Annotated in this window: 57 protein-coding genes and 2 tRNA genes (2 of these 59 cut by a window edge); 45 read left to right on the top strand and 14 right to left on the bottom strand. The window is 33.8% G+C overall.

What is annotated here, in order from left to right; genetic code table 11:
* Window positions 1-641, bottom strand: partial view of a DUF5916 domain-containing protein gene (locus tag H601_RS0113495; protein WP_035656064.1) — the start only. It extends 1,762 nt beyond the left edge of the window; 641 of the gene's 2,403 nt are visible here — the first part of the coding sequence; it begins with the start codon at window positions 639-641; its stop codon lies beyond the left edge, outside the window.
* A gap of 240 nt (window positions 642-881) precedes the next feature.
* Here H601_RS0113495 and H601_RS0113490 point away from each other — a divergent pair, with 240 nt between their 5' ends.
* Window positions 882-1,589 (top strand): murein L,D-transpeptidase catalytic domain family protein, encoded by a 708-nt coding sequence (locus tag H601_RS0113490; RefSeq protein WP_026711981.1) that lies wholly within the window; start codon window positions 882-884, stop codon window positions 1,587-1,589.
* On the opposite strand, the gene H601_RS0113485 is transcribed toward H601_RS0113490, so the two are convergent.
* On the bottom strand, window positions 1,578-3,155 hold the full coding sequence (locus H601_RS0113485) for a L,D-transpeptidase family protein (RefSeq protein ID WP_026711980.1): 1,578 nt from the start codon (window positions 3,153-3,155) through the stop codon (window positions 1,578-1,580). The genes H601_RS0113490 and H601_RS0113485 overlap by 12 nt on opposite strands.
* 184 nt (window positions 3,156-3,339) lie before the next feature.
* Here H601_RS0113485 and H601_RS0113480 point away from each other — a divergent pair.
* Window positions 3,340-3,412 (top strand) — tRNA-Gly (locus H601_RS0113480).
* A 273-nt stretch (window positions 3,413-3,685) separates the two neighbouring features.
* On the opposite strand, the gene pepE is transcribed toward H601_RS0113480, so the two are convergent.
* A complete protein-coding gene (pepE, locus tag H601_RS0113475) occupies window positions 3,686-4,396 on the bottom strand; it encodes a dipeptidase PepE (RefSeq protein WP_051220765.1) in 711 nt (236 codons plus the stop codon).
* 125 nt (window positions 4,397-4,521) lie between these two features.
* Here pepE and H601_RS0113470 point away from each other — a divergent pair, with 125 nt between their 5' ends.
* The 8 genes from H601_RS0113470 to H601_RS0113435 all read left to right on the top strand — a co-directional run bounded on the left by H601_RS0113470 (window position 4,522) and on the right by H601_RS0113435 (window position 11,414).
* Entirely contained in the window at window positions 4,522-5,262 is a 741-nt protein-coding gene (locus H601_RS0113470) for a carboxypeptidase-like regulatory domain-containing protein (protein ID WP_026711978.1), read from the top strand.
* Window positions 5,255-6,001, top strand: a complete 747-nt coding sequence (locus H601_RS0113465; RefSeq protein ID WP_026711977.1) for a hypothetical protein — start codon at window positions 5,255-5,257, stop codon at window positions 5,999-6,001. The genes H601_RS0113470 and H601_RS0113465 overlap by 8 nt, the downstream gene beginning before the upstream one ends.
* A complete protein-coding gene (locus tag H601_RS0113460; protein WP_035656059.1) occupies window positions 5,994-6,719 on the top strand; it encodes a carboxypeptidase-like regulatory domain-containing protein in 726 nt (241 codons plus the stop codon). The genes H601_RS0113465 and H601_RS0113460 overlap by 8 nt, the downstream gene beginning before the upstream one ends.
* On the top strand, window positions 6,709-7,503 hold the full coding sequence (gene bamP, locus H601_RS0113455; protein WP_026711975.1) for a BamP family beta-barrel-assembly machinery protein: 795 nt from the start codon (window positions 6,709-6,711) through the stop codon (window positions 7,501-7,503). Before H601_RS0113460 ends, bamP begins: the two co-directional genes overlap by 11 nt.
* 4 nt (window positions 7,504-7,507) lie before the next feature.
* Window positions 7,508-8,002 carry a DUF6702 family protein gene (locus H601_RS0113450; protein WP_026711974.1) on the top strand — a complete coding sequence of 165 codons (495 nt, stop codon included), beginning with the start codon at window positions 7,508-7,510 and terminating at the stop codon, window positions 8,000-8,002.
* A 56-nt stretch (window positions 8,003-8,058) separates the two neighbouring features.
* Window positions 8,059-10,314: a M1 family metallopeptidase gene (locus H601_RS0113445; RefSeq protein WP_026711973.1), complete on the top strand. Its 2,256-nt coding sequence runs from the start codon at window positions 8,059-8,061 to the stop codon at window positions 10,312-10,314.
* Window positions 10,315-10,497: 183 nt separating this feature from the next.
* The gene (locus tag H601_RS0113440; protein ID WP_026711972.1) at window positions 10,498-10,848 is read left to right on the top strand and encodes a Sec-independent protein translocase subunit TatA/TatB; all 351 of its coding nucleotides are present in this window, start codon (window positions 10,498-10,500) and stop codon (window positions 10,846-10,848) included.
* A 2-nt stretch (window positions 10,849-10,850) separates the two neighbouring features.
* A complete protein-coding gene (locus tag H601_RS0113435) occupies window positions 10,851-11,414 on the top strand; it encodes a phosphatase PAP2 family protein (RefSeq protein WP_026711971.1) in 564 nt (187 codons plus the stop codon).
* Here H601_RS0113435 and H601_RS0113430 read toward each other — a convergent pair.
* Window positions 11,411-12,052, bottom strand: coding sequence for an O-methyltransferase (locus H601_RS0113430; protein ID WP_026711970.1), 642 nt, complete (start codon window positions 12,050-12,052; stop codon window positions 11,411-11,413). The genes H601_RS0113435 and H601_RS0113430 overlap by 4 nt on opposite strands.
* A 71-nt stretch (window positions 12,053-12,123) precedes the next feature.
* On the opposite strand from H601_RS0113430, the gene rlmN reads away from it, so the two are divergent.
* The 6 genes from rlmN to dnaG all read left to right on the top strand — a co-directional run bounded on the left by rlmN (window position 12,124) and on the right by dnaG (window position 19,032).
* Entirely contained in the window at window positions 12,124-13,179 is a 1,056-nt protein-coding gene (gene rlmN, locus H601_RS0113425) for a dual-specificity RNA methyltransferase RlmN (RefSeq protein WP_026711969.1), read from the top strand.
* A gap of 44 nt (window positions 13,180-13,223) precedes the next feature.
* On the top strand, window positions 13,224-14,204 hold the full coding sequence (locus tag H601_RS0113420; protein WP_026711968.1) for a polyprenyl synthetase family protein: 981 nt from the start codon (window positions 13,224-13,226) through the stop codon (window positions 14,202-14,204).
* A gap of 376 nt (window positions 14,205-14,580) precedes the next feature.
* Window positions 14,581-15,141, top strand: coding sequence for an RNA polymerase sigma factor (locus H601_RS0113415; RefSeq protein ID WP_026711967.1), 561 nt, complete (start codon window positions 14,581-14,583; stop codon window positions 15,139-15,141).
* Window positions 15,122-15,805, top strand: a complete 684-nt coding sequence (locus H601_RS0113410) for a hypothetical protein (protein WP_051220764.1) — start codon at window positions 15,122-15,124, stop codon at window positions 15,803-15,805. The genes H601_RS0113415 and H601_RS0113410 overlap by 20 nt, the downstream gene beginning before the upstream one ends.
* A 35-nt stretch (window positions 15,806-15,840) precedes the next feature.
* Window positions 15,841-16,923, top strand: coding sequence for an ATP synthase subunit B family protein (locus H601_RS0113405; RefSeq protein ID WP_026711965.1), 1,083 nt, complete (start codon window positions 15,841-15,843; stop codon window positions 16,921-16,923).
* A gap of 120 nt (window positions 16,924-17,043) precedes the next feature.
* Window positions 17,044-19,032, top strand: a complete 1,989-nt coding sequence (gene dnaG, locus H601_RS0113400; RefSeq protein ID WP_026711964.1) for a DNA primase — start codon at window positions 17,044-17,046, stop codon at window positions 19,030-19,032.
* A gap of 36 nt (window positions 19,033-19,068) precedes the next feature.
* Here the strand turns inward: dnaG and H601_RS0113395 are convergent, their stop codons facing one another.
* Entirely contained in the window at window positions 19,069-19,698 is a 630-nt protein-coding gene (locus H601_RS0113395; protein WP_026711963.1) for a response regulator transcription factor, read from the bottom strand.
* A gap of 109 nt (window positions 19,699-19,807) precedes the next feature.
* Window positions 19,808-20,623, bottom strand: a complete 816-nt coding sequence (gene nadE, locus H601_RS0113390; protein WP_035656057.1) for an NAD(+) synthase — start codon at window positions 20,621-20,623, stop codon at window positions 19,808-19,810.
* Window positions 20,624-20,725: 102 nt separating this feature from the next.
* On the opposite strand from nadE, the gene gldB reads away from it, so the two are divergent.
* From gldB to H601_RS0113375, 3 genes are read left to right on the top strand one after another with little or no spacing between them, the layout of a single operon-like run.
* Window positions 20,726-21,682: a gliding motility lipoprotein GldB gene (gldB, locus tag H601_RS0113385; RefSeq protein WP_026711961.1), complete on the top strand. Its 957-nt coding sequence runs from the start codon at window positions 20,726-20,728 to the stop codon at window positions 21,680-21,682.
* Complete coding sequence (gene gldC, locus H601_RS0113380) at window positions 21,682-22,011, top strand: gliding motility protein GldC (protein ID WP_026711960.1); 330 nt, start codon at window positions 21,682-21,684, stop codon at window positions 22,009-22,011. The genes gldB and gldC overlap by 1 nt, the downstream gene beginning before the upstream one ends.
* 40 nt (window positions 22,012-22,051) lie before the next feature.
* Window positions 22,052-22,636, top strand: coding sequence for a hypothetical protein (locus tag H601_RS0113375; protein WP_026711959.1), 585 nt, complete (start codon window positions 22,052-22,054; stop codon window positions 22,634-22,636).
* Between the two features lie 47 nt (window positions 22,637-22,683).
* Here the strand turns inward: H601_RS0113375 and yihA are convergent, their stop codons facing one another.
* Entirely contained in the window at window positions 22,684-23,295 is a 612-nt protein-coding gene (gene yihA / locus H601_RS0113370; RefSeq protein WP_026711958.1) for a ribosome biogenesis GTP-binding protein YihA/YsxC, read from the bottom strand.
* Between the two features lie 28 nt (window positions 23,296-23,323).
* Entirely contained in the window at window positions 23,324-24,088 is a 765-nt protein-coding gene (locus H601_RS0113365) for an alpha/beta fold hydrolase (RefSeq protein ID WP_026711957.1), read from the bottom strand.
* Between the two features lie 391 nt (window positions 24,089-24,479).
* Between H601_RS0113365 and mraZ the strand changes: the two genes are divergently transcribed.
* The 17 genes from mraZ to H601_RS0113275 all read left to right on the top strand — a co-directional run bounded on the left by mraZ (window position 24,480) and on the right by H601_RS0113275 (window position 42,395).
* Complete coding sequence (mraZ, locus tag H601_RS0113360; RefSeq protein WP_026711956.1) at window positions 24,480-24,953, top strand: division/cell wall cluster transcriptional repressor MraZ; 474 nt, start codon at window positions 24,480-24,482, stop codon at window positions 24,951-24,953.
* A complete protein-coding gene (gene rsmH, locus H601_RS0113355) occupies window positions 24,928-25,836 on the top strand; it encodes a 16S rRNA (cytosine(1402)-N(4))-methyltransferase RsmH (RefSeq protein ID WP_211223562.1) in 909 nt (302 codons plus the stop codon). The genes mraZ and rsmH overlap by 26 nt, the downstream gene beginning before the upstream one ends.
* Window positions 25,836-26,183: an FtsL-like putative cell division protein gene (locus H601_RS0113350; protein WP_026711954.1), complete on the top strand. Its 348-nt coding sequence runs from the start codon at window positions 25,836-25,838 to the stop codon at window positions 26,181-26,183. Before rsmH ends, H601_RS0113350 begins: the two co-directional genes overlap by 1 nt.
* Window positions 26,174-28,168: a penicillin-binding protein gene (locus H601_RS0113345; RefSeq protein WP_026711953.1), complete on the top strand. Its 1,995-nt coding sequence runs from the start codon at window positions 26,174-26,176 to the stop codon at window positions 28,166-28,168. Before H601_RS0113350 ends, H601_RS0113345 begins: the two co-directional genes overlap by 10 nt.
* On the top strand, window positions 28,165-29,628 hold the full coding sequence (locus H601_RS0113340; protein WP_026711952.1) for a UDP-N-acetylmuramoyl-L-alanyl-D-glutamate--2,6-diaminopimelate ligase: 1,464 nt from the start codon (window positions 28,165-28,167) through the stop codon (window positions 29,626-29,628). Before H601_RS0113345 ends, H601_RS0113340 begins: the two co-directional genes overlap by 4 nt.
* A 3-nt stretch (window positions 29,629-29,631) precedes the next feature.
* Window positions 29,632-30,861, top strand: coding sequence for a phospho-N-acetylmuramoyl-pentapeptide-transferase (gene mraY / locus H601_RS0113335; RefSeq protein ID WP_026711951.1), 1,230 nt, complete (start codon window positions 29,632-29,634; stop codon window positions 30,859-30,861).
* Between the two features lies 1 nt (window position 30,862).
* The gene (gene murD / locus H601_RS0113330; RefSeq protein WP_026711950.1) at window positions 30,863-32,194 is read left to right on the top strand and encodes a UDP-N-acetylmuramoyl-L-alanine--D-glutamate ligase; all 1,332 of its coding nucleotides are present in this window, start codon (window positions 30,863-30,865) and stop codon (window positions 32,192-32,194) included.
* 97 nt (window positions 32,195-32,291) lie between these two features.
* A complete protein-coding gene (locus H601_RS0113325) occupies window positions 32,292-33,605 on the top strand; it encodes an FtsW/RodA/SpoVE family cell cycle protein (protein ID WP_026711949.1) in 1,314 nt (437 codons plus the stop codon).
* On the top strand, window positions 33,602-34,693 hold the full coding sequence (gene murG / locus H601_RS0113320) for an undecaprenyldiphospho-muramoylpentapeptide beta-N-acetylglucosaminyltransferase (protein ID WP_026711948.1): 1,092 nt from the start codon (window positions 33,602-33,604) through the stop codon (window positions 34,691-34,693). Before H601_RS0113325 ends, murG begins: the two co-directional genes overlap by 4 nt.
* 36 nt (window positions 34,694-34,729) lie before the next feature.
* Window positions 34,730-36,082, top strand: a complete 1,353-nt coding sequence (gene murC, locus H601_RS0113315; protein ID WP_026711947.1) for a UDP-N-acetylmuramate--L-alanine ligase — start codon at window positions 34,730-34,732, stop codon at window positions 36,080-36,082.
* Window positions 36,066-36,791, top strand: a complete 726-nt coding sequence (locus tag H601_RS0113310; RefSeq protein WP_026711946.1) for a cell division protein FtsQ/DivIB — start codon at window positions 36,066-36,068, stop codon at window positions 36,789-36,791. The genes murC and H601_RS0113310 overlap by 17 nt, the downstream gene beginning before the upstream one ends.
* A 6-nt stretch (window positions 36,792-36,797) precedes the next feature.
* A complete protein-coding gene (gene ftsA / locus H601_RS0113305; protein ID WP_026711945.1) occupies window positions 36,798-38,153 on the top strand; it encodes a cell division protein FtsA in 1,356 nt (451 codons plus the stop codon).
* Window positions 38,154-38,191: 38 nt separating this feature from the next.
* Complete coding sequence (gene ftsZ, locus H601_RS0113300) at window positions 38,192-40,120, top strand: cell division protein FtsZ (RefSeq protein WP_026711944.1); 1,929 nt, start codon at window positions 38,192-38,194, stop codon at window positions 40,118-40,120.
* 99 nt (window positions 40,121-40,219) lie between these two features.
* On the top strand, window positions 40,220-40,669 hold the full coding sequence (locus H601_RS0113295; protein WP_026711943.1) for a GatB/YqeY domain-containing protein: 450 nt from the start codon (window positions 40,220-40,222) through the stop codon (window positions 40,667-40,669).
* 40 nt (window positions 40,670-40,709) lie between these two features.
* Window positions 40,710-40,783: transfer RNA gene (locus H601_RS0113290), tRNA-Arg, on the top strand.
* A 282-nt stretch (window positions 40,784-41,065) separates the two neighbouring features.
* Window positions 41,066-41,881, top strand: a complete 816-nt coding sequence (locus H601_RS0113280; protein WP_035656052.1) for a zinc-dependent peptidase — start codon at window positions 41,066-41,068, stop codon at window positions 41,879-41,881.
* A gap of 88 nt (window positions 41,882-41,969) precedes the next feature.
* Complete coding sequence (locus tag H601_RS0113275; protein WP_026711941.1) at window positions 41,970-42,395, top strand: CBS domain-containing protein; 426 nt, start codon at window positions 41,970-41,972, stop codon at window positions 42,393-42,395.
* Here H601_RS0113275 and rpe read toward each other — a convergent pair.
* The 6 genes from rpe to H601_RS0113245 all read right to left on the bottom strand — a co-directional run bounded on the left by rpe (window position 42,392) and on the right by H601_RS0113245 (window position 49,897).
* Window positions 42,392-43,051: a ribulose-phosphate 3-epimerase gene (gene rpe, locus H601_RS0113270; RefSeq protein WP_026711940.1), complete on the bottom strand. Its 660-nt coding sequence runs from the start codon at window positions 43,049-43,051 to the stop codon at window positions 42,392-42,394. The two genes, H601_RS0113275 and rpe, sit on opposite strands and share 4 nt — an antisense overlap.
* A 234-nt stretch (window positions 43,052-43,285) precedes the next feature.
* Window positions 43,286-44,149 carry a sigma-70 family RNA polymerase sigma factor gene (locus H601_RS0113265; protein WP_026711939.1) on the bottom strand — a complete coding sequence of 288 codons (864 nt, stop codon included), beginning with the start codon at window positions 44,147-44,149 and terminating at the stop codon, window positions 43,286-43,288.
* Window positions 44,150-44,226: 77 nt separating this feature from the next.
* Window positions 44,227-46,647 carry an outer membrane beta-barrel family protein gene (locus H601_RS0113260; RefSeq protein ID WP_169628273.1) on the bottom strand — a complete coding sequence of 807 codons (2,421 nt, stop codon included), beginning with the start codon at window positions 46,645-46,647 and terminating at the stop codon, window positions 44,227-44,229.
* A gap of 128 nt (window positions 46,648-46,775) precedes the next feature.
* The gene (locus H601_RS0113255; protein ID WP_026711937.1) at window positions 46,776-48,935 is read right to left on the bottom strand and encodes a polyribonucleotide nucleotidyltransferase; all 2,160 of its coding nucleotides are present in this window, start codon (window positions 48,933-48,935) and stop codon (window positions 46,776-46,778) included.
* A gap of 145 nt (window positions 48,936-49,080) precedes the next feature.
* Entirely contained in the window at window positions 49,081-49,350 is a 270-nt protein-coding gene (rpsO, locus tag H601_RS0113250; protein WP_026711936.1) for a 30S ribosomal protein S15, read from the bottom strand.
* 91 nt (window positions 49,351-49,441) lie between these two features.
* The gene (locus tag H601_RS0113245) at window positions 49,442-49,897 is read right to left on the bottom strand and encodes a GAF domain-containing protein (RefSeq protein WP_026711935.1); all 456 of its coding nucleotides are present in this window, start codon (window positions 49,895-49,897) and stop codon (window positions 49,442-49,444) included.
* Between the two features lie 71 nt (window positions 49,898-49,968).
* Between H601_RS0113245 and xrtF the strand changes: the two genes are divergently transcribed.
* From xrtF to H601_RS0113200, 9 genes are all read left to right on the top strand, one after another.
* A complete protein-coding gene (gene xrtF / locus H601_RS0113240) occupies window positions 49,969-50,517 on the top strand; it encodes an exosortase family protein XrtF (RefSeq protein WP_026711934.1) in 549 nt (182 codons plus the stop codon).
* A complete protein-coding gene (locus H601_RS0113235; RefSeq protein WP_035656050.1) occupies window positions 50,501-50,947 on the top strand; it encodes an exosortase F system-associated membrane protein in 447 nt (148 codons plus the stop codon). Before xrtF ends, H601_RS0113235 begins: the two co-directional genes overlap by 17 nt.
* 35 nt (window positions 50,948-50,982) lie before the next feature.
* Entirely contained in the window at window positions 50,983-51,816 is an 834-nt protein-coding gene (locus H601_RS16745) for a restriction endonuclease (RefSeq protein ID WP_026711932.1), read from the top strand.
* Window positions 51,817-51,819: 3 nt separating this feature from the next.
* Window positions 51,820-53,175 (top strand): MBL fold metallo-hydrolase RNA specificity domain-containing protein, encoded by a 1,356-nt coding sequence (locus H601_RS16740; RefSeq protein ID WP_026711931.1) that lies wholly within the window; start codon window positions 51,820-51,822, stop codon window positions 53,173-53,175.
* Window positions 53,176-53,229: 54 nt separating this feature from the next.
* Window positions 53,230-53,646, top strand: a complete 417-nt coding sequence (locus tag H601_RS0113220; protein ID WP_026711930.1) for an HYC_CC_PP family protein — start codon at window positions 53,230-53,232, stop codon at window positions 53,644-53,646.
* A 62-nt stretch (window positions 53,647-53,708) separates the two neighbouring features.
* Window positions 53,709-55,943: a TonB-dependent receptor gene (locus H601_RS0113215; RefSeq protein WP_026711929.1), complete on the top strand. Its 2,235-nt coding sequence runs from the start codon at window positions 53,709-53,711 to the stop codon at window positions 55,941-55,943.
* A gap of 48 nt (window positions 55,944-55,991) precedes the next feature.
* Window positions 55,992-56,339: a heavy-metal-associated domain-containing protein gene (locus tag H601_RS0113210; RefSeq protein WP_333696153.1), complete on the top strand. Its 348-nt coding sequence runs from the start codon at window positions 55,992-55,994 to the stop codon at window positions 56,337-56,339.
* 93 nt (window positions 56,340-56,432) lie between these two features.
* Window positions 56,433-56,819, top strand: coding sequence for a hypothetical protein (locus H601_RS0113205; RefSeq protein ID WP_156900414.1), 387 nt, complete (start codon window positions 56,433-56,435; stop codon window positions 56,817-56,819).
* Window positions 56,820-56,889: 70 nt separating this feature from the next.
* Window positions 56,890-57,671: the 5' portion of a YbcC family protein gene (locus tag H601_RS0113200; RefSeq protein WP_026711926.1), read on the top strand. The gene runs 1,723 nt beyond the window's last position; only the first 782 of its 2,505 coding nucleotides appear in the window; its start codon is at window positions 56,890-56,892; the stop codon falls past the right edge of the window.

Here is a 57,671-nt window from a genome sequence, read left to right as displayed (position 1 = left end):
AATGATCCTATTGCTCTATCAATTGGGTTCCAAGTGAATTTTTGACGTAATCGTCGCAATTCTCTAAAAAAATTAATTCCCCATGTTTGATTTGCCTCTGATGAAAAACGCAAAGCTGCGTAAGGAATTTCCATTTCAACTTGCCAACCTTCTTCGGTAATTTGCACAGCACTGTTCCAAATGGCATCCCAAGAATAATCTTCGCCATTTTCGGTGGCTAAACAATCCATTTGAACTCCAGATGCCGAGACAAAAAAGCGAAAATCTTGTTGACCATCATTGAAACCATTCACAAAAATGCCAAATAAGTCAGCCGTTCCAAAGTTATCACGTTGTGTGATTTCTTTGTTGATCAAATGCACCTCGGAGTCGAAAAGAGTTGCCGCAATATAAAGAGCATTATTGTCATAAATCACTCTAACTTCAGAACGAAATTCTTTTTTTTCAGGTGTTCCATTGTCCGGTTCAAACATAAAAAAATCTTTCGCAATTGGCGTTTTCATCCAAATACTTTCATTGAATTTTCCATCAATGGTTATGGATTCTTCTGAGCGAATGGCTTCTGTTTCTTTTTTCTGTCCAAAGGAAAGACTAGAACAACAAATTAAGGTACAAAAAGTGAGTTGATGGATGATTTTCATGTTGATTGATGATGATTCATTTGCTTGAAAAAAACCTTTTTTAAAGCAAACATTTCTAAATAGACGTAGTTTTTGTTTTGTTGTTACAGTTGAATACTAATTTTCTTTTTTCTTCGTTAATCCTACATCATAACTTAATTTATAGTGAAATATTTGATTTTTAGTGAAATAAATTTGCTTTTAAAATTTTAATTTATATTTTTGGCGTCCCAAGTCTAATTTTTAACCTATAGAATACCAATGAATTACAAGCTTTTACCGGTGCTGTTATTTGGAATGTTTTCTTTTACCACACCGACCAAAAATACCACAGACCCAAAATACATTGCTGCTTCAACTAAAACTGCTTTCGAATCGAAGGTGTTTTCATTGTACAATAATTTGAACAGCAATAACTTTAAACTTCCTCAATTAGAAAGTTTTTCTAAAGCGTTAGAAGGGTTTTATCAATTAAAACAAAAAGGAATCATTCAAAACGATATTTTAACGTTAGTTGATTTCAGTTTATCTGCCAATTCAAAACGATTGTGGGTAATTGATATGACCACTAACACCATTTTATACCATACTTTAGTGGCTCATGGTAGAAATTCCGGTGAGGAATTTGCCGCTACTTTTTCAAACAAATCAGAATCTTTTCAAAGTAGTTTAGGGTTTTATCTTACAGGTGAAACGTACATTGGGAAACACGGATTATCAATGCGTTTAGATGGTTTAGAAAAAGGAATTAATGACAATGCTCGCGACAGAGCGGTGGTAATTCACGGAGCTGATTATGTTTCTGAACAATTTATCAAACAAAACAAACGATTAGGTAGAAGTCAAGGTTGTCCTGCTTTACCGGTTGAATTAAATCAAGAAATTATTCAATTGATTAAAGAAAAATCATGTTTGTTTATTTATCATCCTTCCAGAAGTTATAAAATTGCCTCGAAATTAATTTCGTAGCTTTTTATACAATTCTTGATCTAATCCGTAAACATCATCTCTAAAAATCAACTTGTTGCTTTCGCTCCAAGCCGTCCAATATAAAAGATGAACATAAATTGGTTTGGTAATGTTTACATTTTTGGTTTTGGCTTCTGCAATTGTGGCATCTATTTTTTCTTTGTTCCAATTGATTGAATCGGCAATTAAATATTCTGTTAACTCAAAAGGATCTTGCACTCTCACACAACCTGAACTTAAAGAACGATTTTCTCGTTCAAAATAACCTCTTGTATTTGTATCATGCAAGTAAACTGAAAACCGATTTGGAAACATGATTTTTACCAATCCTAACGAATTAGATTTCCCCGGAGTTTGCACATACCGATATGATTTCCCTTTTGAAGGCACCCATTCGGATGGACTTACGACTGAATTTCCTTCGTAAATTGTAATATTTTTTGTGGCAAAATAACCTCTGTTTTTGGTTGCAGCCGGAATTACATCTTCTTTTAATATGGTTGGAGGAACGGTCCACGTGGGGTTAAAAACGATATAACTCAATTTTGAAGAGAGTATTGGCGTGCTTCTACTGGCTTTACCAACAATGGTTCGGTGCGTTCTAACGGTATCTTTATCATTAATTACCCGTAAGGTATAATCAGGAATATTTACGATTACGTATTCTTTTTCAAATGTTCTGGGATACCATCTCCAACGTTCCATGTTGGCAATAATTTGTTCTTTTCTTTTTTGTTTGGTAAAATTAAAGGATGCAATCGTTCCTTTTCCAATCACACCATCGGGAGCTAAACCATGCCGACTTTGGAAATTTTTTACGGCATTAAAAGTAGCTTCGTCATATATATTGGTTAATGAATCAGGAGTTTTCATTTCTTTCCAATAGGATAGTCTTTTTTTGATTTCTATGATTATTTCATTGGTGTCGTTTAATACTATTTTGTCCTTGATTTCGAGTTTTTTGAAATTTTCATCAGGAAATTGTTGAAGTAATTTTAAACTTTTTTTCAACCGTTTATAAACCAAATGTGGGGGTGCAATTTCATTCAGAGCAAAATCAAAAGAGTCTTTTCGTTGAAAATGTAAAAGAAGCTTTTGTTCATCAATTTTATTTTCTTTCAAGTCCCAATCCTTGTATAATTCTTTGGGGTTTAAAGAGCCTTTAGCTGTTTTGGAGATAAACTTTTTAAGGTTTTTTGTGAGTAAAATATCGTAGTCAATCAATTCTTTATCAGAAAGTTTAGCAATTGATTTTTCATTTTTATTGATTTTTTTTAAATCAAAATCTTTCGGATTTAAACCTTCGTCCTCAACATTGTTTAGTAAGTTTAAAAGTGATTCTCTACAATTAAAGGCCATCCAATAGGTTCTGTTTTGATTGGCTTGATAAAAAGCAATAACAATAGAATCTTTGATGGATAGAATTTGGGTGGAATCAATCGCTAAGACCTTACCTTCATCGGTAATTTCGATTGGGGGATGTGGTTTTGAGGTTTTGTCTGTTTTTTTTTGTTCGGTACAAGAAAGAACAAAAACAACCAAAAGTAAAAGATAAAATTGTTTCATCATAGAACTGTAATATACCGAATTAGTGCAAATGTAATGCCACAAAAAAGAGAACCATATACAAAAACGAAGGTATAACTTTTTAAGAATAAATTCATTACAAAAGCAGTGTAGTTTTTTGCTATTTTTTTCAAAAAAAATTTGCAACAAAGAAAAATATTTGTCTATATTTGCACTCACATTTGCGGAAGTAGCTCAGTTGGTAGAGCTCCAGCCTTCCAAGCTGGTTGTCGCGAGTTCGAGCCTCGTCTTCCGCTCTTAATTTAAAGTCTGAACAATTGTTTAGACTTTTTTTATGCACATAGGCGAGAAATTTATTTCGATTTTTATCGGGAAGCCTCGTCTTCCGCTCTGCTAAAAACCTCAAACGAAAGTTTGGGGTTTTTTTGTGGAATAACTTTATCTCAGATTTTTCAGCTCAAAAGAGAAATTGTTAAAAAGCGACACTCTTTAAAATGTTTGAAAACATCTTAAAGCGATTGTTTTGAATAATGTTATTTTCTAAGCTTTCCGTGCTTTCTGTGAGAGAATTAATTACAAAAACCCATCATCTCACTCTCACTTTCCACCTCAATCGTTTCTTGATTTTGCCGGAATAATCGTGCAGATAAATTACCCTTTAAAACAATTGAATCGCCTTTAACATCCAACCAACTACCTTCTCGCAAGCCAATAACCGGTTGTGGATTAAATTGATGAAACTCTTTGATGCGGGTTTCGCGGGTTTCGCCCATGTGTTTCGATTGCAAATCAGCATCCAAATAGTGTGGATTGAGATTAAACGGAATGACTCCTAACGTTTCAAAACTTGGCGGATAGATAATAGGCATATCATTCGTGGTTTGCATGGTGAGTCCACAGATGTTACTTCCGGCACTGGTTCCTATATAGGGTGTGCTGTTTTCGATTGCTTTTTTCAAAGGGAGCATCAAGTTTTGTTGATGCAATTGCTTAACGAGTAAAAATGTATTTCCGCCACCGGTAAAAATACCTTCTGCTTTTTCAATGGCTTCGATTGGGTTTGCAAATTCATGTAAACCTTTTACTTCAATATTTAATTTAGAAAAAAAAGATTTTACTTTTTGCGTGTATTCTTCATGGGAAATTCCACCCGGTCTGGCATAAGGCACAAACAAAATGGTTTTGCATCCGGCAAAATGGAGTTGTATTTCTGGATGTAAATACTCTAGATAATTGCCCCCGTGAAGTGTTGAAGTACTTGCAATAAGTAGGTTTTTCATGATTTCTGTTTTCACAAAAGTACGCAACAGAATGATTTTATTTTTATCAGATTAACAAAAAATTACAAGCTTATTGGGAAATTCTTGGCAAGCTATTGTAATACTTTTACTTAAATTTATTGATGATGAAGTATTCATTTCTTTTTCTATTTCTATCTGTTTCAACGATTACTCTCGCTCAAGATTCTCTTAAAATTTGTAAAGGAAGAATCTTAGCTCAAACTTCTCATTTGGAAGGAATACATGTTATCAATCTTCAAACAAAAAGAGGAACAACTACTGATGAAAGGGGAAACTTTTCTCTTTTTGCTCGTAAAAATGATACGCTCTTATTCTCTGCTGTTCATCTTCAAGGAGTTGAAAAAATTGTGGAAGCCATTCATTTGCAAGATGAAATACTATTGGTAAAAATGGAACTAACCATCAGTCAATTAAATGAAGTAGTTTTGCAATCGTATTCCCAAATAAATGCCTACGATTTGGGAATTGTTTCTCAAAAGCCAAAAAATTATTCACCCGCAGAACGTAAATATAAAGCAGCAACCGGTTATGATGCAAGAATTGGTCTTGCCACATCATTTTCAGCTGATCCTTTATTGAATTTGCTCTCAGGAAGATCCGCAATATTGAAAAAAGAAATGGAGGTTGAGCGAAAAGAAAATTTAATAGAAAAAATTAAATATCTTTTTGACGATACTTTTTTAGTTAAAAAATTGATAATTCCACTTGAATATCTAAATGCATTTAGGTTTTATATCGTAGAAGATAGTAAATTTGTGAGAACGCTTTTGGCAAATAATACAACACTGGCAACTTTTTTAATTGGTGAGTTGGCTGAAGAGTATAAAAAAATCTTACATGAATAAAAAACTTTTCCTTATTATCCTGATTTTTTCAACCTTTTCAGTTGTAGCACAAACTGAAATAATAGGAAAGATTACTGTTAATGGAAATGTTTGCGAAGGTGTTCATGTTCTTAATTTAGTTTCTGAAAAGGCAACAATTTCCGATGCAAGTGGTCTTTTTTCTATTAAAGTAAATGAGGATGATTTGCTTGTGTTCTCGGCAGTTCATCTGCATTATTGGCGAAAAAGTATTTCCAATGATGACATAAATGAAGGATTTATTCATATTGAAATGACTATTAAAGAACAAAAATTGGATGAAGTTGTTTTGACAGGATATAGTAAAATCAATGCTCAAGATTTGGGAATTATTGATTACAAACCTAAGTCATATTCGCCGGCAGAAAGAAGATTGCGACCTGCTCAGTTAAGATCTATTGATATTATAAATTTTAATTCTATCATTCTTCCACTTGATCCATTGTTGTATTTGATAGCTGGAAAAACAAAGCAATTAAAAAAAGAACTTCAAGTTGAAATAAAAGAAATGCGTTTAGAGCGATTAAGAGAATTATATGAAGAAAATTATTTTATAAATAATTTAAAGATTCCTTCTGAATATGTTGGGAGTTTTCAATATTACGTTATTAAAGATGACGAAGCAATGCAAAAAATGACAATTCAAGATAAAACGGCCTTGACATTTAGAATGGCAGCCTTGGCTAATGATTTTTTAAGTTATATAGCTAATAATGATTAAGTTAAATTTCATTATTGTCCTGATTTTTTCAACCTTTTCAGTTGTAGCACAAACTGAAATAATAGGAAAGATTACCGTAAAGGGAGTTCCGGCAGAAGGTGTTCATGTGATTAATTTAGTGACTGAAAAAGCGGCAGTTTCTGATGCAAAAGGTGAATTTAAAATGACTGTGAGTGAAGATGATTTGTTAGTGTTTTCCGCTGTTCATCTTTTATATACTCGCAAAAGTATTTCGGCAAACGAAATTAAAGCAGGTAGGGTTGAGGTAAAAATGGAAGAGAAAGTGAATCAATTGGATGAGGTGGTGGTTTCCGACAAAGCCGATGTAGATGCAAAAAGTTTGGGCATAATCAATTATACACCCAAAAAACTTACTCCGGCGGAACGAAAATTATATACCGCAACTTCCGGAAGTGGAATTGTACCGCTTGATCCGATAATCAATTGGATTTCCGGACGTACAAAAATGTTGAAAAAGGAAATTGAAGTTGAGAAAAGAGAACGATATTTGAGAAGAATAAATGCCTATTATGAAGATGCTTTTTTTATCGAAAATTTAAAAATTCCTGAATTATATGTAGAAGGGTTTAAATATTATGTAGTTGAAGATATTAATTTAACTCAAGCTCTTCAAGCAAAAAATAAAATTAGATGTACTTTTTTGTTAGGTGAATTGGCCCAAGATTTTTTAACGTATTTAAATGAACATGAAAAATAAATTACTCGTACTATTGTCATTCTTTTTCTCACTTTCTACTTTCTCACAATTTGTGCAAAGAGAGGTGATTAAAGGACAAATTATTTCTGAATCACACGTAGATGAAAATGTTACGGTGTTTAATATTTCAAGTAATAAAGGAGCAGTTTCAGATCAATTTGGCTATTTTTCAATTTATGCCCGTCCAACAGACACGTTGGTTTTTTCTAGTGTTGTTTTTAAATCCAAGCATTTGGTTTTAGATGAAACAGATTTTAAAGTAATCATAGTTAAAGTTAAATTAGAAGAATTCATCAATGAATTAGATGAAGTGGTGGTAACCCCGAAAACTCTTTCAGGTATTTTAGAAAAGGATTCAAAAAATCTAAAAGTGACCGATTTTAAAGAAGATTTGGATAAAAACAAAATTGTAAATCTTATGGTAGAGGGTGATCAATATTCAACACTGCGAAATACGGCTATGCCAAACGATGGAACCATCCTATATGGAATGGATTTTATTGAGATTGGTAAAATGATTGGTAAAATTTTCAAAAAAGATAAACCGGAAAAGAAAATTGTGTTTACTTCCAATAAAAATTTTCAAGAAGCAGTTAAAGATAAATTTACCTATCATTTTTTTACAGAAACGTTAGGATTAGATCAAGATGAAATTGGTTTGTTTTTGAGTTTTTGTGATACTGATCCAAGTGTGAAAAACTTGTTGGCGGTTAATAAAGAAATTGATTTAATTGATTATTTAATCAGTAAAAGCAAAGAGTATAAAAAAATACACAAAAAGTAAAAAAATGAAAAAATTTGTTTTTTTTGGAGCTATTTTGATGTTGTTTTCCTCTTTTTCACTCCATAAATTTTATGTTTCAGTCACGCAAATTAATTATGTTGCAGAAAAGAAAACCATTCAAATCACAACCCGAATTTTTGTTGATGATTTGAACAATGCTTTAGGTAAAAAACATAAAAAAAATGTTTATATCGGTTCTATAAAAGAAACAAATGAGGAAGTTGACTGGTTAAAAAAATACCTCGAAACTAATTTTTCCTTAAATATTAACGGCAAGGAAAAAGAAGTTGTTTTTCTGGATAAAGAAATGGAAGATGATGTGCTAATTTGTTATTTAATAGTCAAAAACATTTCCAAAATTAATTCGCTTGAAGTTAAGAATATGCTTCTATTTGATTTTCTTCCTGAACAACAAAATATCATTCACACACAAGTTTTAACGCAAAAGAAAAGTGCTTTATTGACTTCTGATCATCCCGTGGAGTTGTTAAAATATTGATAAAATGAAAAGAGCACATTGAAATTGTTTATTTTAGTTGCTTTAAATTTTTATTGATGAAAAAATTTTGGCTTTTAGCAATTTTACCTGCATTCGTTTTTGCTCAAGAAAAAACGGAAACAAAGCGTGAACCCGGTCGATATGACAACAATAAGTTCAGTCAAATGTATGATTTGATGGCAACTCCAAATATGTTTAGAACGGCCTCTGGAGCTCCCGGTCCGGCATATTATCAACAACAAGCTGATTATAAAATGGATCTTGTTTTGGATGATAAAAACAAACGGTTAGACGGTGTCGAAACCATTACTTATCATAATAATTCTCCTGATGTTTTGGAATATTTATGGGTGCAACTCGATCAAAATGAAAAAAGAAGAGATGCTAAAAATCCATTAATAGAATCTCAAAAAATGGATGGAGCAATGCCGGTTGATGGTTTTGTGAAAAAATATATGCAAGAAGGTTTTGATGGTGGTTTTAATATTGTTTATGTGAACGATGCTACAGGCAAACCACTTTCCTATACCATCAATCAAACCATGATGCGGATTAATCTTCCTACGCCATTAAAACCAAAAGAAAAAATTTCGTTTACAATAAAATGGTGGTATAACATCAATAATTATCGTGTTGATGGCGGTCGTTCCGGCTATGAAGAATTTGAAAAAGACGGAAATCGTTTGTATGTAATCGCTCAATTTTTTCCAAGAATGGCCGTTTATAATGACGTAGAAGGCTGGCAAAATATGCAGTTTTGGGGTCGCGGTGAATTTGCTCTTCCTTTCGGAAATTATGATGTCAACATCACTGTTCCGGCGGATCATGTGTTGGAAGCAACCGGTGTTTTACTCAACCGAAAAGAAGTATTCACAGCCGAACAAAACAAACGCTATGAGTTAGCTGAAAAAACTTTTGACAAACCGGTTTTAATCATCACTCCTGAAGAAGCAAAAGCCAACGAAAAAGGGTTTTCAGATAAAACAAAAACATGGAAATTCAGAGCAGAAAACGTGCGTGATTATGCGTTTTCCACTTCTCGAAAATTCATTTACGATGCAATGGCCGTAAAATTGGAAACCAAAAATGTGATGGCTATTTCCCTTTATCCAAATGAAAGTAATCCGTTGTGGGAAGAATTTTCTACCCGAGCTGTGGCTCAAACTTTAAAAACGTATTCGCGTCATACCTTTGATTATCCGTATCACAAAGCGATTTCCATCTCAGCAGAAGACCAAGGAATGGAATACCCAATGATTTGTTGGAATTATGGTCGACCTGATGCCAACGGATTCGTGTCTGATCGTATCAAATATGGTATGATTAGCGTAATTATTCATGAAGTAGGACATAATTATTTTCCAATGATTGTGAACTCTGATGAACGGCAATGGTCGTGGATGGATGAAGGATTAGATACGTTTTTACAATATTTAGCGGAACAGGATTTTATGGAAAATTATCCTTCCAGTCGCGGACCGGCTCATAAAATTGTGCCATACATGAGCGGTGACCAACGCTTTTTGGAGCCGATTATGTCCAATTCTGAAGTAATTCATCAATTTGGTGCCAATGCATATTCTAAACCGGCTACAGGATTAAATATTCTGCGTGAAACTATCATGGGTCGCGAATTGTTTGACCATGCGTTCAAAGTATATGCTAACCGTTGGAAATTTAAACACCCAACACCGGAAGATTTTTTCAGAACCATGGAAGACGCCTCTGCCGTTGATTTAGATTGGTTTTGGAGAGGTTGGTTTTTCTCCACCGATTATGTGGATATCGGAATCAAAGATGTAAAACAATATTTTGTGACCGATGAGCCAACTGCTGAGTTGAAAGAAGTGAAAGCCAGAAGAGGTCGATTTGGAACGGCAAACGGACCCTATGTATATTTGGTTGAAGCCAATCACAAAGAATTGAATGCCAAACGAAAAAAGGAACTAGCCAAAGAAGATATTACGTCTTTAAACGAATTCATTGCAAAGAAATTTTCATCTGAGGAACAAGCAAAATTAAAATCGCCCAAATATTTTTACGAAGTAGAGTTTGATAAACCGGGTGGAATGATTATGCCAATTATTGTTGAGTTGCAATTTGAAGACGGAACCAGTGTGACCCATAAATTCCCGGAACAAATTTGGCGTAAAAATAATCAAACAGCTACACGTGTTTTTGCCACAGAAAAACCGATTAAAAAAATTCAATTGGACCCTAAATTGGAAACGGCAGATATTGATGTAACCAATAATGTGTGGCCTAAAGAAGTGGTAAAATCTAAATTTGACGAATTAGATAAATCAAAATAAGAAGCTAATCCTGCTTTTCGCTGCAATCTTTCAGCAAAAAAAGTTATTTTCTAAAACCCAAAAAGAGCTTCCTGTGGTCGCTTTTTTGGGTTAAGAAAAATATACTTTTTTTCGCTTCAAGGATTTCCGCTACAATCAGGGCTAAAAAATCTTCGTACATTTGCATTTCAAAAGAAGAATCGTATGTTTGGAATTGGAGGAGGTGAATTAATCCTTATTATATTAGTTGTATTGATGTTGTTCGGGTCCGATAAAATTCCTGAAATCGCCAGAACGCTAGGAAAGTTATTTCGTCAATTGAAAAATGCTACCGATGATTTGAAAAGTGAAATTCAAAAAAGTGCCAATGAAAATGGTATCGATAGTACTGGTTTAACAGGAGGAATTGCTGAGGAAATTCAAAAAGTAAAACAAGGACTTACAGAAGCGGTTAATCCTCTTTCGCAACCCGGAACTGAACAAATTGTGGAAGAAGTAGAAAAAGCAAAAGAAGACATCGAACAAATCACCGGACCAATCAAAAGACAATTTTAAGCGTGGAAGAACTTATTCAACTTGACAAAGCTATTTTTCTCTATCTGAACAATCTTGGTTCAGCACGCTGGGATGGTTTGTGGCTAATCATCACAAAACAACTGTATTGGACGCCTATTTTTTTGGTTATCTTCTATTTCATTATCAAAAAAATCGGTTGGAAACAATTTGGATATGTAGTGTTGTTTTTAGCGGTTTTAATTTTAGTTACTGATCAACTTACCAATCTTTTTAAATACAGTTTTGAACGCCTTCGTCCTTGTAATGACCCAATTTTAGAAGGGCAGATGAGAGCCGTTTTGGTGCGAAAATCGTTTAGCTTTTTCTCCGGTCATGCATCTAATTCGATGGCCACCACAACGTTTATTTTTCTACTGTTTCGCAAACATTGTAAGTATGCATTTCTGTTATTTCTATTTCCATTAGTTTTTGCCTATAGTCGAATCTATCTAGGGCTTCATTTTCCAAGTGATATTTTAACCGGATACCTTTTTGGACTGTTTTTAGGAACTTTCTTTTACCGACTTTATAAAATAATCCAACCAAAATATTTTCCGGTTTCTTAAAGCACCCGACTCACGGTCAAACCGTCACGAATGGGCAATAAAACCGTTTCTACTCTTGGGTCATTGTTCAATCGTTGGTTGTATTCCAATAAAATTTTGGTGCTCAAATCGCCTTCTTTCAAAGGCTCAACCACTTTTCCGGACCATAACACATTATCCGATAAAATGATGCCTCCTTTGTTCATTTTCGGAACAATTAATTCATAATAGTTGAGGTAATTTTCTTTATCAGCATCAATAAAAACCAAATCAAATTTTGTTTCTATAGTTGGAATTATATCGATAGCTTCACCCAAATGTTGCACAATTTGACTTCCCCACGGCGATTTATCAAAATATTTTCGTTGAAAATCAACTAGTTCTTCTTTGATGTCAATGGTGTGAACGATGCCGTTTTCTTGCATTCCTTCGCATAAACATAAAGTAGCATAACCCGTATAAGTGCCAATTTCCAGAATTGAAGTAGGACGAATTAATTTAGACAACATACTCAAAACCCGTCCCTGAAAATGACCACTCAACATGCGAGGTAGCAATACTTTTTGATAGGTTTCTTTGTTTAATTGAGCCAATAATTCCGGTTCGGCTTGCGAATGAGCGGCTACATAATCTTCTAAATCTTCGGAAAGGAAATGCATGTAAGACGATTTTCGACAAATTTACAAATTACAAATCAATCAATTCCGTAAATACTTCCTATTTTTGCACCATGAATACCATCAAAAAAGACATTCGAGCTTTAACTAAAACACAACTGCGTGATTTTTTTGTAGCCAATGGTGACAAAGCTTTTCGAGGCAATCAAGTATATGAATGGTTGTGGAGCAAAAAAGTATATACGTTTGACGATATGACCAATGTTTCCAAAGAAACCCGTCAAATGCTCGAAGACAATTTTGTCATCAATCACATCAAAGTTGATCAAATGCAACGCAGCGAAGACGGCACCGTTAAAAATGCCGTTCGTTTGTATGATGGTTTGGTGGTAGAAAGTGTTTTAATTCCAACCGAAACCCGAACTACTGCTTGTGTTTCCAGTCAAGTAGGGTGTAGTTTAGATTGTAATTTTTGTGCAACCGCTCGTTTAAAACGAATGCGAAATCTCAATCCAGACGAAATTTACGATCAAGTGGTGGCTATCGATAACGAAAGCCGTTTGTATTTTGATCGACCGCTTTCCAACATTGTTTTTATGGGAATGGGCGAACCGTTGATGAATTATAACAACGTGCTCAAAGCCATCGAAATGATTACTTCACCTGAAGGGTTAGGAATGTCGCCCAAACGCATCACACTTTCCACATCCGGAATTCCAAAAATGATTAAAAAAATGGCCGATGAAGAAGTAAAATTCAAATTAGCTGTTTCACTGCATTCGGCAATCGATGAGATTCGTGCGGAAATTATGCCGTTTTCCAAAAGTTTTCCGCTGAAAGAATTGCGTGAAAGTTTGGAATATTGGTACCAAAAAACCAAAAGTAAAGTCACCTATGAATATGTGGTTTGGAAAGGAATCAACGACGATAAAAAATCAATCGATGCATTGGTGAAATTCTGTAAATATGTGCCGTGCAAAGTCAATTTGATTGAATATAATCCGATTGATGACGGAATTTTTCAACAAGCTTCAGATGTTGTTTTGGACGAATACGTAAAAGCCTTAGACAAAATCGGCGTAATTGCCAAAGTGCGAAGAAGCCGCGGTAAAGACATTGATGCTGCTTGTGGTCAATTGGCCAATAAAAATGAAGCTGTTTCCGAATAATTCCAGTTGTGATTTTCTAACTTTCTAACTATCTTTGAACTTTCATGAAAATCACCGAACAAATTAAGCAACCCATCAATCAAGAAATGGAACTTTTTGAAAAAAAGTTCTACGAATCGATGTCTTCCAAAGTGGCGTTGCTCAACCGAATCACCTATTATATCGTGAACCGAAAAGGAAAACAAATGCGTCCGATGTTTGTTTTCTTAACCGCTAAAATGGTTTCAGAAGGTTTGGTAAACGAACGAACGTATCGAGGAGCTTCGGTTATCGAATTGATTCACACCGCAACATTGGTGCACGATGATGTGGTGGATGACAGCAATCGTCGTCGAGGATTTTTCTCCATTAATGCGTTGTGGAAAAATAAAATTGCCGTTTTGGTGGGCGATTTTTTATTGTCTAAAGGATTGCTACTTTCGATTGATAACAACGATTTTGATTTATTAAAAATCATCTCGGTTGCCGTTCGCGAAATGAGTGAAGGCGAATTACTTCAAATCGAAAAAGCCCGAAGATTAGACATTACCGAAGATGTTTACTACGAAATCATTCGTCAAAAAACCGCTACGTTAATTGCGGCTTGTTGTTCGCTTGGAGCTTGTTCCGTTTTGCCGGAAAATCAGGAAATAGTGGAACGCATGCGAAAGTTTGGTGAATTAATCGGGATGGCTTTTCAAATCAAAGACGACTTATTTGATTATACCGACGATGCCATCGGAAAACCAACCGGAATTGACATCAAAGAGCAAAAAATGACGCTTCCGTTAATCTATACTTTAAATAATTGTAAACCAAAAGAAAAAAGTTGGCTAATCAATTCCATCAAAAATCACAACAAAGACAAAAAGCGTGTAAAAGAAGTGATTGCTTTTGTAAAACAAAGTAACGGTTTGGGTTATGCAGAACAAAAAATGATTGCGTATCAACAAGAAGCATTGCAGTTATTGAATCATTTTCCAACATCTCCTTATAAAGACGCGTTGACGTTGATGGTGAATTATGTAATTGAGAGGAAAAAGTAATTTAGTTTGGAGTTGATAGTTTTTAGTTGGGAGTAATCAGTTCTCAGTCGCAGTCTCAGTTTTGTCATTTTGCAAGATGACGAAGTCGAAATAAAAATCTCCTGCGAAACAGGCAAAACTGTTTTTACAATAAATGTGTCAATTTGAAAATGTGTCAATGAGACAATTAACCGATGTTTAATTAAATAAGTTTAATTTTTTTTCAATTTTAAAATACTCATATTCAATTGACTAATTAACTAATTGACAAATTTCCAAATAGCCATGCAACCTTTTTCAAACTTCATTCGTCTATACCAATAGAATCTAATTTTAAACTAAATTGTTAAACGAAACGGACCAATTACCAATCACCGTTTACCAATTACCTTAAAATATGAAAGTAATCAACTTACATCAAGACGAGAAAAACACAATCCGATTGGCTGTCGAAAATAATCGACACGCTCAACATCAGATTTACACCAAGTTTTCGCCAAAAATGTTGAGCGTTTGCAGACAATATATTAAGGATTTGCAACAAGCCGAAGATGTAATGATTACTGCTTTTATGAAAGTTTTTTCTAGTTTGAAAAATTTTGAGCACAAAGGTAGTTTTGAAGGTTGGATTAGACGAATTATGATTAATGAATGCATTTCGTTCATCAGAGTTCAAAAACAAGTGAAATTTATAGAAGATGAAACTTTTTTTGAAGAAAGGCATAACGACATCGAAAGCAAATTTTCGGTGGATGATATTCAATTTCTGATAGACAGTTTGCCGGACGGATATAGGATGATATTTAACCTTTATGCAATAGAAGGATTTAAACATCAGGAAATTGCCCAAATGCTGGGAATTAATGAAGGAACATCCAAATCGCAATTGTCACATGCCAGGAAGATGCTTCAAAACCAGATTATCAAATTAAAAAACTATGAAAATGGAACCGAATAATATAGAAAAACAAATCAAAGAAAAGTTGAGTCAAAGAGAGATTCAGCCTTCTGCAAATGCTTGGGATCGTTTGGATGCCATGCTTTCTGTTGAAGAACAAAAACCAAAAAGAAACTTTAAATGGATTTCTATTGCGGCCATTTTTGTGGGATTTACGTTGATTGGAATTTTTATGATGAACAAAGAAAATTCAACTGAAAATGAGATTCCATCCAACCCAATTGTGTTAGAAAATGAAACTGAAACAATTCAAAATGAAACAACTTCTAAAATAGAAAATAATTTTTCAGAAGTTAAAAATGAAGAAGCAGTGGTTCATCAACCAACAAAAAAAATAGAAAAACCATCCACAGAAATTAATCCTAAAAAAGATTTTCTGTTAGATAATCAATTAAAAAAAGACGAAGTAATTGTTGAAAACCAACCAAAAGAATCAACCACTAAATACATCAATGCCGAATCACTTTTAGCTGAAATTGAAAAAGGAGTAAAAGTTGAAATTCCAAACATTTCGAAAAATCCTTCTGTAAAAGTAGATGCGAATACATTACTATCAACAGCTGAAAATGAGGTGAATGAAACATTTAGAGAAAAAGCAATTCAATCCTTTAATAAAAATTATCAATCGGTTAAATCTTCGTTAGCCAATCGAAATTACGAGTAAAAAAATCAAATCACGAACAGTTAAATTTTTAAATTATGCAAAAAATTATTCTTTATGCAGCAGTAATGCTATGTGCGTTAGCAACAAAAATGTATGGTCAAGATACATTTGAACAGAGAGCCAAAATGATTTCAGAGAACATCAAAAAGATTACACAAGAAGAAAAAGAAGCTCTGAAAACAGAAGTGGAAGACATTAATAAATTAGTAGAATCTGGAGTTATCAGTACTGAAAAAGCGGATGCAGAAAAATTAAAAGCGGCTGAAAAAAGAGCAGCCAATATTGAAAAAAGAGTTGCTGAAGAAGAGGCTAAAGTAAGCCAATTAATCAAGGAACAAGTTGACGGTAAATTAAATTCTAAAGGCAATTTAGAAACGGATACCGTTTGGATGGGAAAAAAACATCGTTTTTTAATAACGTATGATCGAGATTATGAAAAGAAAACAAAAACATATAAACCTCGATATGAAAAACGTACGACGTCACAATTTGTTTTTGCATTTGGTTTGAATAACTTGATAACAGATGGTGATTTTAGTTCTTTAGAAGATAGTGATTATCGTGTTTGGGGTTCTCATTTTTATGAATGGGGATTTACGAATAATACCAGAATTTTTAAGAATGATAACCTTTTACATATCAAATATGGTTTGTCTTTAATGTATAATAATTTGCGACCAACTGATAATCGTTATTTTGTAAAAAACGGAAATCAAACAGAATTGCAAGAATTTGGTTTGGATTTAAGAGAAAGCCGTTTTAGAAATGTTCATTTAGTTTTGCCTTTACATTTAGAGTTTGATTTTACACCAAAAACTATTGATAGTGAAGGAACAAGTAAGTTTAGATCGCACAAAAGTGTTCGGTTAGGTATTGGAGGTTATGCCGGATTTAACATAAAAACAAAACAAATATTGAAGTATAAAGAAGATGATGTAAGAGTTAAAGTGAAAGAAAAAGGTGATTTCAATACTTCTGACTTCATTTATGGTTTGTCAACTTATATCGGATATAGAGATACCAGTTTGTACCTTAAATATGATTTAAACCCATTGTTTAAAAATAATGCAATCGATCAAAATAACATTTCGCTTGGTTTGCGTTTCGATTTCAATTAATATTTGTTTTAGTTAATACATTTGTTTGAAAAGGTGTTTCGTTTTGGAACACCTTTTTTTATTTTAAATCCTTATTTTTAAAAACGGAATTGTATTTTTACAAGCTACAATAGTAAACCAATGATAAAGCAAAACACCATCGATTTAGTCTTTGAAACCGCTCGGGTAGAGGAGGTGATTGGTGATTTTGTACAACTCAAACGTGCCGGAAGTAATCTCAAAGGCTTAAGTCCGTTTTCCAATGAAAAATCTCCTTCTTTCATGGTTTCTCCGGTGAAGCAGATTTGGAAAGATTTTAGTACCGGAAAAGGAGGAAATGCTGTTTCTTTTTTAATGGAGCACGAACATTTTTCGTTTCCGGAAGCTATTCGGTATTTGGCAAAAAAATACAATATCGAAATTGAAGAAACGGTTTCCAGCGATGAAGACAAGGCTGTAGCTAATGAAAAAGAGAGCATGTATCTGGTTTCCGAATTTGCCAGCAAGTATTTTCAGCATGTTTTATGGGAAGAGGAAGAAGGCAAAGCCATTGGATTATCCTATTTTAAAGAACGTGGTTTTACCAATGAAACCATCAAAAAATTCAATTTAGGTTATTCACCCAATATATGGGATGCTTTGACTAAGGAAGCTCTTGGAAAAGCTTATAAATTAGAATTTCTCGAAAAAACCGGACTCACGATTGTTGGCGATGACAAGCAATTTGACCGTTTCAAGGGTCGTGTGATGTTCCCCATTCAAAGCATGTCGGGAAGAGTGCTCGGTTTTGGTGGCCGAATTTTGACGAATGATAAAAAAGCCGCCAAATATCTGAATTCGCCTGAAAGTGAAATTTACCATAAAAGTAACGTGCTTTACGGAATTTTTCATGCCAAACAATCCATTGCGAAACTCGATAATTGTTTTTTGGTAGAAGGTTATACCGATGTAATTCAAATGCATCAAGCCGGAATTGAAAATGTTGTTTCTTCTTCCGGAACGGCGTTAACCTCCAATCAAATTCGATTGATTAATCGGTTAACCAAAAATATTACCGTACTTTTTGATGGCGATGCGGCGGGTTTACGGGCTTCCATTCGTGGAATCGATTTGATTTTGGAAGAAGGAATGAACGTGAAAGTTTGTTCTTTCCCCGATGGCGACGACCCGGATAGTTTTGCCAAAAAAACACCTTTTGAAGAATTAGTGAAGTATTTGGATGAAAATGCTAAAGATTTTATTCAGTTCAAAGCGTCATTGTTGATGCAAGATGCAAAGAATGATCCCATTAAAAAAGCGGAACTTATTCGAGATATGGTGACAAGTATTTCCAAAATACCAGACCGAATAAAGCGTGAAATCTACATTCAAGAGTGCGGAAGAATCATGGATATTTCTGAAGATGTGCTGTATAGCACATTAGCACAAATGACGCAAAAAGAACTATCTGAAGCCAATAAAAAATTCAAACAGGAGCAAAAAGCATTTGAAGTTGTAAAAAATGACACGATTGAACCCATTGCTAAAATTGATATTCTCACTTTATTAGAAAAATCAGTTTTAGAATTATTGTTGTTATACGGCCATCAAGAAGTTGAATTTGAGAATGTTTTCATTCAATTTGATGAAAATGGTAAAGAAATTGAAACCATTGAAAAAGTGAATCAAAAAGTGTATGAACGCATTTATTTGAGTTTGCAAGAAGATGAAATTGAATTGGCTAACCCCATTTTTAATGCTATTTATTTGGATTTGGTTTCACAATACCATCAAAATGAGCAGTTTGATAAAAATAATTATTTAAACAGTTTGGTGCCAGAACATGCTGAAGTAGTGACGGATATTTTAATGAATGATGAAAAATATCAATTGCACGGATGGTTAGATAAAAAACAGGTTTTTGTAAAAGAAAAAAACGATGCCGAAGTACTAACACGATTAGTGTCTGAAACGATTGTGACCTTTAGAGAATATTTAATCACAAAAGTAAACAAGGAACTTATGGGGCAAATTCAATCTGAAACCCCTGAAATGCCCGTTGAAGATATTGTGATGATGATTAATGATTATAACAAATTGAAAGTCAATATCACCCGAAGAATTGGGAGAATGCGTTCGGATTATAATTAAAAAAGACCTCTAATTTGAGGTCTTTTCTATTTATTGCTATACAATTTCCAGTGTTTTGGCTTTGTTCACCAGATCCACAAGATTTGTAACATTCAGTTTAGTCAGCAACCTCAGTTTATAAGTACTGATGGTTTTTTCATTTAATCCTAATATTTTAGAGATTTCGTTGTTTTTCTTTCCATCACTTAGAAAGCGAAGTACTTCAATTTCACGATTAGAAAGTTTGCGATACAATCTTTCGCTTTTGTTTTGTTTTGCAATTAAAGCTAAATTCTTTTTGATGGTATCATTAAAAATAACAGCTCCGTTATTTACTTTCACAATCACATTTCCAAGTGTTTCCAATTTGGATGTTTTATGTAAATAAGCAGAAACACCTGCTTTCAAGGCATTCGGAGCATAAATATTCTCAGAAAGATTACTGAAAATAATGATTTTTGTACTTGGAAATTCCTTTAAAATGTATTTAACCAAATTGATACTTGTTAATCCTTCTAATTCGAGGTCTAACACTAATATATCAATGGGTTTAATTTTTAACATGTCTAAAATCATGTTGTAATTCCCTACATGGCCTACAACACTAATTTCAGCGTGGTCTTTAAAATACGATTTCACCCCGAAGTGTACAACAGGCTGATTATCGGCTAAACAAACTTTAATCATAATAAGTGGTATTTTAGTTGAAAAATGATTAATAATTTTTTAGGGCTGTTAAAGATAGTGTTTTTTTTTAACCCTACGTTTTTTTTGGTTAAAATAATTAAGAAATATTTTAGATTTGTCTTAATTCCTTAGGAATTTCACAAACAGGGATTGGCTTCATTTTGTGTTGATTAGCTAAATTTAGCCGTTTGTAAATGTTAAAAATTTCTAAATCTCTACCTTCAAATGATGCGGCTTCTTTTCCTTGCTCAGCTTGAAGCATGGCCCATTCTAATTCGTCATAACTGGCTCCTAATTGGTCTTCATCGCTTCGGTCATCACCAAACAAGCCATCTGTTGGAACAGCTTCTAAGATTGATTGTGGTACTCGCAAAAACCGACCAATTTGATACACTTCTGATTTCATTAAGTCTGCAATCGGACTCAAATCTACCCCACCATCACCATATTTGGTGTAAAATCCAACCCCAAAATCCTCTACCTTATTTCCGGTTCCGGCAACCAGTAAACCATGAATTCCTGCAATGTAATATAGAGTTGTCATTCGCAACCGTGAACGGGAATTGGCCAGCGATAAATTAAATTTATCAATTTTTTCTGATTCCGGAACATTCTTTTTAAATTCTTCAAAGGTTGAAGTTAAATCGATAGATAAACTTTCCACATTTTCAAATCGATTTTTTAATTGAGAAATGTGTTCCTTTTTTCGATTCACTTGCGAAATAGCTTGATGTATTGGCAGTTCAATACAAATGGTTTTAAAACCGGTCATGGCACATAATGTAGAAGTTACCGCACTGTCAATTCCACCCGAAACACCTACAACAAAACCATTTACTTTTGCGTTCTCTGCATATGTTTTTAACCAATTTACAATAAAATCAACTGTTTTTTCAATATGAAGGGTGTTGTTTTTTTGTGACATCTTTTACAAACTTATCTAATTGGAGCAGTATATTTGCACCGTGATTTAAAAAAAGTAAAAGTAATAAATATACTGTTTTAACTACAAAACTTTTGTCCTTTTATGAAGAAAGTATTTTTGATTCTTATGTTTTCTATGTTTTGGTCGTGTGATAAAAAATCGGCGATTGAAAAAGAAATTGAAGCCATTCCAATTCGTTTACAATTAGAGCGATTTGAACAGTTGATGTATGAATGTCCCGTGGATGATTTCTCTGCTTTTCGCCAACAACATTCTGTTTTTTTTCCAAAACAGATTCCCGATTCGGTTTTTATGGCTAAAATTCAAGATCCGCTTTACCGTGAATTATATGCTGAAGTTCAAAAGGAATACAAGGATTTTAGTCCGGTTTTGACCGAGATTGAAGAATTGTTTCGTCACATTAGTTTTTATTTCCCAAACCAAAAGAAACCTGAAAAAGTCATTACACTTATTTCTGAAATGGATTATGAAAATAAAGTAATTTATAATGATTCGGTTGTCTTGATATCACTAGATTTATACCTTGGTAAAGAACATAAGTTTTATGAGTTTCCGGATTATTTCAGACAAACATTTGAAAAATCACAAATTTTACCTGATATAGTTTCTGATTTTTCAACTCGTGTTATTGCTCCGGTCAGAGATAAAAGTTTTCTTTCTCAAATGATTTATTTTGGAAAAGAAATGTATCTAAAAGATATTTTATTGCCAACTTACACCGATTATCATAAAATAGGCTACACAGAAGATCAATTCAAATGGTGTGAAGAGAATCAAAGTGAAATGTGGCGGTATTTTATTGAAGAAAATATCCTTTTTGATACCGATAGCAAATTGGTACATCGATTCATTGCACCGGCTCCTTTCTCAAAATTTTATTTAGAAGTTGATCAAGAATCTCCTGGTCGAACCGGCGTTTGGATTGGTTGGCAAATTGTTCGTTCCTACATGAAAAACAATGATGTTTCCATTCAAGAAATGTTATTGATGGATGCCAAAGATATTTTTACAAATTCAAAATATAAACCCAAGAAATAATGTACTCCAAAACTTCTGAAATAAAATTTGACATCACCCTTGATGAAAATAAAGTGCCTGAATCGTTAAATTGGACCGTTAAAGATGGCGGAATTGAAAACCAGGAAACCAAAGCCATCATGCTTTCAATCTGGGATTCCAAAGCGAAAGAATCACTTCGAATTGATTTGTGGACAAAAGATATGCCGGTTGATGAAATGAAAATATTTTTTCATCAAACTTTGGTAGCTATGGCCGATACTTTTCAACGAGCAACTACCGATGATAAAATGGCCGACACCATGAGGGATTTTTGTGAATACTTTGCTGAAAAATTGGAATTGAAGTAAAAGAATTTATATTTGCTACTCAATTAAATTTTAAATAAAAATGAAAAAAATTTCAACGTTTTTGGCCGTATTGTCATTTGCAACATTAATTAGTTGTGGTGGAGATGATGATAGCTCGTCTTCCTCAAATTGTACAACGTCAATTCCATTTGTGCAAACAGGAAAATCATTTACTTATTCCTTTGCTCAATTTGGTTTTAATGTTGGGACTATTAAATTTACTTATGGCAATTGTAATGGTGATGGTTTTTTAGTGACAAGGGAAACATTTAATCCGGAAGGCTCATTACTTCAAACAGCTACTGATTTGCACAAACAAGAAGGTGACTTTTTGTTGTCAGATTCAAACAATAATGATGATTATTTTGCAAAAATATATAAAAAAAATGCTCAATTAGGCGACACTTGGAGTGTAACTCGTCCTGATGGATCTGTCGTTACCCATGAAGTTATTTCGGTTAATGAAGTGGTTACAGTTCCAGCCGGAACCTTTACGTGTAAGGTATTCAAATACAGTACAACAACTACTATAAATGATTCTTATGTTTATTGGAATGATGAAGTTGGAAACATTAAAGAAGACGCAGATGGTTTTTTCCTTCTGGAATTACTAAGCTATAATTAAATCTTACAAATCAAATATTAAAGGGGAAATTGTAGAATTTTCCCTTTTTATTTTTGTTTAAAGATGTCTTGGTTGATTTGGTCAATATAATGAAGAATTTCATCTTTTCCTGTGCCTTCCAATGATGAACTTACAAAAAAAGGAGGCATTTCTTCCCAATCATTAGCGAGCAATTGCTTTTTATAAGCAGCTATATGGTTTTGAACTTTAGTCTTACCAATTTTATCTGCTTTGGTGAAAATTAAGCAAAAAGGGATCTCGCTTTCACCAAGATAATTGATAAATTCTAAATCAATTTTTTGAGCTTCTAAACGAATGTCGATTAATACAAAAGCACACACCAATTGTTCTCTTTTTTCGAAATAATCGGTAATAAATTGTTGGAAAGTATCTTTGGTTTTTTTGGAAACTTTTGCATATCCATAACCGGGTAAATCCACTAAAAACCAATTATTGTTGATTTTAAAATGATTGATTAACTGAGTTTTACCTGGTTTAGAAGATGTTTTTGCCAAACTTTTATGGTTGGTAATCATATTAATCAGCGATGATTTTCCAACATTTGAACGGCCAATAAAAGCATATTCCGGTAGAGGATCTTTCGGACATTTGCTAACATCAGAGTTACTAATAACAAATTCAGCAGTATTTATTTTCATGTTTGTACAAAAAAGCCCAATCGGACTTTTAAAAATTATGTTTTTTCAACCAATCCAATAGAATTGTGTTGAATTTCTCTGGATGTTCCATCATAGCAGCGTGGCCACATTCTTCAATCCAAAATAATTCTGAATTAGGTAATAGTTTATTGAATTCATTGGCAACTTCAGGTGGTGTTACAGTATCGTTTTTTCCCCAAATTAAACACGTTGCAACATGCATTTTGGGTAAATCTTTTGCCATGTTATGCCGAATCGCACTTTTAGCAATCGTCAGAGTCTTAATAACTTTAATGCGATCATTTACTATGCTAAATACTTCATCAATTAATTCTTTTGTAGCGATTTCAGGCTTATAAAAAACATTTTGAGTTTTTTGTTTCACATATTCATAATCGCCTCTTTTTGGGTATGAATCGCCCATTGCACTTTCATAAAGACCTGAACTTCCGGTCAAAACTAAAGCGGCAACCTTTTCAGGATACATTTTGGTGAAATATAAACCAACATGACCACCCAAAGAATTTCCTAATAGAATAACACGTTCGTAACCTTTAAAAGTGATAAAGTCTTTTACAAACTTAGAAAAGGCTTTTACGTTGGTTTTTAAAATATTTTGGGTGTATAATGGCAGCTCCGGAATAACAACTTTAAAACCGTGTTTTGGAAAAAAATTAGCTACACCATCAAAGTTGCTCAATCCACCCATTAGTCCGTGTAAAACGATAATTGGCGTGCCTTCTCCAGCTTCAAAATAAGTGTACTTGCCTTCTTTTTTAAAGTTTTCTTTCATTAAAAATGTTTCTTTCAATTCCTCACAAATATATGATTTTATCCTATAAAAAGAAGGATTGAATGGTTTATTTCAAGTTATTGGGTGAAAAGTCTAAATTTTAGATTCTATCCGTTTCAACTGTTTAATTGTCAAATTATTAATGATTTAGGGTTGTGGTAATATTTTCTTTTTGTTAAATAATAAAAATTGATTTTGTTAAAAACATGTAAAAAATCAAAAAAAGTAATCAATCAAATTGCTTTTGTAATCAAATTTTCAAAGAAATGGAAGAATTGAATTTCTTTATTTTTTTCTTAAGTGGTAAAACTTATTAACAAAGTGGTATTTTGTGGTAAATTGTGGTAAAATGTTTTTATATTTGCTAGCAAACGAATAAAATTATAACTGCTTGAATACCATCATTGGAACATATGAATGTAAGGTCGATGAGAAAGGACGCTTGATGCTTCCTGCTCCATTGAAAAAGCAATTGGCTTCTTCATTGCAAGATGGTTTTGTTTTGAAGCGTTCTGTTTTTCAGTCGTGTTTGGAATTGTATCCGATGGCTGAGTGGAATATTTTAATGGCAAAAGTGAACAAGCTTAATCGGTTTGTGAAGAAAAACAATGATTTTATTCGTCGTTTCACTGCCGGTGTAAAAGTGGTAGAAATTGATACTACCGGAAGACTTTTGATTCCAAAAGATTTAGTGGCTTTTGCTTCTATCCGTAAAGAGATAGTATTGTCATCAGCGGTAAATATTGTGGAAATTTGGGATAAAGATTTGTATGAAAAATCGATAGACGATGCAGCAATAGATTTTGCTGATTTAGCGGAACAAGTAATGGGCAATGTAAATGATGATGACAATGGAATATCATAATCCGGTTTTGCTTTCGGCTTCCGTTGATGGTTTGAATATACAACCTGATGGTGTATATGTTGATGTAACTTTTGGCGGTGGAGGCCATTCTAAAGAAATTTTAAAACGTTTAGGGTCAAACGGAAAATTGTTTGCTTTTGATCAAGATGAAGATGCTTTAGCAAACGCTTTACCGGATGAAAGATTTCGCTTAATCAATGAAAATTTCCGATTTATAAAACGTTTTTTACGATTTCATGGCATTCGACAAGTAAATGGAATTTTGGCTGATTTAGGGGTTTCGTCCCATCAATTTGATGTAGCGGAAAGAGGTTTTTCTACCCGTTTTGAAGCGGAACTCGATATGCGAATGAGTCAAAAAGGAGAACTTAACGCTTTTAAAGTAATTAATGAATATGATGAAGCTTCACTGAAAAAAGTGTTTGCTGATTTTGGAGAATTGTCAAATGCAGGGGCAATCGCTAATACAATTGTAAATGCAAGAAAAGATAAGCCTATAAAAAATACGGAACACTTAAAACAAGTTTTGTCAAAATTTTTACCGGCTCATAAGAGTCATAAAATCTTAGCTCAAATTTATCAAGCGATTCGTATTGAAGTGAATGAAGAAATGGATGTGTTGAAAGAGTTTTTAGTTCAAGCGGAAGAAATATTGCTTCCGGGAGGAAGGCTTAGTGTGATATCATACCATTCCTTAGAAGACCGTTTGGTAAAGCGATTTATTAAAAATGGCATGTTTGAAGGAGAGCCCGAACGTGACTTTTATGGTAATTTTTCTGTTCCATTCAAAACCATTGGAAAGTTAATTGTGCCTGATGCAGAAGAAATTAAGATAAACAATCGAGCCAGAAGTGCTAAACTAAGAATTGCTGAAAAAATATAATGAAAGCGAGTGTTTATGACATATTAAGAGCCAAGTTTTTGATTAATCAAGATGCGGTTAAAAACTGGAAGTTCATCGTATTTCTGATCATTCTGGCGATTATAATGATTGCAAATATTCATCATTATGAGCAAAAAATTTTCAGAATTGTTGAATTGAATAAAGAAGTAAAAGAATTGCGTTCAGAATTTGTAGATCGTCGTTCAGAATTAATGAAATTAAAAATGGAAAGTACAGTTTCCAAAAAAATGGAAGAAAGAGGAATTTTTCCTTCCTCAGTGCCACCAACCAAAATAAGAGTTGTTAAACCTAAAGAAAAATCGTTTACAGAAAAAATATGGCAGTAGAAGATAAACATATTGCTTATCGAATTTATATAGTAGCATTTTTTATGCTTATTATCGCTATTGCTATTGCTGTAAAATTGACTAATATTCAGTGGGTTGAAGGTGAATATTATCGAAATTTAGCCAAAGAACGAACGGTTAAAAATTTCGTTATTCCGGCCAATAAAGGGAATATTTATTCTTCTGACGGAAGTTTGTTAGCGACTTCTATTCCAAATTATACACTTCGTTTTGATGCGATGGCACCTAAAGCAGAAGATTTCAATAAAAATTTGCAACCGTTGTGCGATTCCTTATCAAAATTATTGAAAAGACCGGCTCAATATTATAAAACGGAATTGTTAAAAGCTCGTTCGAATAAAAATCGCTATTATTTGTTAGCCAGAAACTTAAGCTATACGGAATACATGAAAATCAAAAGTTTTCCATTGTTCAATAAAGGGGCATATAAAGGTGGTTTAATTACAGAACAAAAAACCGTTCGCGAACATCCAATTGGATTAGTAGCAGAACGAACAATTGGTTATGAACGCATCAAACCAAACGGTGAGCCTGATGGTAAAGGAATTGAATGGGCATTTAAAGATTATTTAAATGGAAAAGACGGCAAACGATTAATGCAAAAAATGGCAAAAGGGCAATGGAAGCCCATTCGAGATGAAAATGAAGTGGAGCCACAAGACGGATTTGATATTATTTCGACAATTGATGTTTATATTCAAGATATTGCCCACCATGCATTGTTGAAACAACTTGAATATTATGAAGCGGAGCATGGATGTGTAGTGGTAATGGAAACAGAAACCGGACATGTAAAAGCAATTTCAAATCTTGGCAGAAATGAAAATGGTCAATATACAGAGACCATCAATTATGCAGTTTCGGAATCGCATGAGCCGGGTTCAACATTCAAATTACTTGATTTAATTGCTCTTTTTGAAGATAGATTGGCCGATACCAATACGGTTTATGATTCCAGAGGTGGAGAGATTTCTTATTTTAACAGAAGAGTTAGAGATTCAAAAAAAGGAGGTTACGGAAAAATTTCGCTAGCCAAAGGGTTTGAAGTATCTTCTAATACAGTATTGGTTCAGGCGGTGTATGAAAATTATAAAAACAATCCGAAAAAATTTGTAGAACATATTAATCGGATGAAATTGAATCAACCATTAGGTCTTCAAATCAAAGGAGAAGGAAAACCTATTATTCCTCAACCCGGTGCAAAAAATTGGTACGGAACTACTTTACCTTGGATGGCTTATGGTTACGGAGTTTCCATGACGCCACTTCAAACGTTGACTTTATACAATGCGATAGCTAACAATGGTGAAATGGTAAAACCCATTTTTGTAAGTGAAATAAAAGAATGGAATAAGCCTATCAAACAATTTGATAAAGAAGTAATCAATCCTCAAATAGCCTCAAAAGAAACGATTGATAAAGTAAAAGTTGTACTCGAAAATGTTGTAAAACGTGGAACGGGTTCAAAATTGTATTCAAAAGATTTTTCAATGGCCGGAAAAACAGGTACGGCTCAAGTGGGTTACGCTGACAAAGCCAATCTTTATTATGCGTCTTCATTTGTGGGTTATTTTCCGGCAGATGAGCCAAAATATTCTTGTATAGTAGTGGTACATAAACCAAGTAAATCAAAAGGATATTACGGTGCAGATGTTTCCGGACCGGTATTCAAACGAATTGCACAGAAAGTTTTTACAGATGTGCCTTCCACAAATGAAATTAAAAATTTAGAAAAGCCAATTCCGCTTCAAGAAAAAAATTACGAAACGTTTTATACGAATGCTTCCAAAGAAATGAAAACCATTCCAAATGTAAAAGGAATGTCAGGAATGGATGCTATTGCTCTTTTGGAAAATTTAAAAGTGAAAGTAAAAGTGATTGGCGTTGGAAAAGTTAAAAAACAATCCATTCAGCCGGGAGAAGCCTTGCAAAAAAACAGCACAATTATATTAGAATTATCGTGAAAACGCTAAAAGACATATTATACAAAGTTAGCATTGAAGCCGTTAAAGGTTCAACTGATGTTGCTATTCAAAAAATTGAATTTGATTCCAGAAAAGTGGAATTAAATGATGTTTTTGTTGCCATCAGAGGAACTGTTTCAAACGGTCATGATTTTATTGAAAAAGCCTTAAATCAAGGTGCTGCTGTAATTGTGTGTGATACGTTTCCTTCATTAATTGTTAATGGTGTAACTTATGTTCAAGTAAAAGACACCAATTTAGCTTTGGCGTTTTTGGCAGCTAATTACTACGATAATCCTTCTCAAAATTTAAAATTAGTAGGTATTACGGGTACAAATGGGAAAACAACTATTTCCTCACTTCTCTATCAATTGTTTAAAAAAGCAGGATATAAAGTTGGATTGCTTTCAACAGTAAAGATTTTAGTAGATGAGGTTGAATATGTTGCCACACATACTACGCCGGATTCATTGACCATTAATTATTATTTATCTGAGATGAATAAAGCAGGCGTTGAGTTTTGTTTTATGGAAGTAAGCTCTCACGGTATTCATCAAAAAAGAACGGAAGCTCTACATTTTGTAGGTGGGATTTTTACCAATTTATCTCATGATCATCTGGATTATCACGCTTCATTTGCTGAATACCGCGATGTAAAAAAAGCGTTTTTTGATTTTTTACCTAAATCAGCTTTTGCCATCACTAATATCGATGATAAGAATGGAAGTTTAATGCTTCAAAATACAAAAGCACGAAAATTAACGTATGCTCTAAAGACGTATGCCGATTTCAAAGCAACCGTTTTAGAAAATCAATTGAGTGGTCTGCTTTTAAAAATCAATAATAATGAAGTTTGGGTAAAACTAATCGGAACATTTAATGCCTATAATCTGTTAGCTATTTATGGAACTGCGGTTCAGTTAGGGCTTGATGAATTAGAAGTACTTCGTCTTTTATCTGAATTGGAGAGTGTTTCAGGCCGTTTTCAATTTGTTGTTTCTGATTCAAAAATAACAGCAATTGTTGATTATGCTCACACGCCGGATGCTCTTGAAAATGTATTAAATACCATTAATGACATTCGTACCAAAAACGAACAGCTAATTACAGTAGTGGGTTGTGGAGGCGATAGAGATAAAACTAAACGACCATTAATGGCCAACATCGCTACTTCAAATAGCGATAAAACAATTTTAACTTCTGATAATCCGAGAAGTGAAGATCCGGAAGCCATTTTAGCCGATATGGAAAAAGGGGTAGAGCCACAAAATCACCGTAAAATGTTGACTGTTTTAGACAGAAAACAAGCCATAAAAGCAGCTTGTCAATTGGCTCAACCCAATGATATTATTTTAATTGCAGGGAAAGGTCATGAAACCTATCAAGAAATAAAAGGTGTTCGTCATCATTTTGATGATATGGAAGTAGTTAAAGAATTTTTAGCAATACAAAATCAATAACCTATGTTATATTATTTATTTGATTATTTAGACAAATCGATGGATGTTCCGGGAACCGGAGTATTCCAATATATAACATTTCGTTCAGGGTTAGCCGTTTTGTTATCGTTGCTGCTTTCTACAATTTATGGTAAAAGAGTGATTAACTTTTTAAGAAATCAACAAGTTGGAGAAACAGTTCGTGAATTAGGACTTGAAGGACAAACTCAAAAAGCGGGAACGCCAACTATGGGTGGTTTAATTATCATCATGGCCACTTTGATTCCGGTTTTTTTATTGGCAAAATTGGATAATATTTATATCATTCTGTTAGTAGTTACCACACTTTGGATGGGAACTATCGGATTTATAGATGATTACATAAAAATCTTTAAAAAAGATAAAGAAGGACTAAAAGGCAAATTCAAAGTTATTGGTCAAGTTGGTTTGGGATTAATTGTTGGTTCCGTTTTGTATTTCAATCCGGGTGTAACAGTAAGAAAAGATACGCAACGTTCAAATATTTTACAACCACAAACTGAAACGGTGGTTAATTCCATTCCGTTGGAAGAAAAATCTACGGCTACCACGATTCCTTTCTTTAAAAATAATGAATTAGAATATGCTGATTTATTGTCTTTTTTAGGTGATGGTTATGAAAATTGGGCTTGGTTAATCTTTATTCCGATTGTCATTTTTATTATCACAGCAGTTTCAAATGGGGCCAATCTCACCGACGGTATCGATGGTTTAGCAGCCGGAACTTCTGCTATTTCAGTTTTGACCTTAGGTATTTTTACGTTTGTCTCGGGTAATATTATTTTCTCCAATTATCTCAATATCATGTATATCCCCAACTCAGGAGAAATGACGGTTTTCATTTCCGCTTTTGTTGGAGCATTAATTGGGTTTTTATGGTACAACAGTTATCCGGCTGCTGTTTTTATGGGCGATACAGGGAGTTTGACTATTGGTGGAATTATTGCGGTAATTGCGATTGCCATTCGTAAAGAATTATTGATTCCGGTTATCTGTGGAATCTTCTTAGCCGAAAATTTATCAGTTGTTTTACAAGTAAGTTATTTTAAATATACCAAAAAGAAGTTTGGCGAAGGAAGACGCATTTTTCTCATGTCGCCATTGCATCATCATTATCAGAAAAAGGGCTATCACGAAAGCAAAATTGTAACCCGCTTTTGGATTGTTGGAATTTTACTAGCTATTCTTTCCATTGTAACCTTGAAATTGAGATAAAATGAGATTGGTAGTTTTAGGAGGAGGAGAAAGCGGTGTGGGAACAGCCATACTGGGGAAGAAAAAAGGATACGATGTTTTCTTGTCTGATTTTGGAAAAATTAAAGATAATTATAAAGAAGTTCTTGTACTTAATGATATTCCTTGGGAAGAGGAACAACATACAGAAGAGTTGATTCTGAATGCGGATGTGGTAATGAAAAGTCCGGGTATTCCTGATAAAGTTACTATCGTAAAAAAATTAAAAGAAAAGCAAATTCCTGTGATTTCTGAAATTGAATTTGCGGCTCCTTTTACATCGGCAATAACCATCGGAATCACCGGGAGTAATGGAAAAACTACTACAACAATGCTCACGTATCATTTGTTGAAATCAGGTGGTTTGAATGTTGGATTGGCCGGAAACATCGGAAAAAGTTTTGCATGGCAAGTAGCCGATGAAGATTTTGATGTTTATGTACTCGAATTAAGCAGTTTTCAACTCGACGGAATCATTAACTATAAGCCACATATTGCCATTTTAACAAATATTAGCCCGGATCATTTAGATCGATACGAATATAAATATGAAAATTATATCGCTTCTAAATTTCGGATCACCATGAATCAAACCGAAAGTGATTATTTGATTTATGATGCCGATGATGAAGCCACAATGAATTGGTTAACACACAACAAAACAAAAGCACAACTAATACCTTTTTCGCTTATAACAAAGTATAAAAAGGGAGGATTTATAAACAACGACACTATGGAAATGTACATCAACGAAGAAGAATTTACAATGGAAACTAAAGCAATGGCTTTAGAAGGTAAACACAACATGAAAAATGCTATGGCGGCTACTTCTGTTGCTCAATTAATGAGAATCAGAAAACAAACTATCAGAGAAAGTTTATCTAATTTTCAAGGGGTTGAACATCGATTGGAGCGTGTGTTGAAAATTCAAAATGTGCAATATATAAATGACAGTAAAGCGACGAATGTGAATGCTACTTTCTTTGCTTTAGATAGTATGTCAACTCCTACGGTTTGGATAGTTGGTGGTGTTGATAAAGGAAATGATTACACGGAATTGATGCCTTTGGTTAGAGAAAAAGTAAAGGCAATTATTTGTTTGGGTGTTGAAAATAAAAAAATCATTGATGCTTTCGGAAATGTGGTTGATGTGATGGTGGAAGTGACTTCTATGAATGATGCAGTGAGAACCGCTCAACATTTAAGCGAAAGAGGAGACACGGTATTATTGTCACCGGCTTGTGCCAGCTTTGATTTGTTTGAAAACTACGAAGACAGGGGAAGACAATTCAAACAAGCTGTTCGGAATCTGTAGGAAGAAGGATGTTATTTTGAATAAAGACTTTTTGTCATTTCGCAAGATGACGGAGTCGAAATAGAAATCTCCTGCGAAGCAGGAAAAAAAGTAAAGTATGTTAGCACTAATAAAAAGTTTAAAAGGAGATAAAGTCATCTGGGCATTAGTAGCTCTATTGGCTCTGTTTTCCTTTATGCCGGTATTTAGTGCAAGTAGTAATTTAGCTTATGCAGGAAAAGGAACAGGTAATACGGTCAGTTATTTGATTAAGCACTTGGTTCATGTGACATTCGGTTTTTTTATTATTTATCGTATTCATAAAATTCCGTATCATTATTTTAGAAGTATTTCTAGAATTGCTTTGCCATTTATTTGGTTGCTTTTGGGTTATACTTTATTCAAAGGAACAGTAATAGCCGGAGCAAATGCAAGTCGGTGGATTCAATTGCCCTTTGTTGGAATTTCGTTTCAACCTTCAACTTTTGCATTCATCGTTTTAATGATTTTTGTGGCCCGTTATTTGTCAAAAACGAGAGAACAACCTATCACTTTCAAATCATCTTTTATCGATTTGTGGTTGCCGGTCGGAATCACACTCATGTTTATTTTACCGGCCAACTTTTCAACTGCGGCACTCATTTTTAGTATGATTTTAATGTTGGTGTTCATTGGTAAGTATCCTTTAAAATATATCGGATCAATTTTAGGAATTGGAATTGTTTCTTTTGCCTTTTTTATTTTGATAGCAAAAGCCTTTCCTAATCCACTCACTTCTCGTGTAAATACATGGGAATCTCGTATTGAAAGATTTTTTAAAGATGATGTGCAAGACCCAGATGAAGTATATCAAATTGAAAGAGCAAAAACAGCAATCGCTTCTGGTGGAGTGTATGGTTTAGGCCCGGGTAAAAGTGTACAAAAACATTTTTTACCTCAATCTTCTTCCGATTTTATTTATGCCATTATTGTGGAAGAATTTGGGTTATTCGGAGGTTTGATAATTCTTGGAATTTATATGCTTTTGTTCTTCCGTTTTGTTGTGGCAGCTCATAAAGCGAATTCATTATTTGGTAAATTACTCATTGTTGGAATTGGCTTTCCAATTGTCTTTCAAGCTTTAATTAATATGGGAGTTGCAGTAGAATTATTGCCAACAACCGGACAAACCTTGCCGCTAATCAGTAGTGGTGGAAGTTCTATTTGGGTAACCTGTATCGCTTTAGGAATCATTTTAAATGTTACCAAAAAAGAAGAAGAAATTAAAGCCGAAAACAAAGAAAAAGCTATGCGTGATGCTGCTCTTGAAAAAATGATTGACAAGCAGCTTAAAGAAGATGAAGAAGCATTGAAAAATAAGGAGCAAGCAGAAAATGATAAGGATGATTATTCTATTGAAGATAATCCGATGAATGCAGTTTTAAACAAATGAAAAACTATAAATTCATACTAAGTGGTGGAGGAACCGGTGGTCATATTTACCCGGCAATTGCTATTGCAAATGAATTAAAAGTGCATTATCCGGATTGCGAAATCCTTTTTGTGGGGGCAAAAGACAAGATGGAAATGCAAAAGGTGCCACAAGCAGGTTATCCTATCAAAGGATTATGGATTTCAGGATTACAACGAAAATTGACATTACAAAATTTAATGTTTCCGGTAAAAGTTATCGATAGTTTACTCAAATCATTTCGAATCATTCGTTCTTTTCAACCGGATGTGGTAATCGGAACCGGTGGTTTTGCTTCCGGTCCTTTATTAAAAGTTGCGGCAATGATGAACATTCCAATTGTTGTGCAAGAGCAAAATTCATATCCCGGAATAACAAATAAAATTTTGAGTAAAAAAGCTTCAGTAATTTGTGTAGCCTATGAAAATTTAGAGCGTTTTTTTCCAAAAGACAAAATAAAAATAACGGGCAACCCAGTACGAGAAGATTTAATTTCCATCGAAAGTAAAAAATGGGATGCTCTGACCTATTTTACATTAGATGCCACTCAAAAAACGTTGTTAGTGTTAGGCGGAAGTTTAGGTTCTCGTCGAATCAACCAATTGATTGCAAAAGAAATTGATTTTATTACCAGTCAAAATATTCAAGTGATTTGGCAATGCGGAAAACTCTATTTTGAAGAATACATTCACTTTGCAAGACCAAATGTGAAAGTGGTTTCCTTTATTGATAGAATGGATTTGGTATATGCGGCAGCTGATTTTATCATTTCCAGAGCGGGAGCTTCCTCTGTTTCTGAACTTTGTTTGGTTGGAAAACCGGTCATTTTTATTCCATCACCAAATGTCGCTGAAGATCATCAGACTAAAAACGCAAAGGCAATTGAAGATAAAAAAGGAGCCGTTCTATTAAAAGAAAATGAACTTGACGAAAAATTTGAAGCTGTTTTTTCAAATTTAGTCAACGACGAGATAAAGCAAAATGAATTGGGAAGTCAAATTTTAAAATTGGCTAAACCAAATGCAACTATAGATATTGTAAAAGAAATTAGTAAACTATTAAAAAAATAAAACCATAAAATCCTTTAGGAGTTTTGGGATAAGTATATGAATCTAAATCAAATCCATAATGTTTATTTTATTGGTATCGGAGGCATCGGAATGAGTGCACTTGCTCGCTATTTTACCTTTTTAGGGAAAAATATCGCGGGTTATGACAAAACCGAAACCGAACTCACCAAAGAACTGACCGGATTAGGCATGCAGATTCACTTTGAAGATGATATAAAACATATTCCTTCTTCTTTTGAAAAAGAGAATACATTGGTGATCATCACACCGGCTATTCCGGCTCATCATTCTGAATGGAATCATTTGAAAAATAATGGTTTTGTGATTAAAAAAAGAGCGGAAGTATTAGGAATCATCACAAAAGATACGTTTTGTTTTGCCGTAGCCGGAACACACGGAAAAACTACAACTTCCAGTATTTTGGGACATATTTTGTTTCAAAGTGGAGTAGATGTGACCGCTTTTTTAGGTGGAATAGTTGAAAATTATAATTCTAATTTAATAGGAACCGGAAAAACAGTTACAGTAGTTGAAGCAGACGAATTTGATCGTTCGTTTTTACATCTACATCCCGATATGGCTTGCATCACTTCAATGGATGCTGACCATTTGGATATTTATGGAAATACGGAAACCATTCAAGCTGCATTTCAAGAATTCGCTAATCGCGTTCCTGAGAAAAAGAATTTGTTTATTCCAAGTGACTTGCCATTGGATGGAACAAAGATTTCAATTGAAGGAATTGGATCATTTGTGGCACATCATATTCGAATCGAAAACAGTAGTTATGTTTTTGATGTACAAACACCAACAGAATTAATTCAAAATATACAATTTCATTTGCCGGGAAGACACAATTTAATGAATGCACTTATGGCTTTGGCAATGGCAAAAACGTATGGCACCCCAACCGACAGTATTGTCAAAGCTTTAGGTACATTCCATGGAATTAAAAGAAGGTTTTCCTATCAAATTAAAACAGAAAAATTGGTTTTTATTGATGATTATGCTCATCATCCTACTGAGATAAATGCGGTACATCAAGCGGTTAGAGAACTGTATCCCCAACGAAAAGTGTTAGCCATTTTTCAACCGCATTTGTTCAGTAGAACGAAAGATTTTGCAGATGATTTTGCAAAAAGTTTAGCCCAATTTGATGAAATTATCGTTATGGAAATTTATCCGGCAAGAGAACTTCCAATGGAAGGAATAACCTCTTCTTGGTTATTGAATAAAATTGATAATCCCACAAAAGTATTAGTGCAAAAAGAACAACTTATTTCAACCATTTTTGAATCAAATGCCGAAGTAGTTGTAACTATAGGAGCAGGAGATATAGGTGAAATGGTTAGTGCAATAAAAAGCAAGTTATATGAAAAAGTACTTTAATTGGAAAAACATTCGGTTAGTCTTGTTAATAGGACTTGTGGGCTTCTTGTTTTCTTTTACAGGCAAGCGAAATGAGAACAGAAAATTAACAAATGCAGTAGTTGAATTTGAGGTTGGAGAGCAACTTTTTATCACGCACGAAACGGTTAATAAATTGTTAATAGAAAATAAAAAAGATGCTTCCAGTATTAGGAAAGTTGCTTTAGATTTGAATGATTTGGAAAACTCTATCAACCAACATGCAATGGTTGAAAAAGCAGAGGTGTATGTGAGTGTGGATGGCTTGTTAAAAGCCGATGTAAAACAGAAGACGCCTATTGCAAGAGTGTTTGATTATCAAGAATCCTACTATATTGATAGTAAGGGAACTAAGATGCCCTTGTCAGACATTCATTCTGCAAGAGTTCCAATCTTATCGGGGGGAAATAACGTTAAGGATAACGAAAAATTAAACGAGTTATTTCGGTTAATTTACCAAGATGATTTTTTGAAAAAAAACATCATTGGAGTGAAAGTTTTGCCTTCCGGTAGCGTTATTATGAAGAATAGAAATTATGATTATGACATAGAGTTTGGTAAAACGATTCAAATGGAAAGGAAATTTAAGAACTATAAAGCCTTTTTTCAAAAAGCGGTTCAAGACAGTTCCATTCAAAAATATAAAATCGTCAACCTGAAATTCACGCAACAAGTAGTTTGCACAAAATAGAAGCATATGAAAAATGAAAACATTGCCGTAGGATTAGACATTGGAACCACAAAAATTGTGGCCATGATTGGTCGTAAAAATGAGTACGGAAAACTTGAAATTTTAGGAGTTGGAAAGTCCAAAAGTTTAGGTGTTCATCGTGGTGTTGTAAATAATATTACACAAACCATTCAATCTATTCAGGCGGCTATTGCAGAGGCGGAAGAGAATTCTGGTTATATGATTAAAGATGTTGTGGTTGGTATTGCAGGTCAACATATTCGCAGTATTCAGCATAGTGATTACATTAGTAGAAGTAAAGCCGAAGAGGTAATTAGCGATAAAGATATTGAGCAATTAATTGGTCAAGTGCATAAATTGGCAATGTTGCCGGGTGAAGAAATCATTCATGTATTGCCGCAAGAATTTAAAATTGACGGTCAAGGTGAGATAAAAGAACCAATCGGAATGTATGGTGGCCGACTAGAAAGTAGTTTCCATGTGGTGGTTGGTCATGCAGCATCTATCCGAAACGTTGGTCGTTGTATTCAAAGTGCCGGAATTGAACTTTCCGGATTAACACTTGAGCCGTTAGCTTCTTCTGATGCTGTTTTAAGCCAAGAAGAAAAAGAAGCCGGTGTTGCATTGATTGATATTGGTGGTGGAACAACTGATTTAGCTATTTTTAAAGACGGAATCATTCGTCATACTGCGGTTATTCCTTTTGGTGGAAATGTAATAACGGATGATATAAAAGAAGGATGTTCAATAATTGAAAAACAAGCTGAATTGTTAAAGGTGAAATTTGGTTCTGCTTGGCCAGGTGAAAATAAAGACAATGAAATTGTTTCTATTCCTGGACTTCGCGGAAGAGAACCAAAAGAGATTTCATTGAAAAATCTTTCCAAAATCATCAATGCCAGAGTAGTTGAAATCATTGAGCAAGTGTACGATGAAATTAAATCGTATGGTTGTGATGATCCTAAAAAGAAATTAATTGCCGGAATTGTGTTAACCGGAGGTGGTTCTCAATTAAAACACATCAAACAGTTAGTAGAATATATTACCGGAATGGACACTCGTATTGGTTATCCAAACGAACATTTAGCAGGAAATTCAGATGAAGAATTATCTAGCCCATTATATGCAACGGCAGTTGGATTGATGATGAATAGCATTAACAATAACACAAAAAGTGCTATTCTAATGTCAGAAATGGAATCGGTAACTACTGATGTTAAAAAAGAAGAACCAAAACAAGAACCTATTGCAGAAGCCCCAAAACCTGTAGAAGTTAAAAAAGAAAGTACAGAACAAATAAAACGTTCTTTCTTCGATAAATATGTAGAAAGAATAAAAGAATTTTTAGACAATGCCGAATAAATAGGCAAAGTTGGCATAAATGAATAAAACCAAATAATATGATAAGCAACTCAGATTTTGGAAGCATTTCATTTGATTTACCAAAAAATCAATCAAATGTAATTAAAGTAATTGGTGTTGGCGGCGGAGGTAGTAACGCCATCAATCACATGTTTAAACAAGGTATCAAAGGGGTAGATTTTGTGGTTTGTAATACAGACTCACAAGCTCTTCAAAACAGTCCTGTGCCCAATAAAATTCAGTTAGGTGTCAACTTAACAGAAGGTTTAGGAGCTGGTGCAAATCCTGAAGTAGGTCAGCAATCTGCTTTAGAAAGCATGGAAGATATTGATAAGTTGTTAGACCAAAACACAAAAATGATTTTCATCACCGCAGGAATGGGTGGTGGAACAGGAACCGGTGCAGCACCTGTAATTGCTCAAATGGCTAAGGAAAAAGACATTCTTACTGTTGGTATCGTTACGATTCCATTCCAATTTGAAGGGAAAGTACGTTCAGAACAAGCTATGGCCGGTGTTGAAAGATTGCGTAAGCAAGTAGATTCTTTGATTGTTATCAACAATAATAAATTAAGAGAAGTTTACGGAAATTTAGGTTTCAAAGCCGGATTTTCAAAAGCTGATGAAGTATTAGCTACCGCTTCAAGAGGAATTGCTGAAGTAATAACACATCACTACACACAAAATATTGACCTTAAAGACGCTAAAACCGTATTGTCAAATAGCGGAACAGCTATCATGGGTTCTGCCATTGCTTCTGGTGATAACAGAGCAAAAGACGCCATTGTAGCAGCGTTAGATTCTCCTTTGTTAAATGATAATAAAATTACCGGTGCCAAAAACGTATTGTTGCTTATCGTTTCGGGAACTGCTGAAATTACCATAGACGAAATCGGAGAAATCAATGATCATATTCAAGCAGAAGCTGGTTTTAATGCCAATATTATCATGGGGGTTGGTGAAGATGAAGCCCTAGGTGATTCTATCGCGGTGACCATTATTGCTACCGGTTTTAATGTTGAACAACAAAAAGAAATTGTCAATGCTGAGCCTAAAAAGATTATTCATTCATTAGAAGAAAATCAAACGAATACAATAGATCTTTCTCAAAAAACTGTTTTCCCAACCACAAATGAAACAGAATTGGGAAACGCTAATGTGGAATCAGAAGATAAAATTGTGTTTAAATTACTAGATGAATTAGAGGTAATTGAACCTCAAATGGTCTCTGATTTAATTCCAACTACTGATTCCATCAAAAATATTGAGGTGAGTTTTGAATTGGTTTCGCCATTTAGTGAGAACCAATTGTTACAAACAACTCCTGAAATTAGAGAAATTTTTGTTCGTGAACCGGAATTTGTAATTGTTGAAAAAGAACAAACAACACTTTCATTTGATATTACTACAAATAGGATTATTGAAGAAGAAAAACCAATTTATTTTGATTTGACTCCAGATTTAACAAATGAAATCAAAGTGAATGATCCAATGCAGGTGATTCCAATGACAGAGGTTAATGAAACAGGTGTGGTTCGTTATTCTTTGGAAGAATATATGGAAGTAGAAAACGAGTTATTGGCTTCAAAACCAGTTGTAAATATAGTAGAAGAGCCAATCAATGAGGAATTAAACATTACGTTGAAAAAAGTAGAATCAACTCCTACTGCTTTTAGTGAAAGTTTTGGTGAAAATATCAATCCGTTGAATGAACTTACGATTGAAGAAACATTGAAAATGCGTGCAGATGAGCGTAGAAAAAAATTAAAAGATTTTAATTATAAGTTTCATACCAATTCAACACGTTTAGACGAATTAGAAAAAGTTCCGGCTTATAAAAGACAAGGTGTTGAATTGCCAAATAATACGCCTCAACAAAATCAATCTAGAATGTCGTTAGGATTAGATAGTAATAATGACGCTCAATTGCGTTCAAACAATTCTTTTCTTCATGACAATGTAGATTAACTAACTCAAACAACTTGAATTTAGCCCGAGAATGAAAATGATTCTCGGGTTATTTTTTTACCTTTGCACAACGAAAAATAATGTAATTAAACATATAAAATGAGTTTACAAATTCAAATTAATGACGAAATAAAAAATGCAATGAGAGCCAAAGACACATTGGCTTTAGAAGCATTAAGAGCAGTTAAATCGGCTATTTTATTAGCTTTGACAGAAGGCGGAGCCAAAGAAGAATTAACTCAAGAAGACGAGATTAAGTTGTTGCAACGTCTGGTAAAACAACGTAAGGATAGTGCTATTATTTATATCCAACAAGGAAGACAAGATTTAGCTGATCCGGAGATACAACAAGCGGCTGTAATTGAAAAATTCTTGCCTAAGCAATTAACTGAAGCAGAAATAGAAGAGGTAATTAGTCAATTAATTAAAGAAAATGGATTTTCCGGAATGGCTAGTATGGGTCAATTGATGGGTTTAGCTTCAAAACAATTAGCCGGAAGTGCAGACGGGAAAACCATTTCAACTATTGTAAAAAAGCTTTTGGCATAATAAAAAAATAGTGTAGATTCGCAATCCGAAAATACAAAATGGCTGCGTAGTTCAACTGGATAGAATATCAGATTTCGGCTCTGAGGGTTGGGGGTTCGAATCCCTTCGCGGTCACATATAAGTCTTAATCCCAATTTAAAATGTCCAAGCTTGCTTGAGCATTTTAGATTGGGATTAAGACTTTCATCCCGAAGTTTCGGGAGTAGATTTAAGGGATAGCAACTGGCAATCCTTTTGCAAAAATTAAGCTTGTTTAAAATAAATTTCATAATTTATAATATTTCAAAAGAGAAAGCACAATCATAATTCAAAATTAAAATGGTAAAATTTTTCTGAATTATACCATAAGTTGCATTCATTTCATTTTTAATTTCTATATTTAGTTTTTTAACAGAAATGATATTCATCGCAATAATCACTATACTTTTATTTCTAGTTGTAATTGCTCTATTTATTGGAGTTGTTATTGGTATTCTCGATTATTTTAGTGTAAAGTTGGCTGAAAAGCCAATATATGTTCACTTCTATCCGGTTAAATTGGATTTGCCTATTTCCAAACACCAAGTAATCAAAAATCATTTTGCCTTTTATAATCGATTATCACTCAAACAACAACACTATTTTCGGCATCGAGTGGTAAAATTCATGAAGCATTATCAATTTATAGCAAAGGAAGATTTAGTCTTGACGGAAGATATGAAAATAATTCTTGCCTCAACGGCTGTAAAACTTACTTTCGGAATGCGGAAGTATTTATTGGATGTTTTTGATAAAATTATAATTTATCCAACACCATATTATTCAACTGTAAATGATGAATGGCACAAAGGAGAATTTAATCCTAGGATGAGAGCAATTGTTTTTTCTTGGGAAGATTTTATGGAGGGTATTAATGTAGATAATGATAATTATAATTTAGGGTTACATGAGTTTACGCACGCAATACATTTTCATAGCAAACGTAGCGATGATATAAGTGCCCTATTGTTTAGTGAAAAATTCAATAGAATTATTGCATTTATATCACAACCTCATGTGCAAAAGCGACTTGAAGATGCTAGCTATCTCAGACCTTATGCCTATACCAATCAATTTGAATTTATGGCCGTTTTAATGGAACATTTTTTTGAAACTCCTAATGATTTGAAACGTGACTTTCCGGAATTATATGAAAAAGTAAGAAAAATGATAAATTTTCAAGAGAAGTCATAATGTACTAATTTTTAAGGTAAAAAGAAATGATTTTCCTCATTTTTATTTCCTAAAGTTAACCTGAAATTTGAGCATTAATTTAATCGTCATGAAAAAAAATGTTCCTATTTCGTCCATCATGTCTAAAAATGTGATAAAGTTGAATCTAACAGATGATTTGACTAAGGCTGAACAATTATTTAAAAAGCACCATATTCGTCATATTCCGGTAGTAAGTAGTAACCAGATTGTTGGAATGCTTAGTTACACCGATTTACTTCGCATTTCTTTTGTAGATGCTATTGATGACGAAGATGAAGTAGTAGATGTTACTGTTTATAATATGTTTACTGTAGAGCAAGTAATGGCTAAAAAGTTAGTAACCGTTTCACCGGATACTACAATTAAAGAAACAGCACAAATTCTGGCTACTAAAGAATTTCATGCTTTACCGGTTGTTGAAGGTCAATTGTTGGTGGGTATCGTTACAACAACTGATATTATTAAGTATTTGTTAGAACAATATGCGAATTAACTCAACAGTTTCTTTAACTCAGCAATTGTTTGAGTTGGATTATCAGCTTTAAAAACGAAGTTTCCGGCCACTAAAACATCTGCACCTGCACCTGCAAGTTGTTTGGCATTTTTGTTGGTAACTCCGCCATCAATTTCGATTAGAGTGGTTGCATTGTTACGAGTAATGATTTCTTTAAGCTCTTTTACCTTTTTATACGTATTTTCTATAAACGATTGTCCGCCAAAACCGGGATTTACACTCATTAAGCAAACTAAATCTATATCATTAATAATGTCTTCCAATAAACGTACTGGTGTGTGAGGATTCAAAGCAACTCCAGCTTTCATTCCTTCTGCTTTAATCGCTTGAAGTGTACGGTGCAAATGAGTACATGCTTCGTAATGAACGGTTAAGTTGTGAGCACCCAACTGTGCAAACGTTTTGATGTAACGGTCAGGGTCAACAATCATTAAATGTACATCGATTGTTTTTTTTGCATGTTTGTTGATTGCTTCTAAAACAGGCATTCCAAATGAAATATTCGGAACAAAAACACCATCCATAATATCGATGTGAAACCAATCGGCCTCGCTGGCATTAATCATTTCAATATCAAGCTGTAAGTTGGCAAAATTAGCTGCTAAAACAGAAGGTGCAATTAGTGTGTTTTTCATTGTGTTGTTGTTTGTGCAAAGATAGATTTTAGTTTAAAAGTTTAAAAGTTTAAAAGTTTAAAAGTTTAAAAGTTTCGTTGATAAAGTAAAAAAGCAAAACTCCGGAAACCCGAGCGAAGCGAACAGACCGGAGTTTTGCTCCCCTAAAAAGCAAAACTCCGGTAATCAGCCGGAGTTTCAATCATCAATCAAAAAACGAACAGTTATGAAACTGTTGTTACTTTTATTTGGAAATTATCCAAGGTATGTTTTTAAAATTTTACTTCTTGAAGTATGTTTTAAGCGTCTAATTGCTTTTTCTTTAATTTGACGCACACGCTCTCTTGTTAAATCAAATGTTTCACCAATTTCTTCTAATGTCATTGGGTGTTGATCGCCTAAACCAAAGTACAAACGTACTACATCTGCTTCTCTTGGAGTTAAGGTTTCTAATGAACGCTCAATTTCAGTACGAAGTGATTCATGGATTAATTCTCTATCCGGGTTTGGTGATTCTCCGGAACGCAAAACGTCGTATAAGTTGGAATCTTCACCTTCAACAAGCGGAGCATCCATAGACAAGTGACGACCTGAATTTTTCATACTTTCCTTAACATCATTAACCGTCATGTCAAGCTCTTTAGCAATTTCTTCCGCAGAAGGAGCACGTTCGTTAGATTGTTCTAACAAAGCATACATTTTATTGATTTTATTGATTGAACCAATTTTATTTAAAGGTAAACGTACAATACGAGATTGTTCTGCCAACGCTTGAAGAATCGATTGACGAATCCACCAAACAGCATATGAAATGAATTTAAAACCTCTAGTTTCATCAAAACGTTGAGCCGCTTTAATTAATCCTAAGTTTCCTTCATTAATCAAATCGGGTAAGGTTAAACCTTGGTTTTGATATTGTTTTGCAACCGAAACTACGAAACGCAAGTTAGCTTTGGTTAACTTTTCCAAAGCACGTTGATCACCGGCTTTGATGCGTTGAGCTAATTCAACCTCTTCATCGGCTGTAATTAAGTCAACTTTTCCAATTTCTTGTAGGTATTTGTCTAGGGAAGCGGTTTCACGATTGGTAACCTGCTTGGTGATTTTAAGCTGTCTCATTTAATTTTTTTCTACTAAAAATATTGTTTTCGATGCTTATACGTAATCCATTTCACAAAAGTTACAAAAAAATAATATTATTTTAATCGGTCTTTAATTTCTTGGTTTCCGCTTTCTCTTTGAGAAGCAGATAATTTTCTATTTCCAAATTTATAAAGAACACCAACTATGATTTTTCTTTCGTCATAATATCTATTACTGAATTGCTCAACATTATTCACTACACTAGTAAAGTCAGCTCTAAAACTTCTAAATACATCAGAAGCATTTAATACAAATGTTAGTCCTTTTTCTGCAATAACATAGCGTAATCCCAAATCGAGTTTGTTGTATTGTGTTCCGGAGTAATAATATTCATTTCGTGCACTATTAAATTCATAATTAACTTCACCTCTAAACGATTTACTTTTATTAAAAATAAATGAATTGTTGGCATAAAAATGATAGCGAAAACCGTTTCTGGCTTCTGTTGGTACGTCAATTATGAATGTCGTTACATTGTTGTAACCATTAAAAGTCAATGAACTTTCCCACCAATTAAATTTGTCAAATAAATATGTAATAGTTCCTCCTAAGCTATAATTGTCAAAATAATTATCTCTAACATAGCGAAGAATTGTTTGGTCTGAATCTGTTTCAATACTAAGAAACTGCATATTGTTTCCGTTAGTTGTATTAGAATAATAGACTTTAAAACTCAGCTTTTCTTTGAAATTATAATTGATTTCGTAATTGTCAGTGAAGGATGGTAATAAAAATGGATTTCCTTCTGCTATAGTAAATGAATTTAAATAAATTTTGAATGGATTCAGATGCCAAAAATCAGGCCGTCCTATTCTTTTACTGTAATTAACGGAAAAATTATGATTGTCATTTGCCGTATAAGATAAATAAAAGGAAGGAAAAAGTTGATTGTATGTAATGTAATTTTCCTGATTTTGAGAGGTGTTTAAAGAAACGGTTTTGGTTTCAAGTATAGTGTTTTCATAACGAAAACCAATTTGAGTTTGCCATTTATCAGTTAGCTTTTTGTTGAAATTCAAATAGATAGCTTGTGTATTTTCTTTATAAGTAAAATCATTTGTCTGATTTATATCTACAATTGGCACTCCGCTAGAGCGATCAAAAAAGGCAATATCGGTATTGGTATCTACAAAGCTTAGTTTTCCACCAAAACTATAATTTGCCCATTTTGAAGGTAACTCAATATCTAATTTTCCGCTAATGTTCGTAATGTCTTGAAGACTTGTGTTATTTGCAATAAATGGATTTCCGTTTGGGTTGTTATTAGCATCAACACTTCTTGTGGAGAAATTTCTATCTAAATCATCAATGTATTTTAAATAGTCGATATCAATGGATACTTGTTTGCCTAACGTGTCAATCTTTTGAACGTAATACGTATTAAGGGAATGATTAGTAGTAGTTGTTTTGTTATATCCGTTTGTAAAAAAGGTAGCAATGGTATCGCCAGTTACATTATCTGTAATAGAGGTAATATTATTGCTTTTTGCATCTGGATGGTATAATAAACCGATATAGTTTACACCCATTTGAGCCATTTCAGAGATTTTATAATCTAAGGATAAAGCTAGACGGTTAACATCTCTTTTATCTTTTTGTTTAGTATTGCCCTCCCAAGATTCTGTTTCAAACTTGTTTTTTAGTGTTTCCCAATATTTATCATTTCCAACTTGTTTGATTACATCAGTAAATAAACTAAGCTTGTTTTTATTATATGTAAAACCAATGCCACCCAAATAGGAAGGGTATGAGTTCTGCATATATCTGTTTCTTACATTAACTGCCCAAGCATCCTGAACTGCTTTTTTTAATCGAATATTAATCAATCCACTATTCCCTTGTGCATCATATTTTGCTGGTGGAGTTGTGATGACTTCAATACTCTTGATGTTATCTGAACTAATACCACGTAAATAATTTACTAGTTCACTACCCGATAAATTTATAATACGATCATTCACCATTACACTGGCTGTAGTTTTTCCTACTATTCCAATTAAATTACCGGAAACATAAACACCTGGCGTAGCTTTTAACAATTCAAAACCATCGCTTCCGGCTGAACGAATGCTATTTTCAACATTAAAGACCGTTCTGTCAACTTGTGTTTCAATTATTTTCTTTTTGGAAGTAACTTCTACTTCACGTAACATATTTGAATTGTCAAACGATTCTAACGTTCCTAAACTAATATCTTTAGTAACTTCTAAATCTGTTTGATAGATTACACTACCAACATAATAAAAACGCAAAACATAAACCCCGCTTTTTGTTTTTAGATTAAATACACCTTCTTGATTTGAAATGGTAGAATTGACAATTTTGCCCTCTTTTAAAAGTACTATTTCTGTTCCTTCAATGCTTTCTTTTTGTTCGTCAATTATCTTTCCACTTATAGTGAAATCTTGACCGAATAGGGTAGAAATGAAAAGTAGGTAAAATAGTAAAGTTATTTTTTTTAATGATAAAATCATACTTTTTTTAGAGGCTGTTTGTTGCAAATATAACATTTTTGTTAATAATATCTTAATTGTAGTAGATAAATTACAAAAAAAATCCGGTCTCGCAATGAGCCGGATTTTTAAAATGCATTATTATAAATTTAGTCCTTTTTTGGAGCGTCTTTCTTTTCCTCTCTTGGAGGTCTTGGTAAAAGAGCTTTCTTAGATACTTTTTCCTTTCTTGTTTTAGGATCTATACCTAAGTATTTCACCATGAAAACATCGCCCATTTTAACTACATCTGCAACATTTTCTGTTCTTTCCCAAGCTAATTCAGATACGTGTAATAATACTTCGTTTCCTGGAGCAGCAGTATATTCTACAACAGCACCAAAATCTAGCATTTTGATTACTTTTACTTCATAGGCTTCTCCCATTTCAGGTTTGAATATAATCGAATCAATTTTTGCTAAAACTGCTGCAATTCCATCCGGATCTGTTCCTAAAATCTCCACAACTCCTTGTTCATCCACTTCGTTAATTACAATCGTTGTTCCGGTTGCTTTTTGTAATTCTTGAATTACTTTTCCACCAGGTCCAATTAAGGCACCTATAAAGTTTCCAGGAATAGTACGCATGATAATTTTAGGAGCATGTTTTTTAACATCTGCTCTTGGTGTAGCAATGGTTTCAACCAATTTACCTAAAATATGTAAACGTCCTTCGCGAGCTTGATCTAAAGCTTGCTCCATGATGTCATAACGCAATCCGTCAATTTTGATGTCCATTTGACAAGCGGTAATTCCGTCTGCCGTACCGGTTACTTTAAAGTCCATATCACCTAAGTGATCTTCGTCTCCTAAAATATCGGAAAGAACTGCAAATTTTTGACCGTCTGTAATCAATCCCATTGCAATACCTGAAACAGGTTTTGTCATTTGAACTCCGGCATCCATTAACGCCATTGTTCCAGCACAAACTGTTGCCATAGAAGAAGAACCGTTTGATTCTAATACTTCAGAAACAACTCTAATTGTGTAAGGACAATCAGCAGGAATCATATTTTTTAATGCACGTTGAGCCAAGTTTCCGTGACCAACTTCTCTTCTTGAAGTTCCTCTTAATGGTTTTGCTTCACCGGTTGAAAAAGGAGGGAAGTTATAGTGCAAGTAGAATTTTTCTTCTCCTTGTTCGCTAGGCGAGTCAATTTGATTTGCTTCTCTAGAAGTTCCTAATGTTACTGTAGCCAATGCTTGAGTTTCACCACGTGTAAACAGAGATGAACCGTGAACAGATGGCAAATAATCGATTTCACACCAAATTGGTCTGATTTCGGTTGTTTTTCTTCCGTCTAAACGAATTCCTTTTTCAAGGATTACATTTCTTACAGCTTCTTTATTGGTTTTGTAGAAATACTTTCCAACTAAACCAGCTAAATCTGCATTTTCAGCATATTCTTCTTCTGTATATAATGCTTTACATTCTTCTTTTACAGCGGCAAATTTTTCACCTCTTTCGCTTTTTCCTGAAGCTTCTTGAGCAATTGCATAACATTTGTCATAAGCAGCAGCTTTTATTTTAGCATAAACTGCTTCATCTTCCACTTCGCCTTCGTAGGTTCTAATTTCTTTTTTGCCAAATGCTTCTTGCAAACGCAATTGAGCTTGAATTTGAACTTTAATCGCTTCGTGAGCAAATTTAATGGCTTCTACCATTTCTTTTTCTGAAATTTCTTTCATTTCACCTTCTACCATGGCAACAGAATCCATAGAAGCACCAATCATCATGTCGATGTCTGATTGTTCTAATTGAGTTCTGCTTGGGTTGATGATGAATTTTCCGTCCACTCGAGCTACTCGAACTTCAGAAATTAAATTGTAAAAAGGAATATCGGAAACAGCTAACGCAGCAGAAGCAGCCAAACCGGCAAGTGCATCAGGCATAACATTTTCGTCATGACTCATTAATTGAATCATTACTTGTGTTTCTGCGTGATAATCATCCGGGAAAAGCGGACGTAAAACACGATCCACTAAACGCATGGTTAATACTTCACTGTCGCTCGGACGGGCTTCTCTTTTGAAAAAACCACCTGGAAATCTTCCGGCAGCGGCAAATTTTTCGCGGTAATCAACGGTTAATGGTAAAAAATCAACCCCTGGATTAGAAGTTCTGGCAGATACAGCTGTTGCTAGCAACATACAATCGCCTAAGCGAACTACCACAGAACCGTCTGCTTGTTTCGCTAATTTTCCGGTTTCGATTGAAATGGTACGTCCATCTCCTAAATCGATAACCTCTCTTGTTACATTTGGAATCATAAATAAATCCTTAATTTGGTATTAATATTAGGTTTCGTTGTGTTGTTGTTGTGTGTAGTTGTTGTGTAACCCAATGAAAAACCAAACTTTTTTCTTCAAAATATATAAAACAAAAAGAGGCACTTTCGCACCTCTTTCCTATTGATTATTTTCTAATATTCAATTCTTTGATAATCTCACGATATCTGTTGATATCTTTTTTCTTTAAGTAGTCAAGAAGACTTCTTCTTTTACCTACCAATAACACTAACGAACGCTCGGTGTTGTAATCATGACGATTTTTTTTCAAGTGCTCCGTTAAGTGAGAAATTCTGAAAGTGAACAATGCAATTTGTCCCTCTGCAGAACCTGTGTTTTCAGCTTTTCCTCCGTGTTTAGCGAAGATTTCAGCTTTTGTTTCTTTAGTTAAATACATTCCAATATTATTTAAATGATTTTGATGTATGAAAGGGTCTATCCCAATTCGAGTGCAAAGGTAAATTTATTTTTTGAATGAACAAGTTTTTCTAAAACAACTTTGCTACTTCTTCGGTTACAAATTCTAAAAAGCGTTCATCTTCAGAGGTAAACGGATCCAAAATATGACTGTCAATATCAATTTGACCGATATTTTTTCCATCCACAAAAATAGGAACTACAATTTCTGATTTTACGGTAAAGCTACAAGCAATATAATTGTCTTGAGCAGAAACATCCGGCACTACAAAGTTTTGGTTAGAAACGGCTACTTGTCCGCAAATTCCTTTTCCGAAAGGGATAACCGTATGATCGGTTTCTGCACCAACATAAGGACCAAGGTGTAAGGTTTGCGTTTCATGGTTCGCAAAATAAAATCCTACCCAGTCATAATAAGGAATTGTATCTTGCAATAACTGACAAATTTTTGTCAATTTTTCATCTTTGGAAATATCAAATTGAATGATAATTTCGGTTACTTTAGGTTTGAGGGCTTCAAAATTCATGGTATTTTAATTTTTTACAAAGGTAGTCTTCAAAAATGCTTTAAAATATATATTTTTGTTAAAAAACTACCTTGAAAAGTTACTTCATTCAATATAAGCCGTTTTTAGAATTTTTATTAAAATTCTTTTTAAGCTACATTATTTTAACGCTCGTTTATCAATTTTATTTGAATCGTTTTGATGAAAAAGCCCTAGAAGTGGATTCAATTACCGAGATGGTTGCACGTCAAACACAACAAACCGTTCAGTTTTTTGGTTATCAATCGAAGAATTTGCCTCATGAAACGCAAAATTCAATCAAACTTTTTGTTGAAAATAAATTTGTAGCAAGAGTAGTGGAAGGCTGTAATGCGTTTAGTGTAATTATTTTATTCATTGCTTTTGTAATTGCTTTTAAAGGTACATTCAAAAAAACGCTTTTATTTATTCTGATTGGGAGCGTCTTGATTTATGTGTTGAATATAATCAGAATTGCCGTAATTGCAATAGCATTATTTCATTATCCTGAATATGAACATATATTGCACGGGGTTGTTTTTCCGTTGTTAATTTATGGAGTTGTCTTTTTATTATGGGTGGTTTGGGTAAATAAATATTCAATTTATGGACAAAAAAAATAGTGTTTCCTTGCTAAATTGGTTGCTCATTTCCTCTTGCGTTTTGCTTTTGGCATTGATTCGTTTTTTTGAAACCCAATTGTTTTATGATCCATTTATTGCGTATTTCAAAAGTGACTATTTGCAACTTCCTTTTCCTGAATTTTCTTTTTTTAAATTGATCTCTTATACGCTTTTGCGTTATGTGCTCAATGCAGGCTTGTCATTAGCTATAATTTATCTATTGTTTAAAGATGTACGGTTGACAAAATTTGCCTTCTTACTTTATATTATTTTAGTTTTTCTTTTGTTAATTGCTTTAACAATATTGCTGTTTTTCTTTGATGAAAAAAGCAATTTTATTTTATTCTACGTGAGAAGATTTCTCATTCAACCCTTATTTTTAGTGTTATTCGTACCTGCTTTTTATTTTCAAAAAAGACAAACCGATTGATATTTTTTGTACCTTTAATGAGATAATTAGGTACAATGAGAGTTACAAAATTTTCCGGTGAATTAGTACATTTTGATAAAAGAAAATTAGAAAAATCACTTCAAAAATCAGGAGCTAATCAGCTTATGGTAGATCAGATTTTGTCTGAAATCGAAAAAACGCTTTACGAAGGTATTCCCACCAAAAAAATATACAAACTCGCTTTTCAATTACTCAAAAAATTATCAAATGCTCATGCAGCTCGTTATAATTTGCGGACTGCGGTACAGAACTTGGGTCCTGCCGGATTTTATTTTGAGAAGTTCATTGCTAAATTATTTGAACAAGAAGGATTTCAAACGCAAACCAATTTGATATTGGAAGGAAAATGCATTTCGCACGAAATCGATGTCTTGCTCAAAAAAGAAAATACCGTTGCTATGATTGAATGTAAATTTCATGGTAGCCAAGATGCGAAAACCGATGTAAAAGTTCCACTTTACATTTTATCTCGTTTTAACGATTTAAAAAACAAAGATTTTTCGGTTTTTAATTCGGCCTTTTCAATTCAGAGCTGTTGGATAGTTACCAATAATCGTTTTACGGAGGATGCTATTCAATTTGGGCAATGTTCCGGACTTCAATTACTGAGTTGGGATTTTCCAAAAGGGAATAGTATTCGTAATAAAATCGATGCCACGCAACTTTATCCGGTTACCTGTTTAACGACTTTGAGTTTGGCAGAAAAAGATAAATTATTGATGCAAGAAATTATTACCGTGAAAGATTTAGTAAACCAATCCGATTGGTTAAAAAAAATTGAATTAAGTCCACAAAGAATAAAAAATTGCCTACGAGAAGTTAATCAATTGTGTACTTCAATACATTAAGTCATGAAAATTCATTTTTTAGGAGGAACAGGAACTGTAACAGGTTCAAAAACACTGATTGAATCAAACGAAACCCGAATTTTAATTGATTGTGGTTTGTTTCAAGGAATCAAATCTTTACGAGATTTAAACTGGCAACCCTTGATTGTCAATCCTTCAACGATAGATTTTGTTTTGCTTACACACGGTCACCTTGATCATTGTGGTTGGTTGCCTTTATTAGTGAAACAAGGCTTTAAAGGTAAAATATTTTGTACTGCACCAACCAAGCAAATTTCAAAATTAATTTTAGCCGATAGTGCCAAAATTCAAGAGGAAGAGGCTTCAAAAGCGAATCAAGAGCATTTTTCCAAACATAATCCAGCCGAACCACTCTATTCAGTAGCCGATGCAGAACGAGTAACACCCTTTTTTAGAGTGGTGGAACCTAATTTGGAAATTAAATTAACAGATGACTGTTATTTTACATTTTTTCCTTCTTCACATATTCTTGGGGCTTGTTCTATTGCGTTGCATGCCGAAGAAAAAACGCTTATTTTTTCAGGGGATGTGGGTCAAGATGATGATGTTCTCATGCATCCGCCTCAAAAACCAAAATCGGGCGATTATATCTTTTTAGAATCTACCTACGGAAATCGTCTTCATCCTCAAAACGATGTATTGTTTGATGTTGAGAAAACCATTAATACAACAATTAGTCGTGGTGGAAATGTTATTATTCCCAGTTTTGCAGTAGAGCGAGTGCAAACGGTGATGTATTTAATCTGGCAGTTGCGTTTGCAAAATCGCATTCCAAATGTGCCTTACATCATTGATACTCCAATGGGAATCAAAGTTTTGGATGTTTTTAATGACAATCCGAAATGGCATAAATTGAATCCACATGAATGTGAAGAAATGTGTAGAATGTTTACCATGATTTCCGATTATGAAGATACCATCAATGCCATTTATGACAAAAGACCAAAAGTAGTAATTGCCGCTAGTGGAATGATAACCGGTGGAAGAGTTTTGACGTACTTGGAACGCTACATTGATAAACCGGAAAACACGGTAATGTTGGTCGGATATCAAGCTGAAGGAACTCGGGGACGAAAATTATTGGAAGGTGCCAAAGAAATCAAGTTTTTCGGAAAATATTATCCGGTAGAAGCTGAAGTGGTTTTAGTCGAAGGACTTTCCGCTCATGGCGACCAAAAAGATTTACTCAATTGGTTGAGCGAATTAAAACAAAAACCAAAAAAAATATTTTTAGTGCATGGCGAAAATGATGCCGCCGACACCTTGCGAACTAAGATTTTTGAACAATACAGTTACGATGCTATGGTGCCGCTTTTAGGTCAAGTAGTTGAGATCTAATTCAATTAACATTTTTTTTAATCAAACTAATGTAAAAAAAAGTAACTTTGTAGCATGAATTTCAAAAAATGCACAAGTATTTTAATGGCTTTTTATCTGCTGATTACTTCCAGCGGATTAGCTTTTAATGTGCATTATTGTGGTGATACGATTGCTTCTGTTTCCTCTGTTTTTAATACAGAAGAGCCTTGTGAAATGAAAATGGTTCAAAAAGAAAAAGCTTGTTGTGCCATTTCTTCTGATACCCACGACGGTTGTTGTTCCGATGAAACCATTCAAGCCGATTTGGATGATGTGGTGATCAAACAACTGCATTTTGATTTGGATTGTGTTTCGGTTTTACCCGTTTTAGCATTTACTTTTTTTACTCCTAGCGAGGAGTCAATTGATAATCAAATTTTAGATTATTATTGCGATGCTCATGCACCGCCGCTTTATCAACTTTACTCTCAATACGTTTTTTACGCCTGATTTTAGATTAAACTACATTTCACTTTGGTGAAAAAATCACGTTTAATTTAAAATACTTTTTAATGAAAAAACAAATTATAGGATTTGTGTTTTTGTTGATTTCATCTTTGTTTTTTGCACAAGAAAAAGTAACAGGGAAAATCACTTACGATACAAACCAACCTTTACAAGGAGCCAATATTTACTGGCAAAACACCCAAATTGGTGCAGTTTCTGATGAAAATGGAAATTTCTCTATTCCATTTTCGTCCGAAAATACGATTTTAGTAATTAGTTATGTAGGTTTTAAAACCGTTAACTTAACCATTACAGAACCTAAATTTATTACCCAAAATTTAGAATTTGATACTGCTTTGGATGAAGTTACTTTAACAAAAGTTAGAAAATCACTTCAAAAAAATTATATGGCTCCGGCCAACATCCAAACTATGACAAGTAAAGAATTGCTCAAAGCAGCTTGTTGCAATTTATCTGAAAGTTTTGAAACCAATCCGTCTATTGATGTCAATTTTTCGGATGCGGTTTCAGGAAGTCGTCAAATTAGAATGTTGGGTCTTACAAGTCCTTATATTTTAATGACGGAGGAAAATATTCCGGCTATTCGTGGTGCTTCACAAGCCTACGGACTTTCATTTGTACCCGGAACCTGGGTAGAAAGCATTCAGATAACCAAAGGTGCCGGTTCGGTTGCTAATGGTTTTGAAAGTATTTCGGGTCAAATTAATTACGAAATGATCAAGCCACACAATGACATTCCATTTTTCTTGAATGCCTATGGGTCAACTGATTCACGTTTCGAATTGAACACTCATTTTAATAAAAAAGTTACAGATAAATGGGCCACCAGTTTGTTTCTTCACGGAAATGCCAGAGTGGCTAAAAACGATATGAATGACGATGGTTTTTTGGATAATCCCATTGGAAAACAAATCAATGCTATCAACCGTTGGCAATATACCGATGCCGAAAAAGGATGGGTGAGTTTTGTCAATTTTCGATATATGAACGATGAAAAACAAACCGGTCAAGTAGCTTTTGAACCGAATAGGGATAGAGGGACTACTAATAATTGGGGCTCAGAAATCAAAACGGAAAAGCTAGATATTTCATCTAAAATTGGCTATGTATCTCCCGAAATTCCGTGGCGTTCGGTTGGGTTTCAAAATGCATTTAATTACCATAAACAAAACTCGTATTTTGGATTAAATGAATATGATATTACGCAACGCAGTTTTTATTCCAATTTGGTTTACAATTCGATTTTGAGTAATACATTGCATAAATTTGCAACAGGTTTAAATTTCACGTACGATCAATTCTCAGAAAATGTAAATCAAATTGATTTTAGTAGAATTGATAATTCCGTTGGTGCTTTTTTTGAATATACCTACTGCAATGATGACGACTTAAGTTATGTTTTGGGAGGTAGAGTAGATTACCACAATCGATTGGGTGTTTTTGTAACACCTAGAGCCCATTTGCGATACAAACCTTTTGAAAAAACCACTTTCAGAATTTCTGCCGGAAGAGGAAAACGCAGTGCCAATATTTTTGCCGAAAACCAACAGCTATTCGCATCGTCTCGACAATTTCAAATTCTGGATACACAAGGTAGAATTTATGGTTTAGATGCCGAAATAGCCTGGAATTATGGATTTAGTTTCCTACAGGGGTTTAAAGTTTTTGGCAAGGAAGCCGAGTTTTCAGTAGATTTTTACCGAACCGATTTCCAAGATCAAGTGGTGGTTGATGTGGATAACAGTCCGCAGCAAGTACTTTTTTATAACTTGGATGGAAAATCCTTTGCGAATAGTTTGCAAGTAGATTTGAGTTATGAACTGGCACAACATTTCAATATCAGAACAGCTTATAAATTTTATGATGTGCAAACTACGTATACCATAGGACAAATAGAAAGACCTTTACAAGCCAAACATCGTTTTTTTACGAATATCGCCTATGAAACACACGTAAAAGAAAAAGGACAACAATGGAAATTTGATTTCACCTACAATTGGATGGGAAAACAACGCTTACCTCGAACACAATCAAATCCCGAAGAATTTCGTTTGCAGGAGTTTGCCAACCCGTTTTCGGTGATGAATGCTCAAATTACCAAAACCTTTTCCAAAACCTTTGAAATTTATGTAGGAGCTGAAAACTTAGGCAATTACCAACAAAAAAATCCAATTTTAGGAAATAATGATCCTTTTGGTCCCTATTTTGATAGTTCAATGGTATATGCTCCCGTTTTTGGGGCAATGTATTACACCGGATTGCGTTTTAAAATTGAATAGTAACAATATCAGAAGTCAATAACAATAACAATATCAAAAGTTAATAATATGATGAAAAAATTAATTTTAGTACTGATGGTTTCTTTAATAGGAATTTCAGTTCAAGCACAAGAAAAGAAAAACAAAAATGCCAAACATGAAATTGAAGTAAACGGCAATTGCGATATGTGTAAAAAACGTATCGAAAAAGCAGCTTTGTCTGTCAAAGGTGTGAAATCTGCCGTATGGCATATAGATCATCATGATTTACATTTGGTTTTGGATGAGACCAAATGTACAATTGATCAAATTCACCAAGCTATAGCAAAAGTAGGTCATGATACCGACAAAGTAAAAGCTTCAGATGAAGCCTATAACAATCTTCATGGCTGTTGTAAGTTTGATAGAAAACAATAAATTTAAAATTCCGATAACGTTATCGGAATTTTTTTTTGAATTTGATTTTAGTTAACCTATTTTCATTTACATTTGACTCCTAATTTCATTCGTTTGAAAACAGTAAAAGACATATGTAATCATCACAAAGGATATTTTTCCTTATTGTTGCTTTTTGTCTTTTTATATTCCGGTTTCGTTAGAAGTTATGTAGTTACCGATTTCTCTACTCTACCGGTAAAAAAATTAATCCAAGCTCATAAAAGTACTGAAGTTGATGCACAACAAGATCATCTCATTATTTTTAATGCGGTGAATCAATTGGAGAAAAATGATTCGGAGTCGGATGATTTACATCATGATTTGATTTCTTTTGAAACGGCAACCACTAGTGCATCTTATGTTGCTAATGTTACTATTTCTCCCAAATTAAAATTTGCCAAGGCAATCAATCTTCCGCTTTACGATTTGTTTTGTAAGTGGAAGTTCCATCTTTCTTAATACACAATTTTATTGAATCGTAAGGGTACACCTTACCACCTTCACTGTGTATTAATCTATTTCATTTTCAATGAAAACACATTCAATTGGTTTTGATGAACCTGCCGTTCTTCATAAACTAGCACATTATTTACCGGCCCAAAATCCGTTAAAAGATTTTGTGCATCATAATACTTTGCACGCTTTTCAAGAATTACCTTTTCCTAAAGCCTTGCAAAAAGCTACTACTATTTTTGGCTATAAAACCTATTTACCTTTGTCTGATTTTAGAAATCGTTTTGCCAAAGGTGAAATTCAGGAAGCCGTGTTAAATAGAATCATTTCGAAACAAAAAGGAGAAGATGAAATCTCTTTTTGGAAAGATAAAATGTTGCATCAATCCTATGACGAATCGGTTTCTCCTAGAATTGGCAGTTTACGTTCCAATTGGAAAAAACATTATGCCATCAATTTGGAAAAATCTACGCATAGTTTGTTGTTTCGAATTTTATGCAGTTACCTCGATCAAGGCATTGCTATTTGGAATTTTCCGGTACATGACAAAGGTTTTTTGTCTTCTATCAGAGAATTGGAAAAAAATACTTTTAAAGGAATTTTTTCGTCACCACGAACCAAAAAACTATTACAAGAAAAAGCTTCCATTACCCAACTTTTGGAAATTGTGGTTGGAAAAGAATCGTTGTTTGAAACGTATTTGTTTGACCAACAATTCGGTCATCCGGGTTGGAGTGGCATGGTAGCAACCATCGAAAGCAATCCAAATTCGTTATTAGATTCCAAAAAAATTACCTTAGAAGAATTGATTCAACTGGAACTTTTGTTGGAAATAGACACCTTGGACACCAAGTTTCA

The sequence above is a fragment of the Flavobacterium filum DSM 17961 genome (assembly GCF_000425465.1).
GTDB lineage: Bacteria > Bacteroidota > Bacteroidia > Flavobacteriales > Flavobacteriaceae > Flavobacterium > Flavobacterium filum.
Note: the sequence above shows the minus strand (reverse complement) of the source record. Positions and strands in the feature narration are given on the sequence as shown.

Coding starts and splice junctions, on each gene's coding strand:
- H601_RS0113490 (WP_026711981.1), top strand. CDS start 882: ATGAATTACAAGCTTTTACCGGTGCTGTTATTTGGAATGTTTTCTTTT.
- H601_RS0113485 (WP_026711980.1), bottom strand. CDS start 3,155: ATGAAACAATTTTATCTTTTACTTTTGGTTGTTTTTGTTCTTTCTTGT.
- pepE (WP_051220765.1), bottom strand. CDS start 4,396: ATGAAAAACCTACTTATTGCAAGTACTTCAACACTTCACGGGGGCAAT.
- H601_RS0113470 (WP_026711978.1), top strand. CDS start 4,522: ATGAAGTATTCATTTCTTTTTCTATTTCTATCTGTTTCAACGATTACT.
- H601_RS0113465 (WP_026711977.1), top strand. CDS start 5,255: ATGAATAAAAAACTTTTCCTTATTATCCTGATTTTTTCAACCTTTTCA.
- H601_RS0113460 (WP_035656059.1), top strand. CDS start 5,994: ATGATTAAGTTAAATTTCATTATTGTCCTGATTTTTTCAACCTTTTCA.
- bamP (WP_026711975.1), top strand. CDS start 6,709: ATGAAAAATAAATTACTCGTACTATTGTCATTCTTTTTCTCACTTTCT.
- H601_RS0113450 (WP_026711974.1), top strand. CDS start 7,508: ATGAAAAAATTTGTTTTTTTTGGAGCTATTTTGATGTTGTTTTCCTCT.
- H601_RS0113445 (WP_026711973.1), top strand. CDS start 8,059: ATGAAAAAATTTTGGCTTTTAGCAATTTTACCTGCATTCGTTTTTGCT.
- H601_RS0113440 (WP_026711972.1), top strand. CDS start 10,498: ATGTTTGGAATTGGAGGAGGTGAATTAATCCTTATTATATTAGTTGTA.
- H601_RS0113430 (WP_026711970.1), bottom strand. CDS start 12,052: ATGCATTTCCTTTCCGAAGATTTAGAAGATTATGTAGCCGCTCATTCG.
- rlmN (WP_026711969.1), top strand. CDS start 12,124: ATGAATACCATCAAAAAAGACATTCGAGCTTTAACTAAAACACAACTG.
- H601_RS0113420 (WP_026711968.1), top strand. CDS start 13,224: ATGAAAATCACCGAACAAATTAAGCAACCCATCAATCAAGAAATGGAA.
- H601_RS0113415 (WP_026711967.1), top strand. CDS start 14,581: ATGAAAGTAATCAACTTACATCAAGACGAGAAAAACACAATCCGATTG.
- H601_RS0113410 (WP_051220764.1), top strand. CDS start 15,122: ATGAAAATGGAACCGAATAATATAGAAAAACAAATCAAAGAAAAGTTG.
- H601_RS0113405 (WP_026711965.1), top strand. CDS start 15,841: ATGCAAAAAATTATTCTTTATGCAGCAGTAATGCTATGTGCGTTAGCA.
- dnaG (WP_026711964.1), top strand. CDS start 17,044: ATGATAAAGCAAAACACCATCGATTTAGTCTTTGAAACCGCTCGGGTA.
- H601_RS0113395 (WP_026711963.1), bottom strand. CDS start 19,698: ATGATTAAAGTTTGTTTAGCCGATAATCAGCCTGTTGTACACTTCGGG.
- nadE (WP_035656057.1), bottom strand. CDS start 20,623: ATGTCACAAAAAAACAACACCCTTCATATTGAAAAAACAGTTGATTTT.
- gldB (WP_026711961.1), top strand. CDS start 20,726: ATGAAGAAAGTATTTTTGATTCTTATGTTTTCTATGTTTTGGTCGTGT.
- gldC (WP_026711960.1), top strand. CDS start 21,682: ATGTACTCCAAAACTTCTGAAATAAAATTTGACATCACCCTTGATGAA.
- H601_RS0113375 (WP_026711959.1), top strand. CDS start 22,052: ATGAAAAAAATTTCAACGTTTTTGGCCGTATTGTCATTTGCAACATTA.
- yihA (WP_026711958.1), bottom strand. CDS start 23,295: ATGAAAATAAATACTGCTGAATTTGTTATTAGTAACTCTGATGTTAGC.
- H601_RS0113365 (WP_026711957.1), bottom strand. CDS start 24,088: ATGAAAGAAAACTTTAAAAAAGAAGGCAAGTACACTTATTTTGAAGCT.
- rsmH (WP_211223562.1), top strand. CDS start 24,928: ATGATGATGACAATGGAATATCATAATCCGGTTTTGCTTTCGGCTTCC.
- H601_RS0113350 (WP_026711954.1), top strand. CDS start 25,836: ATGAAAGCGAGTGTTTATGACATATTAAGAGCCAAGTTTTTGATTAAT.
- H601_RS0113345 (WP_026711953.1), top strand. CDS start 26,174: ATGGCAGTAGAAGATAAACATATTGCTTATCGAATTTATATAGTAGCA.
- mraY (WP_026711951.1), top strand. CDS start 29,632: ATGTTATATTATTTATTTGATTATTTAGACAAATCGATGGATGTTCCG.
- murD (WP_026711950.1), top strand. CDS start 30,863: ATGAGATTGGTAGTTTTAGGAGGAGGAGAAAGCGGTGTGGGAACAGCC.
- H601_RS0113325 (WP_026711949.1), top strand. CDS start 32,292: ATGTTAGCACTAATAAAAAGTTTAAAAGGAGATAAAGTCATCTGGGCA.
- murG (WP_026711948.1), top strand. CDS start 33,602: ATGAAAAACTATAAATTCATACTAAGTGGTGGAGGAACCGGTGGTCAT.
- murC (WP_026711947.1), top strand. CDS start 34,730: ATGAATCTAAATCAAATCCATAATGTTTATTTTATTGGTATCGGAGGC.
- H601_RS0113310 (WP_026711946.1), top strand. CDS start 36,066: ATGAAAAAGTACTTTAATTGGAAAAACATTCGGTTAGTCTTGTTAATA.
- ftsA (WP_026711945.1), top strand. CDS start 36,798: ATGAAAAATGAAAACATTGCCGTAGGATTAGACATTGGAACCACAAAA.
- ftsZ (WP_026711944.1), top strand. CDS start 38,192: ATGATAAGCAACTCAGATTTTGGAAGCATTTCATTTGATTTACCAAAA.
- H601_RS0113295 (WP_026711943.1), top strand. CDS start 40,220: ATGAGTTTACAAATTCAAATTAATGACGAAATAAAAAATGCAATGAGA.
- H601_RS0113280 (WP_035656052.1), top strand. CDS start 41,066: ATGATATTCATCGCAATAATCACTATACTTTTATTTCTAGTTGTAATT.
- H601_RS0113275 (WP_026711941.1), top strand. CDS start 41,970: ATGAAAAAAAATGTTCCTATTTCGTCCATCATGTCTAAAAATGTGATA.
- rpe (WP_026711940.1), bottom strand. CDS start 43,051: ATGAAAAACACACTAATTGCACCTTCTGTTTTAGCAGCTAATTTTGCC.
- H601_RS0113265 (WP_026711939.1), bottom strand. CDS start 44,149: ATGAGACAGCTTAAAATCACCAAGCAGGTTACCAATCGTGAAACCGCT.
- H601_RS0113260 (WP_169628273.1), bottom strand. CDS start 46,647: ATGATTTTATCATTAAAAAAAATAACTTTACTATTTTACCTACTTTTC.
- H601_RS0113255 (WP_026711937.1), bottom strand. CDS start 48,935: ATGATTCCAAATGTAACAAGAGAGGTTATCGATTTAGGAGATGGACGT.
- rpsO (WP_026711936.1), bottom strand. CDS start 49,350: ATGTATTTAACTAAAGAAACAAAAGCTGAAATCTTCGCTAAACACGGA.
- H601_RS0113245 (WP_026711935.1), bottom strand. CDS start 49,897: ATGAATTTTGAAGCCCTCAAACCTAAAGTAACCGAAATTATCATTCAA.
- H601_RS0113235 (WP_035656050.1), top strand. CDS start 50,501: ATGGACAAAAAAAATAGTGTTTCCTTGCTAAATTGGTTGCTCATTTCC.
- H601_RS16745 (WP_026711932.1), top strand. CDS start 50,983: ATGAGAGTTACAAAATTTTCCGGTGAATTAGTACATTTTGATAAAAGA.
- H601_RS16740 (WP_026711931.1), top strand. CDS start 51,820: ATGAAAATTCATTTTTTAGGAGGAACAGGAACTGTAACAGGTTCAAAA.
- H601_RS0113220 (WP_026711930.1), top strand. CDS start 53,230: ATGAATTTCAAAAAATGCACAAGTATTTTAATGGCTTTTTATCTGCTG.
- H601_RS0113215 (WP_026711929.1), top strand. CDS start 53,709: ATGAAAAAACAAATTATAGGATTTGTGTTTTTGTTGATTTCATCTTTG.
- H601_RS0113210 (WP_333696153.1), top strand. CDS start 55,992: ATGATGAAAAAATTAATTTTAGTACTGATGGTTTCTTTAATAGGAATT.